This is a genomic window from Parathalassolituus penaei (assembly GCF_026626885.1).
Classification (GTDB): domain Bacteria; phylum Pseudomonadota; class Gammaproteobacteria; order Pseudomonadales; family Oceanobacteraceae; genus Oceanobacter; species Oceanobacter penaei.
Genome location: NZ_JAPNOA010000016.1, coordinates 1 through 56,731 on the forward strand (window position 1 = coordinate 1; position 56,731 = coordinate 56,731).

Here is a 56,731-nt window from a genome sequence, read left to right on the forward strand (position 1 = left end):
TACTCCTCGAGAGTTCTGTAGGGCCCTGGAAGACCACCAGGTTGATAGGTCAGGTGTGTAAGCGTTGTGAGGCGTTGAGCTAACTGATACTAATTGCCCGTGAGGCTTGACCATATAACACCCAAGCCGGTAACGGTTACGTAATATCGACCAGTGACGTCGGTTCGCAAAAAAACGAGAATATTCACACTCATGTATCCAACCCTATTCGCTGACAGCGCGCCGCTCTACGGAGCATAAGACGGACGCATCAGCAAAACGGTTTGCTTGACGACAATAGAACTGTGGAACCACCTGAATCCATTCCGAACTCAGAAGTGAAACGCAGTATCGCCGATGGTAGTGTGGGGTCTCCCCATGTGAGAGTAGGTCATCGTCAAGCATTTAATCAAAGCCCCGATAGCCAAGCTATCGGGGCTTTTTCTTTTGGTCTAAAAATTTCTAAATTGATTGTTTAAACAGAATTGAGGCATTGGCAATGCTTCTGTCAATTCCATTGGGCGTCTATCCTGTCAGGGAGCTCTGCCCGTGTTCACATCCCTTTACTGCGGTAACAGGCAGAGCGGCGTATAATCACGCCAGTTTTTGAATCGTAGCGGAGAGTGTTATGAGCCAGTCCAATCGTTTGGTTATTTTTGATACCACCATGCGTGACGGGGAACAGAGCCCCGGCGCTTCCATGACCAAAGATGAAAAGGTGCGGATCGGCAAGGCTCTGGAGAAGATGCGTGTTGACGTGATCGAAGCCGGTTTTGCGGCGGCCAGTCCTGGCGACTTTGCCTCCATTGAAGCCGTGGCCCAGGCCGTGCGCGAAAGTACCGTCTGCAGTCTGGCACGTGCGGTGGATCTGGATATCGAACGTGCGGCAGCGGCTTTGCAGAAAGCCGAGCGTGCGCGTATCCACACCTTTATCGCCACCTCTCCGATTCACATGAAATACAAGCTGCGTATGGAGCCGGATGCGGTGCTGGCGCAGGCGGTGTATGCGGTCAAGAAAGCGCGCAGCTTTGTGGAAGACGTGGAGTTTTCCTGTGAAGACGCCGGTCGTTCCGAGAACGATTTCCTGTGCCGGATTATTGAAGCGGCGATTGATGCCGGTGCCCGTACCATCAACATTCCGGATACCGTTGGTTATGCGATTCCGGAAGAGTTCGGTTACAAGATCAAAACCCTGCTGACCCGTATTCCGAACTCCGACAAGGCCATTTTCTCGGTGCACTGCCATAACGACCTTGGTCTGGCGGTAGCCAACTCACTGGCGGCGGTTGCCAACGGTGCCCGTCAGGTGGAATGCACCATCAACGGTCTGGGTGAGCGTGCCGGTAACGCCGCACTGGAAGAGATTGTGATGGCGACCCGTACCCGTCACGACCTGTTCAACATCAGCACCAACATTGATACCACCCAGATTGTGCCGACTTCCCGTCTGGTATCGTCGATTACCGGTTTCCCGGTGCAGCCGAACAAGGCCATTGTGGGCGCCAACGCCTTTGCGCACGAGTCCGGTATTCACCAGGATGGCGTGCTCAAGCATCGTGAAACCTACGAAATCATGAAGGCCGAAGACGTGGGCTGGGGCGCCAACAAGATGGTGATGGGCAAACACTCCGGTCGTGCGGCATTCCGTGCCCGTCTGGAAGAGCTGGGTGTGACCTTTGAAACCGACGCAGCCCTGAACGAAGCCTTTACCCGCTTCAAGGAACTGGCAGACAAGAAACACGAAATCTTCGATGAAGACCTGCAAGCTCTGGTCAGCGAAGCCGTGGCCGATGCCGCACCGGATGTGTACAAGCTGGTGGCGCTGGAAAGCCGTTCTGCAACGGGTGAAACCCCGGTGGCCGAACTGGTGCTGAGCAAGGATGGTCAGGAGCACAAGGTATCGTCCGAAGGCAGTGGCCCGGTGGATGCGGCTCTGAAAGCCATCGAACAGGTTGCCAATTCTGGTGCCAACCTGCTGTTGTACTCGGTAAACAGCATAACCCAGGGCACTGACTCCCAGGGCGAAGTAACCGTACGACTGGAGAAAGCCGGTCGTATCGTGAACGGTAACGGTGCTGACACCGACATCATCGTGGCATCAGCCAAGGCGTATATCCACGCTCTGAACCTGCTGCAATCCGGTGTATCCCGTCAGCATCCGCAGAACGATGGCGTATAAGCACTGATGCTGGAAGTTGTTCGCCGCCAGTACCTGCAAGCCATGGGAATTTCCCTGTGGCTGCCGCGGGAAGAACTGGCGAACTCCGCCCCCAGTCGCTTGTTGCCGCTGGTGGGCAGTAGTCATACCGGACCCGATGAAGGGCGTCTGGCGGTTGCGGCTGCGGTTGCTCGTCATCAGGCTTCCGGCTTGTTACAGGATGCGGCTCCGACTGCAGCCGCTCCTGTACAACGTCCTGCCCTGCGGGAGGTGGCGCGAGAACCTCAGGCTGCTGCGACACTGGTGCAGGATGTTAACCAGCGGTTAACCTCTGCGCCCTCGACAGCCCCCGCAACGGTTCCTGTACCGGCTGCCGTTGTCGAGACGGCCAAGGCACCGGAAGTTCCTGAAGATGCCGACACCAGTACCGATCTCACTCCGCCGCGTTTCCTGCTGCTGTTTGTGCGGGTAGGGGGCGCTGGTGTGTGGGTCTGTGATGATCCGATGGCCGTGCGAGATATGCAGCAACTGGCTGCGCGTGTGGCAGCGGTGATGGGAATGGCCCAGGTACAGACCGAGGTCAGTGAATTCCGCTGGCCTTTTATTGAAAATGCCCGTGAAGACCAGAGCGCCAGCGTTGCCTGTCAGGCCTTGAAAGCCCAGTGGCAACATCTGGCGAGTCAGGGTGTGAAATACGCCATTGCCATGGGGCAACAGGCGGCGCACTGGTTACCACGTGGTGGAGCGGAAGGTTTGTGGTTGCCAGCATCGGTCGCGGACATTCTGCGCTCGGCTCGTCACAAACGGGATTTATGGCAATACCTGCTGCAACGTTCACAGCTGTAAGCCAGTTTTTATCAGAACGGATTATCTATGACTGCAATTATTCGGGCAGCACTTGCTGACGATCTGCATACCTTGCTGGCCATCGAAAATGCCAGCCAGAGTCACCCATGGAGCGGGCCGGTTATGGCTCGTTATCTCAAGCACCCGGACAATATCTGGATTCTCGAAAAAGCCGGCAAGGCGGTTGGTTTTGCCGTGGTTACCCAGGTGGTTGGCGAAGCCGAGCTACTGGATATCGTTGTGCATCCTGACTGTCAGGGCCTGGGGCTTGGCCACCAGTTGCTGGAATTTGTGCTGGAACTGGTGCGCAAAGGCGGTTGTGAGCGCATTTTTCTGGAAGTGCGGCGCAGCAATCTGGGCGCAATTCATCTGTATGAAAAAATGGGTTTCTGCCAGGTCGGTATGCGTCGTGACTATTATCCGACGGCTCGCGGACGTGAAGATGCCTTGCTGTATTGCCAGGAGTTGCTTGATTGAATTTCAGTCCGTCGGACCCGGTGCTGTTGTGTCTGAACCTGGTGGCGCTGGCCACTTTGGGAATGGTGGCTCGCCAGTATAACTGGGCGGCCTTGCGAGAGTGCCGCCCGGCTCAGCATCTGTTTTTTGGCAGTGTGTTGGTGATTACCCTGTTCTGGCATATGCAGGCCGGTATTCTGGCCGGGCTTGGTTTTCATATTCTGGCACTGACGGCGGCAACCCTGATGATGGGCTGGCGTCTGGCTATTCTGGCCGGCGCCATGGCGCAGGTGCTGATGGTATTAACCGGTAATCTGCTGGTGACCCAGCTGGGGTTTGCGATTGTTCTGAAAGTGGTGGCCCCTGTACTGTTTTCCTACCTGTTTTTTCTGGTGGTCTACAAACGTATGGTGCGTAATCCGTTTGTGTACATTCTGGTGGCAGGATTTCTGAATGCCGGTTTTACCCATGCTTTCAGTGATGTGTTGTTAAGCCTGGTGTACTGGCTGGCCGGTGTTCATGACGCAGCCCATATCTGGAATGACTACCTGCGTTACTTGCCGTTGATGATGTTTCCGGAAGGGGTGGTAAACGGCATGTTTATCTCGGGTATGGTGGTCTTCCATACCCGCTGGTTAAGTACCTTCGACGAAGATTCCTATTTCCGTTAATCCGGCGGTTCGGTCGCCTGACGCTATTCCCACTCAGCGTGGCGCGTATTTCTGCAGTTTGCGCTGCAAAGTACGGCGATGCATGTTCAGAGCGCGTGCGGTTGCCGATACATTGCCCTGATGTTCGTTTAATACCCGGTTGATGTGTTCCCATTCCAGACGGTCTACCGACATCACCGCGGCTTCTTCCACCACGTCATTGCCAGTCTGGGTGCCGCTTTCATCGTTAAAGGCACTCAGTAAATCGGCGAGGGTGGCCGGTTTGTGCAGATAGTTGAAGGCCCCCAGCTTGATTGCTTCGACCGCCGTCGGGATGCTGGCATAACCCGTCAGCATCACAATCCGCAGGTTCGGCAATAACCCCAGTAATGGGGTAATCAGCTGCAAGCCGGATTCCTGTTCCATGCGTAGATCCAGCGTTGCCCAGTCGGGCTGGAGGCTGCGTGCCTGCTGCAAGGCTTCGGCATGGTCAAACGCCAGCGCACAGGGATGACCACGACGTTCCAGACTGCGTTGCAGCACCTGGGCAAAGTGCTGGTCATCATCAATGATCAGGATTTTTTCAGCCATGGGATGAAGCTCCTTCGGGCGTAAGCGGGCGATGGTTCAGCGGCAGGCGCAGACAGCAGAGGCTGCCGCCGTCGCTGGCATGACGTAGCTGGATGGCTCCACCAAACTGTTCAACACTGGCATTACTCAGATAATGGCCAATGCCCATGCCGTGCTGTTTGCTGCTGTGATAGGGGATGTAGTCGGCCAGAGTGCTGGCGGCTTCCGGGTCTGGCTGGTGGATGTCGAGACACCAGAAACCGTTGTCGCAACGGCTATGCAAACGAATGGTTTGCTGACCTGCTTCAGCGGCGTTGTCGAGCAGGTTCAGCAAGGCCTGATCCAGTAACGGCGACGAGGCAATCCGGGCCTGCTCGTCATCGTTTTCAGATATTTCCCACATGGCTTTGGGGTGGCTGAGCTGCCAGCGTTGCAACTGGTTTTGTAACCACTGACGGGCGTTCACTACCCGCAACTGGCGTGCTTCGCGGCCCTGACGAGCCAGCTTCTGCAAGGACTCCTGACAGCGACTGACCTGTTGTTGCAGCAGCTGGATATCACCTTGCAGTTCAGCCGGTACATCGGCTTCGAGATCTTCCAGCAGCATACTCATGGTCATCAGTGGTGTACCCATTTCGTGGGCAGTGCCTGCCGCCAGAGTACCAATACCAATCAGCTGTTCGTTCTTGAGCTGCTGTTCGCGCAGGTGCTGGATTTCCTGCTGCTGACGTTGGCGGCCACGTACCAGCAGCGGAATCAGAGTGGTGAGAATCAGGGCACTGAGCACAAAGGTCAGCCACATACCGGACAGGTGCCAGTCGACCAGAGGCACACCGCCAAGACCACCATTGAAGTTACGCATCAGCAGTGGCTGATACCAGACGCCGAGCAGACTGTAGTCACCAATGGCGAGCAGGGTTAACCACAGGGTGTATTGCCACGACAGGCCATAGGCGGCGATGACCAGCAGCACCAGATAATAGGAAATCATCGGGTTGGTGACGCCACCCGAGAAAAACAGCAGGCCGGTGAGCACCTGGCATTCGATGAGGATATGCAGAAACAGCTGCCATTCCTTGATGGTGCGGCGATACCCTTGCCAGTTGCTGTACAGCAGAATCGGCAGATAGAGGCCGAGCAGAATCCAGGCCGGGTCCAGGTTGGCCACCTGTTGTGATTGCAGGTATCCGAGCAGCAGCAGCCAGACGGAAGCCACCGACAGTTGCAGCAGGGCCAGACGTTGCAGAACCGGATTCAGATCGATCATGGAGGAGGGGCCAGAAAAGGGCCCTCAGTATAAAACAGCGCTGCCGCAACTGCAGCGCAGAGGGACTGCGACGGCGTGTCGCAGTCAGACGGAGAAAGGCGTATCCGGGCGGGCAGCCTGTGGATCAGGCCTGACCGGCGGCATGGCAAATGGCGACAAAATCTTCGGCTTTTAATGAAGCACCGCCAACCAGTGCGCCATGAATATCGGCCTGGCCAAACAGCTCGGCGGCGTTATCGGCCTTGACGCTGCCACCGTACAGCAGGCGGCTGTGATCATCACTCCAGGCGTCGGCCTGCTGCAGGCTTGTGCGGATAAACGCATGAATATCCTGAGCCTGTTGCGGGCTGGCGGTTTTACCGGTACCAATTGCCCAGACCGGTTCATAGGCAATCACCACCCGTTTCATGGCTGAGCTGCCAATGCGGGCCAGTACAGGCTGCAGCTGGCTGCTGATGACCGCTTCTGCTTTGCCAGCTTCGCGTTCTTCCAGCGTTTCACCCACACACAGGACCGGGGTGAGCACACATTCCAGAGCGGTTTCGACCTTGGCGGCGACCAGTTCCGATGATTCGCCATACAGGCTGCGGCGTTCGGAGTGGCCAACCAGCACAAAACGGGTGCCAAAGTCTGCCAGCATCGGGCCTGCTACTTCACCGGTGTAAGCCCCCGCCGAATGTTCGCAGAGGTTCTGGGCTCCGAGTTTTACCGCTGTGTCACGCAGACGCTTGGCAACCGGAGCCAGGTATGTAAACGGCGGGCATACGGCAACCTCGAGGGTGGGTAATACTGGCAGCTGCGCCAGAATGTCCTCAACCAGCTGTTCGCTGCGGCTGAGATTGCCGTTCATTTTCCAGTTACCAATGACCAGATACTTTGCCATGAGGGCCTCGCAATCCGTTTCAGCAGATGAACCGGATATTCTGTTGTGGGATTTTATGGAAATTATATTCCATGATGTTCCAAAATGGAAAATACATTCTGTTTTGTGAGAAAACGGATGGCGCATTTTGTTCAGCCAGAGGGCGTGCCAGAATGGCGCACTCCGTTGATCTACCAACCTTTATCTGGACTCTTCATGGTTACGAATACCGAGGCCCGTGCCGATCTGGCGCTGGTGGTGGTTACCTTGCTGGCGGCGGCTGGCTGGATTTTTTCCAAGGAAGCCTTGCAGGCGTTTTCCCCACTGACCTTTGTGGCCATGCGGTTTGTATCGGCGGGGGTGTTGCTGGGTTTATTCGCTGGGCCATCATTACGGGCCATGACACTTGAGCAGTGGAAACGTGCGCTGATTCTGGGCCTGTGTTTTGGCTCGGCCATGGTGTTCTGGATTCTCGGCTTGCAACACGCCAGCCATATTGGGGTGGGGGCATTCCTCACCAGTCTGGGGGTGGTGCTGGTACCGGTGGTGGCGATGTTCTTTGGTGATCATTTGCCGCCCAGCAGCCGTTTTTCGATTCCTCTGGCGGCGGCTGGTCTGGCGCTGTTGTCACTGGATGGCGAGTTCAAACTTGGCTGGGGTGAAAGCGCGTTTGTGGCGGCAGCGGTGCTGTTTGCCCTGACCTTTGTGATGAACAGTCGCGCGGCGGCGCGTTTGCCGGTATTACCGCTGACGTCGATCCAGCTGGTGATGGTTGGTCTGGTGTCTTTGCCACTAGCATGGATTTTTGAGGATCACGACCTGCATCCCGATCTCGCCGCCTGGGGCTGGTTATTAGCCAGTATCCTGATTGCCACCAGTTTGCGTTTTCTGCTGCAAACCTGGGCCCAAGGCAAAACACCGGCCAGCAGTGCTGCGGTGATTATGGTGCTGGAACCGGTCTGGACCGCCATTCTGGCGATCCTCTGGTTTGATGAAGCGATGACCCTGGTGCAGATTCTGGGCTGCGGCCTGATCTTTTCGGCCTTGCTGGCCAGCCGCTGGAATGCCTTGCGCAGTATGTTGATGGGCTGACCAGCCCACTGTGTTTCTCTGTTCTGTTTCTCTGTTCTGTAAATGCTGCCCCGTTAATGACTGGGCAGCTGTCCTGATCCTTTCCGCAAGGCGCCGGCAAATTCGAGCTGACGCCATGCTTCAAACACCACAATTGCCACCGTATTGGACAGATTCAGGCTGCGGCTTTGCGGCAGCATGGGCAAACGTAACCAGTGCTCGTGAGGCATGGAATCCAGTACGGCCGTTGGCAGACCACGTGTCTCCGGACCGAAGATAAAATAATCCCCCTCCTGATACTGGCTGTCGGCAAAGGTGTGCTGGCCACGTGTGGTCAGGGCAAACAGCCGCTGCGGCTGTGCCGTTTCCAGAAAATTCGCAAAGTCCGGATAACGGCGGATATTGGCGAACTCGTGGTAATCCAGTCCGGCCCGGCGCAGGCCTTTTTCTTCCATGCTGAATCCCAGCGGTTCAATCAGATGTAACTGGCAGCCGGTGTTGGCACACAGGCGGATGATATTGCCGGTATTGGGCGGAATTTCCGGCTCGAACAGAACGATATGAAACATGGAAAACGTCTTTGAACACTGAGCGATCAGTATAAAAGCGCAAAGCCGACCGAACCAGCAAGACGGAAAATCCTGTCTACACTGACAGTAAATCCCCGAATTGAGGTGCTCCATGGGTTGGCCCTGGCGCAAAAACACATCCCGCAATGAAGTGCAGCTTGGCATCTGGTGCCAGGCTGGCCAGTTTGCGGCCGTTGGTTGTCAGAACGGCGAACCGGTGCTGTTTTTCCCGGCGACGGATGGGGATGACGCTTCGGAAGCTGCTCTGGCGGGCTGGATTCAGCAGAACCAGCTCGAACGCAGTCGCACCGTGCTGTTGATGCCTAATAACGGCTACCAGTTACACCTGATGCAGGCGCCCGATGTGGAAGATCATGAACTGGCGGGAGCCCTGCGCTTTGGTCTGGGTGATCTGGTGAACCAGCCACTGGAACAGCTGGTGGTGGAAGCATTTCGTTTGCCCGACGACGCCTATCGTGGCCGCAATCGCATCGCCCAGGCAGTGGTGTGTGAGCGCAGTTTTATCAAGGATCAGGTCGACTGGTGCAAACGCATGAACCTGAGCCTGCAGCAAATCCTGATTGGCGAGCTGGCCTTGCTGAACCTGCTGGCTTTGCTGGAGCCTGAGGGCAGTGTTGGCATTCTGGTGCTGAATGAACACGACGGTCGTCTCACCCTGTATCGCGAAGGGGCTTTGTATCTGAGCCGTCAGCTGCATCTTGGCCAACAGGAATTGCAGCAAAGCCTGCAAGCGGATGCCAATCCTGACGGCGGTTTGCAACTGGTGCGGGAAGGGGACGGCCCGCTCGATTACCTGCAGCTCGAAGTGCAGCGTTCCATGGACTATTTCGACAGCCAGATGGGCATGGGGCTGATCAATCAGTTATGGCTGATGCCAACCCGTGGCGTTGATGCTGATCTGTTACTGGAACGCCTTGAACAGGCATTTCGTACTCCCTGGCGGCTGTTGTCGGTCCCCGGTGTGCGCCGTTGTGAGCGTCAATTACTGGCATTGGCGGGGGCTCTGCAGTTGCCTCATGTCGATGAAGGCGGGGCAAGCTGGTTATGAGTTGGCAACCCCGTCAGTACGTAAACCTGTTTGTGGAAGAATTTCGACCAGCACGCTGGCCGGCACCTGTGTGTCAGCTGTTTCGTCAGCTGCTGGGGTTGGCGGCGGCTTTGCTGATGCTGTCACTGGTCATGGCGGCGCTCGATGTGTGGATGGTATTGCAGTTCAAGCAAGCCGAAAAACGTCAGCAACAAGCCATGGAAGCACTGTTATCCCAGGAGCAGCGCCTGTTACCGGTGGCGCTGGATACGGATTTGCAAGCCAGTGTTGCCCGGCTGCAGCTGGAATTACAACGCGAGCGCCTGCGTCTCGATTACCTGCGTAATCCGCCCCTGCGGTATGCCGACAGTTTCAGCCCATTGATGAATGATCTTAGCCAGCATGCCAATACCTCCCTGTGGTTGACCGATGTGCTACTGCTGGATGGTGGTGATGCACTGGTGCTGGCCGGACGAGTACCTGAACCCGCTGTGGTTTCCACATATCTGCAAGGGTTGGGCGAGCTGCCGACGTTCAGTGGCCGTACTTTTCGGCAGATTCGTATCGAACGCGACAAGACCCAGCCCTGGCTCAATTTCGAACTGGACACCCGCCCTCCGGAAGAAAGTGCTGCCGACAAACGAGAGTTGACCAGCCCGGCATCGGTACGGAGCAAGCCATGAGACGAGTGATTGAACATCCACGCGTGCGTCAGGTGGTTGGCCAGTATCAGCAGCTGACCCGCCGTGAGCAGCTGATCATCAACATTACCATCGAGTTTCTGCTGGTGATGCTGGTGGTTTTGCTGGTGCTGGAGCCGCTCTGGAAAGACATTGTAGTCAACCGTCAGCGTACGCAGTCACTCAACGATGGTTCGCTGACCATGGAAACCCAGACGCTGGCGCTGCAGCGTAATCCGGTGAACGACCCTAATCCGCCATTACGCAGCCAGCAAGAGCAGCTGCAGCAGCAGCTCGGCATGGTACAGGAGCGTAATCATCAACAGATGGCGGCGCTGGTGAGTCCACAGCAATTGGCGCGTGTGCTGGAACAGGTGTTGGCCGAAACGCCGTCCTTACAGCTGATCAGTCTTGAAAACCTGCCGCCGGAGCCACTTCTGACCGCAGCAGTGGGCTCGGCAGCGGATACCACTGCCGCAGCCAGTGCCGCCAAGGCATCAGCCAGTAAAACCGACCCGGTGGCTGCTACTGCGGTGGCCGTAGCCAGTCAGGCCTCCGCTGCCGGTAGTCATAGTGGTGCAATTGCTGATTCGGGTGTGGCTGGCTCGGCTGACAGCGGCACGATTCTCTGGCGCCATGGTTTACGCCTGCATCTGAAAGCCACCTGGCCTGCGGTGCTGGATTATCTGCAGCGTATGCAGCAACTGCCCGGCACCTTGCACTGGCAAGGGCTTGAGTATCACCAGAAAGACTACCCCTGGGGCGAACTGACCCTGGAGGTATTCACCATCAGCGTCAGCCGGGAGGTGGTGGGTGCCTGATGTCATGACCAACAAACGCCTGTGCCTGCTGGCCCTGCTGTGCTGGGGCTGCCACAGCTGGGCAGCTGATCCGACCGCACCACCGGCCTGGGCGCGTCCTGCCGCTCCGGTGGTTTCGGCTCCCGCAGCTGGCGCCCGGGTGGAAGTCAGCTTGCCAAAGTTGCAGCAGATTGTGATGGGTGAACAGTCGCGGGCGGTGATTAACGGCCGACTGCTGGCGGTGGGTGATGAGGTGGATGGCTATCGGCTGATCAGCATCGGACCGGACTCGGTTCGTCTGCAATCCCGGCAAGGTGTGCGCGAATTGTCTTTAATCAAGGAAACCCTGCGGGAATCTGCGGCGCCAGTAACGGCGGCCGAGACAGCTCCGAAGGCCCCGGATAACAAGAGGACGAACCGGTGAAACCGTTGAGTGTTGTGGTCATGCTGGCCATTCTGACGCTGCTGCAAGCAGGGTGCGCCTCCATGATGAAGGAGGAAGCGAAACCATCGGTGGCGAGCCCGATTGTGCCGCCAGCCAAGCGCGCTCCGGCAATGGAAGCGGCGGTGCCACAAAAACCGGCGGAAATTACCTCCAACGCGGTGAATCGCCGTTTTGATGTGGTGGCCGAACAGACTCCGGCCGTACCGTTTTTTAATGGTCTGGCCGCCGGCAGTGGTGTGAACCTGGTGGTGCACCCTCAGGTGGAAGGCAATATTTCCTTGCTGCTGCGCCAGGTAACACTGGATGAAGCGCTGGCGGCGGTGCGTGACCTGTATGGTTTTGATTATGTCTGGACCCGTTACGGCGTGCAGATTCTGCCGCTGCAATCCCAGACCCGTATTTATCCGGTCAACTACCTGAATGTAAACCGCAGTGGTCGTTCGGGTATGCAGGTCAGCAGTGGACAGGTGTCCAATGCGGTTGGCTCAAGTAGTAGCGGAACTGCGTCTGCGGAAAGTCATCAAACCGTTAATTCGAGCGAAGTTGAAACCCAGTCCGACGCGGATTTCTGGCAGCAATTGAAAGTGACCCTGGAAATGCTGCTGGCCAGTGAAGAGGGGGCCAGAGTCGTGGTGGATGCACAGGCAGGTATGGTGATCGTCAAGGCGACCCCGCCCATGCAGGCTGCGGTGTCGGAATACCTGCGTCGCGCTGAAATCAGCATCCAGCAACAGGTACTGATTGAAACCAAGATCCTCGAAGTGACCCTCAACGAAGGTTTCCAGTCCGGTATTGACTGGAGCACGATCGCCGCCGCCAGCAACAAGAATTCCGTGTACGCCAGTCAGGGGTCCGTAGCACTGGAAAACACCGATCGTATTGGCGGTGTGCTCAGCCTCAATTTTGATATTGGCGATTTCACTGGCGCCATGTCGCTGCTGCAGACCCAAGGCGACGTCAAGGTATTGTCCAGCCCGCGAATCGCCACGGTGAATAACCAGAAAGCCGTGATCAAGGTGGGATCGGACGAGTTTTTTGTTACCGATGTCAGCACCACCACATCCACATCCACTACCAGTAGCACCCAGACGCCGGATATCGAGCTGACGCCATTTTTCTCTGGCATTGCCCTGGATGTGACGCCGCAGATTGGCAGCAATCAGGAAGTGATCCTGCACGTGCATCCAACCGTTACCGAGGTTGAGGAGCGGGTAAAAACCCTGTCCCTCAGTGATGCCGATTACAGCCTGCCATTGGCGTACAGCACCGTACGGGAAACCGACTCCATTATTCGTGCCCGCTCCGGGCAGGTGGTGGTGATTGGTGGCCTGATGCAAAACCGCAAGGTCGAAACCGAAGCCAGTGTTCCGATCCTCGGTGATATTCCCCTGCTGGGCTGGTTTTTCCGGCAACAGCGGGTCAGCAGTGTTCAAAGCGAGCTGGTCATCCTGATCCAGCCTCGCATCATCGACAGTGCCGCAAGTGACGAAACCCTGGCCAATATCAATCAGCGGTTCGCCCCTCTGCGCTCTGTTATCAGTAACCCCGGAGGGCAGTAGCCATGAAACATCACCATGCTCACGAAATGCATGACGCTCCGGAAAGGGAACTTCCGCTCAAAGATGCCGCCATCGTACTGATTGGCACCGTGTTATCGATTCTGGTTCTGGCCCTGATCACCAACTGGTTGTTGGAACAGGCTCACGAAAATGCCCACAGGGCGGTTTCGGATAACCGTGGCCCGGAAGTGGTCTGGCAAACATCAGTAATCGCTCAGCGGGCTTTATCTGAGGTGCTGGTCCGCAGTTAATCGGAACGGCAGAAGTAAACAGGCTCTCATCCGGTATAGCCGGAGGTGGAGCCTTGTGTGAAAAATAGAGGAGTCTGCTGTCATGGACATGCCGAAGCGGGTACGCATCGGGGATTTGCTGCTGGAGCGTCGCCTGATCAGCCAGGAACAGTTGAGTCAGGCGCTGGCCGAGCAGAAAAAAACCGGCAAAAAACTCGGGCGTGCTATTACCGATCTGGGCTTTCTGACCGAGGAAACCCTGTTACGGACATTGGCAGACTTCGTTGGTTATCCCTTTATCGAATTGGCACGTTTCCGGGTTGAAACCCGGCTGGTGCAACTGTTGCCGGAAAGCCAGGCGCGTCGTTATCGCGCCGTGGTGTTGGCTGATGAGCCAGCCGGTTTGCGAGTAGGCATGGCTGATCCGACCGATCTGATGCTGCTGGACGAGATCCAGCGGGCGCTGAAGCGGCCGATTTTGCCCGCGTTTGTGCGTGAGCAGGAATTGCTGGCGGTGCTGGATACTCAGTATCGCCGTCAGGAACAGATCGCCAGTATTGCTGGTGAGCTGGAAGGGGAGTTACAAGCCAGCGATTTTGACATCGACCAGATGGCCATGACTTCCGACTCCAGCGAAGCCCCTGCTGTGCGTTTGCTGCAAAACCTGTTTGAAGATGCCGTGCAGGTCAAAGCCTCGGATATTCACATTGAGCCAGAGGAAAACCTGTTGCGTATTCGCCTGCGTATCGACGGTGATCTGCAGGAGCAGATCATGAAAGAGCGCCGGGTGGCATCGGCGCTAGTGTCACGCCTGAAAATCATGTCGGGTCTCGATATTTCCGAAAAACGCCTGCCGCAGGATGGCCGTTTTAATATCCGGGTGATGAACCGCAGCATCGACGTGCGTTTGTCGACCATGCCGGTGCAGTTTGGTGAATCGGTGGTGATGCGTCTGCTTGACCAGAGCACTACTCGTCTGGAGCTGGATTCCCTCGGCATGCCGGAGGCCATCAGTCGGCGTTTTACCCATCTGATCCGCCGCCCACACGGCCTGATTCTGGTTACTGGCCCCACCGGTTCCGGTAAAACCACCACCCTCTACTCGGCGCTTAACCTGCTGAACGAGCCGGGTAAAAAAATCATTACCGCTGAAGATCCGATTGAATATCGCCTGCCGCGTATTAACCAGGTGCAGGTGAATCCCAAGGTCGGGCTGGAGTTTGCAACCGTACTGCGGGCTGCCTTGCGTCAGGACCCGGACATTCTGCTGGTGGGCGAAATGCGCGATCAGACCACGGCGGAAATCGGCCTGCGGGCCGCCATGACCGGCCACCTGGTGTTATCCACATTACACACCAACGATGCCGCTTCCAGCGCCATGCGTCTCTTGGATATGGGTGTTGATACCTATCTGGTGGCATCGGCCTTGCGGGGAGTGGTGGCCCAGCGTCTGATCAAACGTTTATGTCCCAACTGCCAGCATTCCCATCATTTGCTGGAACAGGAGCGTTCGTGGCTAAACGCCATGGAAGCGGGGGCGGGTGATCAGGCCTATGTCTCTGCCAAAGGCTGCCACCAGTGCCACAACACCGGATATCAGGGCCGTATTGGTATCTACGAACTGCTGGAAATGACCAGCCCGTTAATTGCCGCGTTACGCCAGCACAACAGCCATGCGTTTGCCGAAGCGGCGATAGCCCAGAAAAACTTCCGGCCGCTGGCATTGGCGGCCCTCGATTTTGCCCGTCAGGGCTTAACCTCGATTGAAGAAGTGTTCCGTATCGCCGCAACTCTGGATGAATCGGAGGGCTGATGGCCAGTTATTTGTACAGCGGGCGCGATAATCAGGGCAAAGCCGTGAGCGGATCGATTCAGGCTGGCAGTGAGCAGGGCGCGGCGCGCCAGCTGCAGCGTCAGGGCATTCTGGTGGTGAGCCTGAAAATCCAGCAGGAGCAGGGGCGTCAACGTGGCCAGACCAGTGGCAGTGGTTTGCATATGGAGTTTCACTTCGGCCCGCCGATCAGTGCCGATGAACGTTTATTGTTAACCCGTCAGCTGTATGCCCTCACCCGTGCCGGAGTGCCGATTATACGTGCCGTGAATGGTCTGGCGGAAACCGCGACCAATCCGGCTCTGAGCGACATTCTGCAGGATATTGGCGAGTCGCTGATCAGCGGCAGTGACCTCAGTTCGGCGTTTCGCCAGCATCCCAAGGTGTTCTCACCGATTTTTATCAACATGGTGAGTATTGGTGAAACCACGGGGCGCTTGTCGGAAGCACTGGAGCGCCTGATTGCACACCTGGATATGGAGCGGGAAACCCAGAAACGCCTGAAAACTGCGCTGCGTTATCCGGCCATGGTGGTTACGTCGATTGTGGCGGCGTTATCCATTGTGACCCTGTACGTGATTCCCAACTTTGCGCCGGTGTTTGCCAGCATGGGCAGCGAGTTGCCGTTGCCGACTCGGATCCTGATCGCCAGCTCGGAAATCGTCCAGACCTGGGGCGTGTTTATTGCCGTGGGGGTGGTAATGGTGCTGGTGGCCTTGTGGCAGTATCACAAAACTCCGGAAGGCGGTTTGTTGTGGGACCGCTGGAAGTTACGGATTCCCCTGCTGGGAAGTCTCTATGAGCGGATTGCACTCGCCCGTTTCGCTCGTTCACTGGCCATGATGATTGCGTCGGGGGTGCCGATTTTGCGTTGTCTGGCGATTGTGTCGGGCAGTCTGGGCAACCGCTATATCGGGGCAGCGATCCAGAAAATGCAGGCGGGGGTGGAGCGCGGCGAACGTCTGACCTCTACCGCCGCCAATACCGGGCTGTTTACGCCACTGGTGTTGCAGATGATGGCGGTGGGTGAGGAAACCGGTTCTATCGACCGTCTGATGAACGACGTGGCGGATTTTTACGAAGAAGAAATCGACTACGACCTCAAACAGCTGGCCGATGCCATTGAGCCAATCCTGCTGGTGTTTATGGGGGCGCTGGTGCTGGTGTTGGCACTGGGTGTGTTCTTGCCAGTGTGGGAACTGGGACGTGCCGCCAAAGGGGGGTAACCAACTTGGGCGTTGAGCAAACAAAACAGGCAACGACGCAGTTATCCATGCGTCGTTGCCTGTTTTTTCAGAGGTCGTTTTTTAGAGCCTGTTTTATGACGATCAGAGCGCCGGTTTGCCGGAATCGGCGGCGGGTTTCTGTTGATCCTGTGCTGCTCCGTTCGCGGCCGACGGTTCGCCATCCTGCAGCATTTCCAGTACGGTCGGAGTGGTTCTGACCATGGCTGCAAACGGTTGGGTATCGGTCGGTTCTTCTTCCTTCATGGCCTTCGAAAGTGCCACTTTTTTCAGCGTGAACAACGCCAGAATCGCCAATGCCACGCAGTAGAACAACGCCAGTGCATTGGCCGACATCAGCTCCATCATCTGACCGGCAATGGCCGGACCAATCGCCGCGCCAACGCCGTGCAGCAACAGCACCGTGCTGCCACCGGACAAGGCTTCTCCTGGTTCCAGATGGTCAACCAGATGGGCAATGGAAACCGGGTAAATCGCGAAGGTGGCACAGCCCCAGAGACCAATCAGGGTCAGTACCAGCCAGTACACATCCGGCAGCACCCACATGGCAAACGACACCAATGCACCGGCGACGGCAATCCAGAGCAGCACTACACGACGATCGTAACGATCCGAGAAGCGGCCCAGCGGGAACTGGCCTAACGCACCACCGAGAATACCGCAGCTCATAAACATGGCGATGGCGTTGCTATCAAAACCGATCTTCTGCGCATACAGCGGGCCAAGACCCCAGAATGCACCCATTACCACACCGGACAGAAACGCTCCGGCCAGCGCAACCGGCGCCAGTTTGAACAGGCGACGCAGGCTTTGACGTTTGACATCCGCCACCACTGGCTGGGTCAGACGCGTCCAGGTAATCGGCACCAGACTGATACACACCAGCATGGCCGACAGCGCAAACAGGGTGAATGCCATGGGAGAATCAAGACGCAGGAATTGCTGGGTAATGGCCAGTGATGCCAGGTTCACCACCATGTAAACCGCAAAGATACGGCCACGGCTGGTGGGGGTAGCCTGATTATTCAGCCAGCTTTCGATAATGCTGTAGAGAATCACCATCACCGTACCGGTGACTACTCGCAGGGCAATCCAGATCCACGGATCGTTGATCAGCACATGCAGCAGCACCACACAGGAAGCAACCGCGGCACAGAGCGCAAACGCACGGATATGACCAATCCGGCGCAAGAGCGGAATGGCGAGGAAGAAGCCGACAAAATAACCGAAGAAGTAGCCCGAGCTGATCAGACCGATCAGGCTATCGCTGTAACCTTCCATGCTGCCGCGCAGGGCCAGCAGGGTTGTGAGCAAACCATTGCCGAGCAAGAGTAGTGATACACCCATCAGCAGTGAGGCAATGGGTATAATCATGGGAAGCATGCGGTCCTCCGCCAGTATCAATTCAGGGGGTATGATTAGAGGGCGTTCTCAATTATTTGACGCGGCCTGTTATGAGTAAAAAATCCGTCAGGCAAGGCGTTGAACGCAGGGAATGGCGAGTCCTTTACAAGTTCAACAACACAGACTGGTGGATTTTTAACCATAACCCATCGGGCTGAGGCCAGTGGGTCCCAGTCCGGCGTTATTCGTCACTCATTTAACCCGTTAAACCACGCTCCTCATGCCTGGTTCTGAAACCCACTGGCACTCAGCAGGCCCGGTTTAATAATTGAGAACGCCCTCTAACAGGTAAACATAAATGTTCCGGGTTTACCAAGTTTGCCCCGAATGGCTGATCGCTTCCGTAACACTGTTGTCGTTTTCAGATATTGTCTGGGCTACCTGTCTGACGGGCGATAGCCCAGTCGATATGCTCCCGCACCAGTTCTGAGGCACTGTTGCGGCGTTGTTGCAGGGCTTCCAGAATGGCGGCACTGGCCGGTGCATTGCCCAATCCGACCGCTACGTTACGTTGCCAGTTTTCATAACCGGCCCGGCGGATCGGCATACCCTCGGTTTTTTTCATAAACGTGGCTTCGTCCCACAGAAACAGTTCCAGCAGGCTGATGTTGTCGAGGCCGTTACGCGGATAAAAACCGTCTTCCCGGGTCGGGCTGGCGAAGCGATTCCACGGACATACCAGCTGACAGTCGTCACAACCAAAAATACGGTTGCCCATCGGGGCGCGTAGCTCCACCGGAATCGGCCCGACCAGCTCGATGGTCAGGTAGGAAATACAGCGGCGAGCATCGAGAATCCGCGCTCCGACAAAGGCCTGGGTCGGGCAGATATCAATGCAGCGGTTACAACTGCCACAGTGGTCGGCGGCGTCCGGTGTGTCGATGGGTAACGGCAGGTCGGTGAGCAACTCGCCCAGAAAAAACCAGGAACCGGCACTGCGGTTGATCAGCATGCAATTTTTGCCAATCCAGCCCAGACCGGCCGCCTCGGCCGCTGCGCGCTCCAGAATCGGGGCGCTGTCGATCAGGGCTCGAATACCGATCTGACCGGCTTCGGCACGCAAAGCGTCCCCCAGACGGGCAATGCGGTGACGCACCATCTTGTGGTAATCACGTCCCAGGGCGTAGCGGGAAATATAGGCAGCATCGGGATCGTTGAGAGTATCCAGCAGGCTGATTTCCGGTGGCAGATAATCCATCCGCAGACTGATTACGCGGATGGTGCCGGGATGCAGACGTTCCGGATGCCAGCGCAGATCATCGTGCTCGGCCATAAAACTCATTTCACCGTGATACCCCTCGGCCAGCCAGGCCTTGAGATATTCCCCATGGCGCGACAGGTCGGTGCCGGTGACCCCTACTTGCTGAAAGCCGAACTCACGGGCCAGTTCATCCAGACGACGGCGCAGATGCTGCAGCTGTTCAGGGCTGGCATTGACGGTGGCTGGTGGGGTTGGGGGCTGCTGGGCTGGGTGATCGTCGGGTAATGCTGGCATGGCTTCGCGCTTGTGGTCGGTGCTCTGTATAATCGGCCACTTTATCACAGAGCGTGGTGCAGGCGTTGGCCTCACTGCCGACACTCGCCCGTAACCAAAGGACTATCGGAATGACTCAGCCGTTATCAGCGTTCCAGCATTTGCCAGCCAGCCTGTTTACGGCCGCCGCCGTGCGTGAGCTGGATCAGCGCGCCCTGACGGATGAGCAGATTCCGGCTTTTGAACTCATGTCCCGTGCGGGGCAAGCGGCATTTGGATGCTTGCTGCAACGCTGGCCAACGGCGCAGTTTCTGACCGTACTGGCGGGGCCGGGCAATAACGGTGGTGATGCCTATGTGGTGGCAGCATTGGCTGCCATTCATGGTCTTGACGTCAACTTTTACACCCTTGGGGATCATGGCCAGCTGTCCGAGGCCAGTACTCGAGCCCGCGAAATGGCGCTGGCAGCGGGGGTTGAGGTGAAACCCTGGGCCGGTGTACTGGAGCGGGATTCCGATCTGCTGGTGGACGGTTTGCTGGGCACCGGCCTGAACAAGGCTCCGGCGGGAGAGCTGGCCGAGCTGATTGAGCAGATCAACTCTCATCCGGCACCGGTGCTGGCGCTGGATATTCCGACGGGCCTGCATGCCGATACCGGCTGTGCGCTGGAGCCCGCAGTGCGTGCTGATCTGACGGTCACCTTTGTGGCGATGAAACAGGGGCTGCTGACGGCCGATGGCCCCGATTATTGTGGTGATATTGCATACGCTTGTCTGGATATCCGCCCGGCGGTGCTGAAAAGCATGGCTGCTGACGTTGAACGCATCGGTTATCAAGTGCTGGCAGAGCGCCATGAGGGGCTGGCTGCTCGGCGGGGTAACGTCCACAAGGGGCGTTATGGCCATGTGCTGGTGGTTGGTGGTGACGAAGGCATGGGGGGTGCCGCCGCCATGGCTTGTGAAGCCGCTGCTCGCAGTGGTTCTGGTCTGGTCAGCTGTGCTACTCGTGGTAGTCATGCCCAGGCCATTCTGATGCGGCGTCCTGAGGTGATGGTCAAACCTGTGGTGTCGGGACTGGAGCTGTTGCCTTTGCTGGAGCGGGCATCCGTTCTGGCGGTTGGACCGGGACTGGGGCAGGGCAGCTGGGGCGAATTGCTGTTACAACAGGTGCTGCAATCCGATCTGCCGGTCGTTCTGGATGCCGATGCGCTGAATCTGCTGGCGTCCCCTGGCTGGCGTCAGGCTTTTGGTGAACGTCAGGTCATTATGACTCCGCATCCTGGCGAAGCGGCGCGATTGCTGGACGTGGATATCAGGACTGTTCAGAATGACCGGTTTGCAGCCGCGCGTGACCTCGCCAGCCGATATTCTGCGGTGGTGGTGTTAAAAGGTTGTGGTTCACTGATTGCCCATCCGGATGGTCGGGTAGCCCTGTGTTCCGACGGCAACGCCGGAATGGCCAGCGGTGGTATGGGCGATGTCCTCACCGGTGTGCTGGCGGCCCTGCTGGCGCAGGGGATGGATGCCTGGCAGGCCGCTCGTTGGGGCGTATGTCTGCACAGTGCCGCCGCTGACCGTGCGGCTCATGAAAACGGTCTGTGTGGCCTGCTGGCTACGGATCTGATGCCCTGGTTGCGTCGCTTGAATAATTACATCACACACTGATCGTTCAGTGTGTAAACCCCATGCACCCCTGTGGTGCCGACAGGTTGGAACAACGTCGTGTTATCGGTAACCGAAAAACTCTGCAAGGCGGTGGGAGAAGCCGCCATGCTGGCATTGGCCGCGCAAATGGCCGCGGCCCTCAGTCGTAGTGGTCAGTCTGGTGGACTGATTTTCCTCGAAGGCACTCTGGGTGCCGGCAAAACCACGTTCAGCCGCGGTCTGATCCATGCTCTGGGGTATCAGGGCGCTGTCAAGAGTCCAACCTACACTCTGGTTGAAGACTATACTTGTCAGTTGGGCCGTATCTGTCATTTCGACCTGTATCGCCTTGGCGATCCGGAAGAACTTGAGTTTATGGGTATCCGCGATTACCTCGACGACGGCGTGTTGTGCCTGATCGAATGGCCTGACAAGGGGCGGGGCGTTTTGCCTGAGGCGGATCTTGAAATCCGCATCGAGGATCTGGGTGATTCCCGTGAACTGGCATTGATTGCCCGAACCGCTACTGGACAAGCATGGCTGGCCGCCTGGCCAGAAGAGCCGGCGTCATGAATTCGAATTCTGTTTCTTTCCGTTTGCACTGGCGTTGGTTGCTGGTGTGTCTGAGTTTTCTGGCGCCATCGGTGCTGGCGGACATCCTCGATATGCGTATCTGGCAATATCCGGACAAGACTCGTCTGGTATTTGACCTGTCCGCTCCGGTCGAACACAAGGTATTTACGTTGCCAGGGCCTGACCGGGTGGTAATCGATTTCACCAATGTCAAAATGAAGGTCAACACGGCGGCCGTGGGGATCGCTGGCACAGCGGTATCGTCGGTACGTACCGGTGCTCCGACCAATAACGTTACCCGTGTGGTACTGGACGTTAACGAAACCTTGAACCCGGTCAGTGAACTGATTCCACCCAACGACAAGTACAAGAACTACCGTCTGGCGATCGACCTCAAGCGGGTTGCCAGTTCGCAGTCGATGTCACCGGTGAAAAAAGCCCCGGCGGTTACCCAGAGTCGTGGTCGTAATCTGATCATCGCGATTGATGCCGGTCACGGTGGTGAAGACCCGGGGGCTATGGGTCCACGCAAGTCACGCGAGAAAAACGTGGTACTGGCAATAGCCAAGGAGCTGCAGGCTCTGGTGCAGAAAGAGCCGGGTTATACCCCGTTTATGGTACGTACCGGTGACTACTACGTCGGTCTGCGCGATCGCAGCGACAAGGCGCGTGCCGCCAACGCTGACCTGTTTGTGTCGATCCATGCGGATGCGTTCAAGAACCCGGCCGCTCACGGTGCTTCCGTGTACGTGTTATCTGATCGTGGTGCCACCAGTGAAACGGCGCGCTGGCTGGCCGACAAGGAAAACGAATCGGACCTGATTGGTGGTGTTTCCCTGGACGACAAGGAAGACCACCTGCGTAAAACCCTGCTTGACCTGTCCATGACTTATCAGCGCAACGCCAGTATGGGCGCGGCCAGCTCGATCCTGAGTCGTATGGGAGCTTTTGCCAAACTGCACAAGCGCAGTGTGGAACAAGCGGCGTTTGTGGTGTTGAAGTCACCGGACATGCCTGCCTTGCTGGTGGAGACCGGTTTTATTTCCAATCCGCAGGAAGAAGCGCAGCTGACCTCACAGGCTTACCAGCGCAAGATGGCCACGGCCATTCTGGCTGGTATCAAGGATTACTTTGCCAAGCATCCGCCGGGTGCGGCACCGCAGTCGCAGCCACAATTGCAGACCGTTGATATCGAAGAAGTTGAACCGGCGGCGCCATCGAAACCGGCTGTAGCTCCAGCTCCAGCTCCAGCTCCGGCCGTTGCTACCAAGCCGGCCGTAACCGTTGCCGCCGCAGCACCGGCAGCGGCGTCCAGTGATGGTTTTATTCCGGTGAATGCTCCGGCCACCACAAACAAGGTGCCGGAGGATATGATTCCGCGACCACCGTTGAATCCGGTAACGCCGCGTCCGGCAGCGGCCAGCAAACCGGCTGCCACAGTTGCGGCTGCCAGCAGCAAGGCCAGTGCTCCGGCACCCGCTAAACCGGCGATTACCCAGTACGTCATCAAACGGGGTGATACCCTGTCGGAAATTGCGGCCAGTAACGGGGTTGCTATTACCGAATTACGGCGGGTGAATGGTCTTAGCAATGACCAGATCCGTGTCGGTCAAACCATCAAGATTCCCAAGTCCTGAGCATGTCGAAAATCCATTTGCTTTCACCCCGGCTGGCGAACCAGATTGCCGCCGGGGAAGTGGTTGAGCGCCCGGCCAACATTGTCAAGGAGCTGGTGGAAAACGCTCTGGATGCAGGTGCCCGCCGTATTGAGGTGGATGCCGAGCAGGGTGGGGTCAAGCTGTTGCGGGTCCGTGACGATGGTTGTGGCATCGAACAGGATGATCTGGCGCTGGCACTCAGTCGTCACGCAACCAGCAAGATCACCACGCTTGATGATCTGGAAGCGGTGATGACCATGGGCTTCCGTGGTGAGGCGTTGGCCAGTATCAGCTCGGTATCGCGTCTGACCCTGACCTCCCGTTTTGAGCAGGCGGAACAGGCCTGGCAGGTCACTGCCGAAGGACGCGACATGCAAACCAGTGTGGCCCCGGCGGCGCATCCGCAAGGCACCACAGTGGAAGTCCGTGACCTGTTTTTTAACACTCCGGCGCGGCGCAAATTCCTGCGTACCGAAAAAACCGAATTTGGCCATCTCGAAGAACACCTGAAAAAACTGGCGCTCAGTCGTTATGACGTGGCGTTTACCCTGCGCCATAACAATCGGGTGATTCACCAGTTACGGGTTGCCGATCGAGGCATCGAGCAGGAACGCCGGGTCGCCACCCTGTTAAGCCCGGACTTTATTGATCACGCGATCCATGTGGATACCGAGGCTGCCGGTTTGCAGTTGAAGGGCTGGGTCGCCTTGCCGACCTATTCCCGCTCGCAGACCGACATGCAGTATTTCTATGTGAATGGGCGGGCTGTACGCGACAAACTGGTGGTGCATGCCATTCGTCAGGCCTATCGCGATGTGTTGTACAACGGTCGCCATCCGGCGTTTGTGTTGTATCTCGAACTGGACCCGAAGCTGGTGGACGTCAACGTTCACCCGACCAAACACGAAGTGCGTTTCCGCGATGGTCGTCTGGTTCACGATTTCCTGTTTCGTACCCTGCATCAGGTCCTTGGCAATATTCGCCCGCAAGACCAACTGGCCCCGGCCAGCAGCAGTAGTCTGACGGCGGGTGTGGATTCTGCTTCAGCGGTTGGTGAAACCCGCGGTTTTGCGTCTGGCGCCGTCGGCAACAGCGAGGCGGCCAATGGTCTGCGTTTGCAGACTCAGGCCGAACCGGTGCGGGGAATTCAGGCCGGCGAGTTCCGTGGTCAGGGTGGTTTGCCGTGGCAGTCCTCGGAGCCGAAACCGACTCCGGCGGCAGTTGCCGAGCAGATGAACTCCTATGCCAACCTGATTCGTCCGCTGGATTCCGACACCGTTCCGGCGGCCATGGCGGAACGCCCTGTATTGGCTGGCACGGCAGGATTTGCCTCACCGAATGACTCGGTGACCAGCGGCAATATGGCCACCGCGGTGCAGACCAATACGCCGGTGGCATTTGCGGGTGTCGCGCCGGCCATGCCAGCAGGCAGTGCCGATATGCCACCGCTGGGGTTTGCGATTGCCCAGTTACACGGCATTTATATTCTGGCGGAAAATCGTCAGGGGCTGGTGCTGGTGGATATGCACGCCGCTCATGAACGTATTACCTATGAACGTCTGAAAGCCGCGGTAGATCGTGAGTCGGTGGCATCGCAGCCATTGCTGGTGCCACAAAGCATGAGTGTCAGCGAGGCCGAAGCCGATGCCGCCGAACAGTACGCGGCGGAATTCCGGGCGTTAGGGGTCGAGCTGGCACGTGTAGGCCCGGAAAGCCTGCTGGTGCGGCAGATTCCGGTGCTGTTGCAACAGGCGCCGGTGACCAACCTGATCACCGACATGCTGGGGGATCTGATTGAGCACGGCTCGTCCGACCGGATTCTCGCTCATCGCAATGAATTGCTGGCCACCATGGCGTGCCACGGTTCTGTGCGCGCCAATCGTCGCCTCAGCGTGGCGGAAATGAATGCGCTGCTGCGCGACATGGAAGCCACCGAACGCAGCGGTCAATGCAACCACGGCCGTCCGACCTGGACCCAGTTGAGCATGGCCGAACTCGACAAACTGTTTTTACGAGGACGCTGATGACGATCAGTCCCACAACACCGGAGCAGGACCTGCCTCCGGCGATATTCCTGATGGGCCCGACGGCATCCGGCAAAACGGCGTTGGCGCTGGAGCTGGTGAAGCGTTATCCCTGTGAGATCATCAGCGTTGATTCGGCGCTTGTGTATCGCGGCATGGATATCGGCACTGCCAAGCCTGATGCCGACATGCTGGCTCGTGCACCGCATCGTCTGATTGATATGCTCGATCCGTCCGAGCCGTATTCGGCCGCCACCTTCCGGGCCGATGCCCTGCGCGAAATGGCGGACATCACGGCGGCGGGCAAGGTGCCTCTGCTGGTGGGTGGCACCATGATGTACTTCAAGTTCCTGCGTGATGGTGCTGCGGATCTGCCTCAGGCCGATGAAGTGGTGCGCGAGCGCCTGCTACAACAGGCGCAGGAACATGGCTGGCCGTGGATGCATGCGCGTCTGGCTGAGGTTGATCCGGTGGCTGCCGCTCGTCTGAAGCCGATGGATTCCCAGCGTATCCAGCGCGCTCTGGAAGTATACGAAGTGTCCGGCAAGAACCTGACCGAACACTGGGCTGAACAGCAGCAGGAACTCTTGCCGTACCGGGTAGTCAATCTGGCTGTCTGTCCGCAGGATCGGGCACGTTTGCATGAACGGATTGCGATCCGTTTCCGGCAAATGCTGGCACAAGGGTTCATTGAGGAAGTGCGCGAGCTGTACCAGCGGGGGGATCTGGATACCACACTGCCGTCGATTCGTGCCGTTGGGTACCGTCAGGCGTGGGACTATCTTGACGGTCTGTGCGATTATGACACCTTCGTGGAGCGCGGAATTGCCGCTACCCGGCAACTGGCCAAGCGCCAGATCACCTGGTTGCGGAGTTGGGAAGATTTGCACTGGCTTGAGACGGATGATCCTGATCTGTTACGGATTGCCTTGAAAATACTTGATACCAACGCCATATTTAGCCAGTCGCTGTAAAAAGGCGACTGGATTGGGGCTTCTACTATTTTTATTAAAACTGCCCGCACACTGGGCGGTACACTCTTTGAGGAGATAACAACATGTCAAAAGGGCACTCTTTACAAGACCCTTACCTGAACCAGCTCAGGAAAGAGCGCATCCCTGTTTCCATCTTTCTGGTAAACGGCATCAAACTGCAGGGGCAAATCGAATCATTCGACCAATTCGTAATTCTGCTGAAGAACACTGTGAGCCAGATGGTCTACAAACACGCCATCTCCACTGTTGTGCCTTCCCGTAACGTACGCATGGTACCGATGGAAGGTGCCGCTGAAGATGGTTCCGGCGAAGAAGGCTGAGGAGCATTATCTAATTGTTCTTTGAGCGCCCTCAGAACGGCGGGGAAGTCGCCGTTCTGGTGCATATCGACTTCCCGGAAGGTCCAAATCGCGAGGATCTCGAGGAGTTCCGCGAGCTGGTGATTTCAGCAGGTGCAGATCCGGTTGGGCTTATTACCGCCCGTCGTGATGTGCCCGATGCCCGCTTCTTTATTGGTACCGGCAAGGTAGAAGAAATCGGCGAGCTGGCCCGTATGCACGGTGCCGAGCTGGTGATCTTCAACCATTCCCTGTCTCCCAGTCAGGAACGTAACCTCGAAAAAGTCCTGCAATGCCGGGTTCTCGACCGTACCGGTCTGATTCTCGATATTTTTGCCCAGCGTGCCCGAACCCATGAAGGCAAGCTGCAGGTGGAACTGGCCCAGCTGGAATACCAGGCAACTCGTCTGGTACGTGGCTGGACGCACCTTGAACGGCAAAAGGGTGGTATTGGTCTGCGCGGGCCGGGTGAGACCCAGCTGGAGACCGACCGTCGACTGTTGCGGGAAAGGGTCAAGAACATTCATGGCCGACTTGAAAAAGTCCGTGCCCAGCGTGATCAGGGACGGCGTGCGCGTCAGCGTTCTGCGGTTCCGACCCTCGCCATTGTTGGTTATACCAATGCTGGCAAATCGACTCTGTTTAATGCCCTGACCAATGCCGACGTGTACGCGGCTGACCAGCTGTTTGCCACCCTCGACCCGACCCTGCGACGTTTGCTGGTGGGCGAGATTGGCGAAGTGGTGCTGGCCGACACCGTCGGTTTTATCCGTCACCTGCCTCACAAACTCGTGGAGGCATTCCGTGCCACCCTGCAGGAAGCTGCCGAGTGTGAGCTGTTGTTGCATGTGGTGGATGCGGCCGCGCCTGAGCGCGACCACAATATTGAACAGGTTGATCTCGTTCTGAACGAAATCGATGCTACCGACGTTCCGCAGCTGCGTATCTACAACAAGATCGACATGCTGGAACATGCTCGTCCAAGAATTGATCGTAATGATCAGGGACAGCCGGTGGCAGTATGGCTCTCGGCCCGGGAGCAAAGTGGTTTTGACCTGCTGCGGCAGGCCATTGCTGAACGCCTGGGTAACCAGGTGCGGGTTCTGGATATTCGCCTGAGTGCAGCAGAATCCCGTTTACGTGCCATTCTGTACGAACAGGGGGCCATTCAGACTGAATCCTACGAAGACAACGGTGATATTTGCCTGCGTATCCGCATGCAGATGGCCGATTTCCGCCGTGCCCTGGCACGAGTGGGAATTCCGGAAGACCGTTTTATCGAACCGGTTCGGGAAGACTGGCAATAACTCCTGCTCGCCAACACCGCGCAAACGGTGTTGGCGTGCATTATCGTTAACCTGGGAAACGTGTCGCGGCAGGCGGATGGGACGCCACCGGATTGACTGTTGAACCAACACATCAAATCTGACTGGAGCGAACTATGGTCTGGAATGAACCCGGCGGAAATGGGAATCCCAATGATCCCTGGGGCAATAACAGTAACCGTGGCAATAACAACCGCGGTAACAAGGGTGGTGGTGGTCAACCGCCAGATCTTGATGAAGCCCTGAAGCAACTGCTCGACAAGTTGAACGGCCTGTTCGGCAACGGCGGTGGCCGCGGTAACAACAACTCCAACGGCGGCAATGACGGTGAAACCGGCATGGGCGGCCTGCTGACCATGGCACTGGCTGTACTGGCCGTGCTGGGTGTCTACAACTCGGTGTATACCCTCGACGAATCCGAGCGTGGCGTGGTGCTGCGTCTGGGTGAGTATTACGCGACGGAAACACCGGGTCTGCACTGGAAGATTCCGCTGGTGGATACCGTGATTCCGGTTAACACCACCAAGGTTCGTGAATCCGAAGTCAAACAGAGCATGCTGACCGAAGACGAGAACATCGTCGAAATCGAAATGAGCATGCAGTACAAGGTCGTTGATCCGGTTGCCTTCGCCCTGCGCGTGGAAAACCCTGAGCGTACTCTGGTGGATGCCGCCGAAAGTGCCCTGCGTCACGAAGCCGGTAGCGCCAAGATGGATCAGGTCCTGACCGATGGTCGTACCCTGCTGGCGGAACAGGTCAAACTGCGTCTGCAGAACTACCTCGACCGTTACCAGACCGGTATTGAAATCAACAGCGTGATCCCGAAAGACATTCGTCCTCCGGCCGAAGTGAAGGATGCGTTTGATGACGTTCAGAAAGCCAAACAGGACAAGGAACGCTTCATTAACGAAGCGGAAGCCTATTCCAACGCCGTGATTCCGGAAGCTCGTGGTCGTGCCCAGCGTCAGCTGGAAGAAGCCTCCGCTTACAAGGAACAGGTCGTGGCGCGTGCAGAAGGTGAGGCCGCCCGTTTTGACGAGCTGTATGCCGAATACCGCAAAGCTCCGGAAGTAACTCGCGAGCGTCTGTACATTGATGCCGTTTCCTCTGTTTACACCAACAGCTCCAAAGTGCTGGTGGATGTCGACGGTGGTAACAACATGATGTACCTGCCACTCGATAAGATCATGCAGTCCATGCCAACCCCGAAAACTTCAGGATCTGCGCTCAGCAGCAGCGATATTTCGCGTCTGACTGACCAGGTGCTCGACGAGGTTCGTTCTCGTCAGAGCTCAGCATCCAGTACTGTTCGCAGGGAGGGCCGTTAATGTCTCCGAAGTCTTTTGCCAGTGCCATGCTGGCCGCTGTCCTGCTGTTGCTGGCCAGCCAGAGTCTGTATGTGGTGAATGAAACCGAGCGGGCTATCAAACTGATGTTCCGTGAAGTGGTTGATCCGGATATCAAACCGGGTCTGCACGTTAAAATCCCGTTTGTGGAAACTGTGAAGAAGTTCGATGGCCGGGTGCTTACCCTGGATATCGCTTCTGCCCGTTATCTCACCAAAGGTAACAAGTTCGTGATTGTGGACGCCTTCGCCAAATGGCGTATCAAGGACGTTCAGGTTTACTACAAGGCGACTTCCGGTAACCGTGCAGAAGGCAGCAAGCTGCTGACCAGTTTGATGAACAAGGGCCTGCGTGACGAAATCGCTTCCCGCACCATGCACGACGTGGTATCCGGTGAGCGTGACGCATTGATGACCCGTCTGACCGAACTGCTGAACAAGGAAACCCAGAAAGATCTGGGCATCGAGGTTCTGGACGTGCGCGTCAAGGCCATCGACCTGCCGGAAGATCTGAGCAAGTCTGTTTACGACCGTATGTCGGCTGAACGTGCTCGTGAAGCACGTGAACACCGTTCACAAGGCCGTGAGTTGGCGGAAGGTATCCAGGCGGACGCTGATCGTCAGAAAACTGTTATTGAAGCCCAGGCTTACCGCGATGCTGAACGCACCCGCGGTGAAGGTGATGCCGAAGCAGCCCGTATCTACAGCGCCGCCTACAGCAAGGACCCTGAGTTCTACTCATTCACCCGCAGTCTGAAGGCCTATACCGAAACCTTCGGTGCCAATGACATGATTCTGCTCAAGCCTGATAGCGACTTCTTCCGTTACCTGAAGAGTCCTGATGGCAAATAAGGGATAAAAAATCCCCGGCACGGGAGTCTTGTCGTCAGGCAATGGCTCCCTGTGCATGTTCAATAGCCAGCAGCTTTGCTAGAATCCTCCCCCCGGGCCACAGGCCCGGTTTTTGTGTGAGGCCTGGATGGAAAATCTGTCTGCAGCACCGGACATCTGGCAGGAACTGGTAATAGCCGCCTGTCTGCTGGTGATTCTGGAAGGCATGTTTCCGTTTCTGTTACCGGTGTAATGGCGTCAGTGGATATTGTCGATATCCTCTGCTCCCGAAGGAGTAGTGCGCCTGTCCGGTCTTTTCAGTATGTTGCTGGGCCTTGCTCTCCTGTATCTCGTCAATTGAATAGGTCTGATAATGACTCTTGCGGATCGCTGGCTGTTGCCCGATGGCATTGAAGAGGTGTTGCCTCCCCATGCGCAGCAGATAGAACACCTGCGTCGTCGTCTGATTGATCTGATGGATGGCTGGGGCTATGACCTGGTTATGCCACCGGTTCTGGAATACCTGGATTCCTTGCTCACCGGTACAGGCAAGGATCTCGATCTGCGTACCTTCAAGGTGACTGACCAGTTGTCTGGCCGCCTGATGGGTCTGAGTGCAGATACCACTCCACAGGTTGCCCGTATCGACGCGCACAGCCTGGCACCGGAAGGTATCGGCCGTTTCTGTTATTGCCGCACGGTGTTCCACACCCGTGCACGTTCGTTGCTGGCCAGTCGCACACCAACCCAGATTGGTGCCGAGCTGTTTGGTATGGCGGGCGTAGAAGCTGATGTGGAAGTGATTTCCCTGATGCTCACCCTGTTGCGCGCCAGCAAGGTTGCCAATGTGCACCTCGACCTCGGCAACGTGGGTGTGTATCGCGCTATCGCGGATCAGGCTGCCATTGCGCCAGAACGCGAAGCCGAGCTGTTCGGTCTTCTGAAACTCAAATGTGCCAGTGACATCGACGCCTGGGCGGAAGCCAACGTCGCGGATAAGGCTGCAGCTGACGCACTGAAAGTGCTGGCACGTCTGCAGGGCACCGTTGAGCAACTGACCGAACGCTTTGAACAACTGATTGCACTGGTTCCGGCCACTGCAACCGAACTGAACCACCTGCTCGACGTTACCCGTCGGGTTGCCAGCCGTCATCCGGACGTTCCTACCTGTCTGGATCTGACTGAGCTGCGTGGTTACCAGTATCACACTGGTCTGGTCTTTGCGGCCTACGTACCGGGTTATGGTGATGCCATTGCCCAGGGCGGTCGTTACGACGAAACCGGTAAAGAGTTTGGCCGTGCCCGTCCGGCACGGGGATTCAGTGCCGACCTGCGGGTTCTGGCACGACTGGGAGAATTTGCACCGGCTGCCAAGCCAGTGGTGGTGGCTCCCGAAGTGGAAGATCCGGCGCTCTGGACTCTGGTCCAGCAGTTGCGTGATCAGGGCATGCGTGTAATCACCACCCGCCCACAGGACAGCCAGCAGGCGCAACAAGCCCTGCAATTCATCGATGGCCAGTGGCAACTGGTCGAAGTGCCAACCGTTTGAGAACGAGACAGTAATGGGTAAAAGCGTTGTAGTTCTGGGCACCCAGTGGGGTGACGAAGGCAAGGGCAAGATTGTTGACCTGCTGACCGAAAAAGCCGCAGCCGTGGTGCGTTTCCAGGGGGGCCACAACGCTGGTCATACTCTGGTGATCGACGGTATCAAAACCGCACTGCACCTGATTCCGTCCGGTATCCTGCGGAACGGCGTAACCTGTGTAATCGGTAACGGCGTGGTGCTGGCACCGGATGCACTGCTGAAAGAAGTACGTGCTCTGGAAGCCCGTGGTGTGCCAGTGATGGAGCGTCTGCGTGTGTCTCACGCTTGTCCGCTGATCCTGCCTTACCACTGCGCACTGGACCAGGCTCGTGAAATCAAGCGTGGCAATGCCAAGATCGGTACTACCGGTCGTGGTATCGGCCCTGCTTACGAAGACAAGGTTTCCCGTCGCGGTCTGCGCGTGGGTGACCTGTACCAGCCAGAATTCGCTGACAAGCTGAAAGAAGTGATGGAATACCACAACTTCTCTCTGAAGCATTACTACGGCGTTGACGAAGTTAACTACGAAGAAACCCTGGCGTCTTGCATGGACTGGGCTGCCCAGATCAAGGACATCGTGGTTGACGCGGTTGACCTGGTACACAGCGTTCGTGAAAACGGTGGCGACATCATGTTCGAAGGTGCCCAGGGCACTCTGCTGGACATCGACCACGGTACTTACCCGTTTGTAACCTCTTCCAACACCACTGCTGGTGGTGTGGCGACCGGTTCCGGCGTAGGTCCTCTGTATCTCGACCAGATTCTGGGTATCACCAAGGCTTACACCACTCGTGTCGGTTCTGGTCCATTCCCGACTGAACTGTTCGATGACATCGGTAACCACCTGCAGACCGTTGGTAACGAAAAAGGCACCACCACTGGTCGTTCCCGTCGTTGTGGCTGGTTCGATGCCATGCTGGTGAAACACGCTATCCGTGTTAACTCCATCAACACCATCTGCCTGACCAAACTGGACGTTCTGGACGGTCTGGAAACCATCAAGGTGTGTGTGGGTTATCAGGATGCTGACGGCAACGCTCTGAAGATGCCAGCGTCTGCTGACCAGTTCGCCAAGGTGACTCCTGTTTACAAGGAACTGCCAGGCTGGACTGAATCCACCTTCGGTGCCAAGGTCATTGATGACCTGCCAGAAAACGCCCGTGCTTACATTCGTTTCATCGAAGAAGCCATTGGTGCGCCAATCGACATTATTTCTACCGGTCCTGACCGTGTGGAAACCATCGTTCTGCGTCACAGCTTCGATCTGTAAGCTGTTGCACTGTCCTGTGTGATCAAAAAGCCGCTGCCTTGCAGCGGCTTTTTTGTTTCTGTTATCCGGGATTTTTCTGCTGTTTTGGTTCTGTCTGTTGTTTTGGTTCTGTCTGTTGTTTTGGTTCTGTCTGCTGTTCTGCTTCTTCTGTTGTATTGGCTATTTCTGCTCCGTTGAGAGTTTCTTGCAATCTGATCTGCAAGAATTTGTAGCTCTCGTTTGGCGATACTGCCGATAAATCCCCATAAAGCCTGATTTTTCGCCGCTGGCCATGTCTACATCGATGGCTTTTGTTGCGCACGATTTCTGAGTCTGCTGATTCAGCCTCCTGATTAAATAATCGCATTCCTCACTCGCAGAACCCCGTATGGCTGGTCCCTGATACGCGGCTGGGTGAGGTCTTTTTATCCTTGTCCGGAGGTCTGTTATGACAATAAAAATTGCCAGTGCCCCCTGTTGCTGGGGCGTGGACGACCCGAAAAACCCGTACCTGCCACCCTGGAGCAAGGTACTCAACGAAGCGGCGGCGGCCGGTTATTCGGCGCTGGAGCTTGGTCCTTATGGCTATTTGCCACTCGATATTAACATCACCGGCCCGGCCCTGCAGGCGCGTGGTTTGCGCATTGCCGCCGGTACCATCTTTGATGATCTGGTAGACCCCGCCAACCTCGACAATCTGTTACGCCAGACCCGTGATATCTGCACCCTGCTGAAGCAGTTACCGGCGTTGGAAAACAGCGACGGCCAACATTTCCAGGCCCCTTATCTGGTGCTGATTGACCATATCCATACCGAACGCAGCCTCACGGCAGGTCATTCAACGCTGGCACCCCGACTGTCGGATCAGCAATGGGCCACCACCATGAGCCATATTCGCCAGATCGCCGAGCTGGCTCGTGACGAATTTGGCGTGCGTGCCGTGTTTCATCCCCATGCGGGTGGTTACATCGAATTTGAAGACGAAATCCGCCGTTTTCTGGATGACCTCCCGTACGAGACGATTGGCCTGTGTCTGGATACTGGACACCTGTTCTATTCGGGGATGGACCCGCTTGAATGGTTGCGCGAACAGGCAGGACGTCTGGATTACATCCACTTCAAGGATATTGATCCGCAGATCTACGACGCCGTTATGAACGAACGGGTCGATTTCTTTGCCGCCTGTGCTCGTGGCGTGATGTGCCCGATTGGCAAAGGCTGTCTGGATTATCCGGCCATTCGTCAGTTGCTGACCGACATTGGTTACGAGGGTTACATCACCATCGAACAGGAGCGTGATCCCCGTAATGCCGACGGCAGCCTTGAGGACGTCAGTGCCAGTCGCGCTTTCCTGCAAACCTGCGGTTTCTGAGCCGCCCAGCCTTAAGAGAGAACAACATGATTTTTGGTGACATCAAGGTAAAAGCTCCGATTCGTTGGGCTATGGTGGGCGGCGGCAAAGGCAGCCAGATCGGTTATATCCACCGGGCGGCGGCACTGCGTGACAACAGCTTCCAGCTGGTCGCCGGTGCGTTTGATATTGATCCGGCCCGTGGCAAGGCATTCGGTGAAACCCTGCTGGTCAGTCCCGAGCGCTGTTACCCGGATTATCAGACCCTGTTTGCGGAAGAAGCGAAACGCGCGGATGGTATCCAGGCGGTTTCCATCGCCACCCCCAACGGTACCCACTTTGCCATCTGCAAGGCGGCACTGGAGGCTGGTCTGCATGTGGTGTGTGAAAAGCCTTTGTGTTTTACCACGCTCGAAGCGGACGAATTACGAGCGCTGGCCAATCGTCAGGGCCGTCTGATCGGGGTGACCTATGGTTACGCCGGTCATCAGCTGATTCGCCAGGCGCGGGAAATGATCGCTCGTGGTGATCTTGGTGAGATCCGTATTGTGAACATGCAGTTCGCCCACGGCTTCCATTCGGCTGAAGTCGAAGCCGCCAATCCGGCGACCCGCTGGCGGGTTGATCCGAAATTCGCTGGCCCGAGTTATGTGCTGGGGGATGTCGGTACTCATCCGTATTACCTGTCGGAAGTGATGTTGCCAGAGCTGAAAATCCGCCGCCTGATGTGTACCCGCCAGAGTTTTGTAAAAAGCCGTCAGCTGGAAGATAACGCCTATGTGATCATGGAATACAGCAACGGTGCCATCGGTACCTTGTGGGCATCGGCGGTGAATGCCGGTTCCATGCATGGCCAGAAGATCCGGGTGGTAGGTTCCAAAGCCAGTCTGGAGTGGTGGGATGAACGCCCCAACCAGCTGATTTATGAAATTCAGGGACAGCCGCAGCAGATTCTGGAGCGTGGCATGGATTACCTGTATCCACAGGCGCTGGAAGACGACCGTATTGGCGGCGGTCATCCGGAAGGCCTGTTTGAAGCCTGGGCCAACCTCTACTTTCGCTTTGCCATGGCTATGGAAGCACTCGGCCGTGGTGATCAGGCCGCGGTAGACGCTCTCGGGATCCCGGGTGTTGATGCCGGTTACGAAGGTGTTCGTTGGGTCGAAAACTGCGTACGTTCGGCGGACGCCGGTGCGGTATGGGTGGAATATCGTTAAGCCTGAAACCGGGCTGACTATTTGGCTCTGATACACTGCCGGTAGCAGGATCAGGAACTATCGCCACCATGATGCAACGTTTTGCCCGGGCTTCCACACGCTGGAAGCCCGAAATCGAACAACGCGCCGAGCTGATGTACATGTGCAAGGCCGAGGTAAACTACACCCGTTTGCTGCGCGCCATGCATATGCACGAAGACCGGGTTGAGGTGGTGCTGATCCGCGAAGGCAGTGGTACTCATCTGATTGACGGACGTCCGTATAACACCCGTCAGGGAGATCTGCTGGTCTACAACGCCGGAGTCTTACACGACGAGTCGGCCACCCCCGATGGGGGTATGGCGGTTTATTGTTGTGGCTTTCGTGGATTGCGGCTCAAGGGGTTGCCTGCCAACTTTCTGGTAGCAGGCGGAGAAGCCGCTGTGTTTGCCACTGGTGCGCTGTTTGACGAGTGTGCCAGTCTGATGGAAATCCTCTACGAACATGCCGATACCAGCAGCGCCCGCCGCTTATCGTTCTGCAACCAGCTGCTGCAGGCGCTCATTCTGTTGCTGCTGGAAGTGGTGGGGGATGACCAAAATGCCCGCCTCAGCGCCACACCGGATACCGGCATCCGGATCAAACAGTTTATTGATGATCATTACCGCGAGCCGCTGGATCTGAAGTCGATGGCAGCCAGTCTGGGCATGAGCCACTTTCATCTGGCACGCCAGTTTCGCGCCACCACCGGTTACAGCCCAATCCAGTACCTGATCCGGCGTCGGATCGGTGAAGCCCAGTCGTTGTTGATCAGTACCCGCCTGAGTGTGACGGACATTGCCCTGCGGGTTGGTTACGACAACAGCAATTATTTCCACAGTGCCTTTCGCAAGGTGGTGGGCGTGACACCTGGGGATTATCGACGTTTGTGTATCAGTGAAACCGACACTGATCCTGATCCTGCCTGACACCTGTTCGATGCCGACTGGCGTTGCGAATAGCTGTCAGAATACTGATCAGAGTGCTTATCAGAATGCCGGAATTGGTTGCTCCCGCCCCATAAAGTTGACTGCTGATAAAAAATAACCGGCTGGCAATCAGACTCATTCACAGGTCATTACAGGCCAGCGCGGCACAGGTAGGCTAGTGTCTCTTTCGAATACTGGACGGAGCTTGAGCCCTATGGATCTGCTGTTACAAATCTGGGGAGGCGGTTGTTACCTCTCCAACAAGGCCCTGTTTGCGATTGCGGAAGGTCGCGAAGCCTATTGGCGCAAGCAGCTGCGGATTCTGGGCTGGCTGGTGTACATCATTGGTGTACCGGCCTGGGTGATTATTCTGGTTGGCCACGACAACTGGATTGCCGCCTCCATTGAAGCGGGTGGTATCCCGGCCATGCTGCTGGGCTTGTATAACACCATACACGACCACCAGCGCCAGCATCGCTGGTTCAACCACTTTGTATCCTTCTGCACCTGGGGCTCACTGGTATTTGGTGTGGCGTTCAGTGTTTGGGATAACGGTGGTCTTGGCTCGGTCAGCCAGATACTGGAAATGGGGGTCATGGTGGGGTTCCTGATGGGCAGTTACCTGCTGGCGCGCGGTAATCCGGTGGGCTGGCTGATGTTTATGCTGATGAACCTCAGCATGTCGACCCTGATGGGCCTGCAGGACAAATACATCCTGATGATCCAGCAGTTGGTATCCCTCTGTTTTGTGATTTACGGCTTCCGTACTGCCATGCGTCAGCGTGCCAGCCTGGCCTGATCCCGATTTTTCATATGCCTGCCCGGTTATCCAGACCGGGCAAAATCCTCACGTAATTCAAGCAGATGGCGCTGTTTGGGCGAAATGTATGATGCAATTGTGTCATTAGCGCCTTACCAGACATCCTGACTTTTTGTGCATCTCCTGCCTATCTCCCGGCAGCGCTTCATGCCTGTTCTATGGTTATGAAAGTGTTCAACTGATTCTGGCCAGGTCTCTGCAGTGGCTGGAATCCTGCTACCGGGAGTGGCGTTATGTATTTGCGACGAGTATCGGGTTTTACACTGATCGAACTGATCATGGTAATTGTGATTCTGGGCGTGCTGTCTGCATTTGCTCTGCCGCGTTTTGCGGATCTGGGTGGTGATGCACGCGTAGCCAGCCTGAATGCGCTGGCGGGCAACCTGCGTTCAGCCGCCAATATTGCCCATGCCCAGCAGCTGGCGGATGGTGCTAGTGGTTCCACCGGTGTCACCCTTGATGGGGTGGCGATTACCATGGTCGGCGGTTATCCAACCGCGGATGCCGATGGTATTTCGGCGGCTGCTCAGGTGAGTTCCGACTATGTAGCAACTGAGGCAACCGGAACCCTGACCTACGACCTGAATCCGGCTCGTACCAACTGCAATGTGGTGTACACCGCTGCTGACGGCACTACCCAGATCACCGCTGGGGTGACTGTGACCACTTCTGGTTGCAACTGATGCATGAAACCGGCATCCGGATACACCCTGATCGAACTGGTGATGGTGATGATCATCGTGGGTGTGCTGGGTGCCATTGGTGCGGGCCGGTTTGCGGATTCAGAATCCTATGACCGTCGTGCCATTGCCGAATTCTGGCTGGGCAGTTTGCGTCAGGCCCAGCAGGTGGCGATGGCGCGGGCTGCTGATTCGCAGCTGACCTTGCAGATTCGGGTCGACAGCAGCCAGTGGCGACTGTTAATCACGGGTGGCACTGGCCAGACCCAGGTGCAGAGCTGGCCATCCGATGGGCTAAGTCTGTATCAGGGCAGTAGCGGTGCTTCCGGTTGCCGCGGTATGAGTGTGGTGACCTCATCACTGGATATCGGTCTGGATGGCGATGGTAATCTGGCCTCCGGCACTAATCTTGCGCTCTGCATCAACACCGATCCTTCCACCAATATCTGTCTTGCCTCCTCCGGGTACGCCTATGCGGGAATATGCCAGTCACTCTAGTGGCCGTGGCGGTCGCCAGCACAGTCGCGGTTTCAGCCTGATCGAAAGTGTGATCACCATTGTGGTGCTCGGTGTTGCGTTGACCGCGGTTGGCCGTGGTTTGTATAACCGTATTGGCCATTCTTCCGACACACTCTGGGAGGTGCGTGCCCTGCAGCTGGGCCAGAGTTATCTCGACGATGCCTTGTCGCTGGCGTATCAGGAAAACTCACCCACCGGCGGCGGAGCGGTGGGCAACTGTGTGATTGGCGGGCGCGAGAACGGTGAAAATAACCGCAGCCGCTACGACGATGTGGATGACTACAACGGCCTCAGCGAACAAGGCTCGTTTCTCGATAATTCGGTACAAACCGATTATTCCCAGTATCAGGTCAGTATCACGGTCAGCTGTGCCAACGCCACGGGTGGCGCTTCGGTATCGAGCAAACTGGTGCAGGTGCAGGTAACCGGCCCGGCGGGTTTGCAGGTAAGGCTGGCAGCGGTGCGGGGGGATTTCTGATGCTGCATCTCTCCTTTTACCCGTCAGGCCGCGCGCGCGGTTTTACTCTGATCGAACTCGTCATGGTGATTATGCTCACTGGTATTCTGGCAGTGATCAGCTCCGATTTTATGCGACGTTCGGTGGATGGCTGGCTGGCCCAGTCCGGGCGTTCGGAAATGGCCAACGCGGCGGCGGCGGCCAGTGAAAAACTCGGACGCGAAATCCGCCGAGCCTTGCCTAACAGCGTGCGCACCTTTCGTGATGGTGGCCAGAATTGCATCGAACTGGTGCCGGTTCTCTACAGTTCTGAATACATCACCATGCCGGTTGCCAGTGCGGCCAGCCAGTTCCGGGCGGTGATGTTTCCATCCGGTGTCGGTGGTGAACGCGGTTACGTGGCGGTGTATCCCTACAGCAGCCGGGTTGTTTACGGTAATGGGCCGTTTCGGGGCGCTGCTATTTCAACCTCTCTGGCCACGGCCGCCGCACCGGCTTCTAATGAACAACTGGTGCAGCTTGCTGCCACGGAGCAGTTCCCTTCGGATTCTCCCCGTAAACGCTTTTTTCTGGTGGATACCCCGGTGGCCTGGTGTGAAGACGGTGCCGGTGGCTTATGGCGCTACCGCAATTACGGCTTTGCGGCGGACAGCCGTGGGCTGATTCCAACCTCGGGCGCTAATGCCGAACTGGTTATCAACAACCTGCTGCCCGGCAGTTTTGCGGTGGAGGTGGATGCTGCTCAGCTGCAGCGTAATGCGGTCGTGCGATTCAGCTTCAGTCTGCTGCGCTCACAACGTACCGGTAACTGGCTGGGTACAGGTGGTGAACAGACACCGCTGGTCATGGAGGTCCAGTTACAGAATGTTCCCTGAATCCCGATACCGGTTTGCCCAAGGCATGGGCTTGCCAATGGCGCTGTTTGTGATTGTGGTGCTCAGTCTGGTCGGGCTGGCGGTGGAGCGTTCTGCTGAAACTGATGCCAGCACCCACGGCCACCGGATTGCCTCGGTGCAAGCCTGGTATGCGGCTAACTCGGGGGTACAACTCTGGTTGCCACAGGTGCTGGCCAGCAGCCCGTGTTCATGCCCGGCTGGTGATACGTTGGTCATGACGGTAGCTGGGTTAAACGGCTGTTCGGTGGTGCGGCAATGTCAGGCAATGACCGTAGCCGGAGAGTCTTATTGCACCGTGTCGGCGGTGGCGCGTTGTGATGGCGGCAATGCCAGTCGGGCAGTGGAGGTACGGGTCAAATGAAACACTGCTGGGGCTGGTTATGCATTCTGTTTGGCTGCTGGTTATGGTTCGCTCCTGCCGCGCAGGCCGGGAGCGGCATTACCTATTCCTCGACCTCCACCTATCGCTTGTGGGAGCAGGCGGCGACGCCGCTGGACGTGCCGAGTAATGAAAAAACCATCACCTGGGATCGGTTGTTCACCCTGTATCCGAACGATGATGATCAGGTGACTCTGCCGATCGGCTTTAACTTCCAGTTTGGTTCCAGCACCTATTCGTCGGTGAAAGTGTTAACCAACGGCCTGGTGCAATTCTATTCACTCGATCTGCTGTATCTGGACTACAGCAACGATCCTATCCCCACCAGCTCCGGTAGTCGTTATATCGCAGCTTATTGGGATGACCTGGTGGATGACGATCAGGCCAAAGTCACCTGGGGAACCATGGGCACGGCGCCGGAACGGCGTTTTGTGGTCACCTGGTACAACGTCCGTGCCTATGCCAATAACCTGCGCTATGACTTCCAGCTGGTGCTGTACGAAAACGGCGATATTCGTCTGCGTTACAACAACAACGAAGCCAACGGACAGAGTGCCACCATCGGTCTTGAAGTATCTGGCACTGATTACGCCCAGTATTCCTATAACCAGAGCAGCGTCTCCACCAGTTTTGACCTGGTATTCCGTAACCGTAACCTGATGTTGCCGGACCCGGTGGCCTGGTACAGCCTGGATGCCGACAGTTACAGTGGGGTGGCGTCGGAAGTGAAGGACATCAGCGGTAACCAGTTGCATGGTATGGCCTATCACGGTGCTACCACCGGCGGGAATCGATCGGCGATTAGCGGCACCATCGGCACCTGTCGTTATGGTTATTTTGATGGTGTGGATGACTACATCGAAATTGCGGATAACAACCTGCTGGACCAGCCAACGGCGGTATCGGTTGGAGCCTGGATAAGGTTTGACGCCATGCCCGCTGGCGATATCCGCACGATAGTTTCGAAGGATGAGAACTACGAATTTCACATTGACCAGTCCGGACGGGTGTACTGGTGGTGGGTTAATCCTTACGGTCGAACGTATGCTTTATGGAGCAATGTGTATCTGGTGCCGGGCACCTGGTATCACATCGCCATCAGTTACCGCAGCGGTTATCAGGCTATGTACGTCAACGGTGCGCTGGTGGCCAGTGCGACGGTGGTGGATACCTTGCAGGTCAACTCCGATCCGCTCCAGATTGGTGGTGATCAGGGCATGGCTGGCCGTTATTTCCAGGGCAGCATTGACGAGGTGATGGTGTTTAACCAGGCGCTGAGTCAGAACCAGGTGCTGGAAATGATGCGCAAAACCCGCCCGTGCCCGGCGTTTAATCTCTGTATTGGCAGCTTCCCTGACGGTCTCGCCAGTTATTCCGGTGGCACCATTACGTTTGCGGATAACGCCCAGCTGTTTTTCAGCCCCACCGACAAACTCTATGCCGGTACGGTTTCCAACTCGGCGACCAGTAGCCTGTTGTCCTGTGTGTCGGTGAGCTGTACGGCCTCGGCGCAAAAAGCACCGTATCCACCGGAGCAAACCTTCCAGACCACGGTGCAGGGCAATAACGTTACTATTCCGGCCAGTACGTCATCGAATCTGGGGGGCACGTCAACCTATCAGCGCATTACTGTCAGGGACAATGCCACTGCGGTATTTGGTGGTGGGCGTAGCCAGTACGTGATCGATTCCATTGTCACCGGCACTGGCGCGGTATTGCAGCTGGAGCCCGCGACCTATTGGGTGCGTAACCTCAGCCTGGGTGCCAATAACCGTATCAACGTCAGTGGTTCGGGCGCCGCGCGCCTGTTTGTGCAGGATTCCATGACCACTGGCACTGGTTTATTGGCTAATTCGCCGGGAGCGGAACAAACCGGTAATGTGTCATTGCTGTTGTTGTACGCCTACAACAACCTGACCATTGGCAGTGGCTCTACCTTCAGTGGAGTTGTGTTTGCCCGTGGAAACTACACTCAGAACAGTAGCAGTTACCTGTTCGGTGCAGCGACCGCTGCTAACCTGACGCTCAATAGTGCTGCCAAGGTCTATTACGCCCCCGATACTGTAGCCGATACCGAGTTTGGTGCTATCTGTTCCTCCGCCTCCTGTGTTTTGGGAGGATTCCAGGTCACCCAGCCGGCTTATGGGCTGGCTTGTCCGGACAGTCGGATGGCCGTGACACTGCAGGCCATGTGTGCTGACGGTATCAATCTCAAGACGGATTACGCCGGGACCATTCGCACCACGACCAATAACGGCAGTTCCAGTTCGTTTTATAGCAGTAGTTCTGCGACCACCGCGACGACCGATTTTGTGCTGAGTGGCCTAGAGGGCGGACAAACCACTGTGTATCTGGAGCACCGCAATGAACAGCCACAATTGCTGGTAACCGCCACCGACCTGAACACCGGGTTGAGTGGCAGCGGCAGTGCGGTAACGGATGTACGGACGTCTGGCTTCAAGGTGGTGACCCAGCCAGCTGCCATGACCTGTGGGGGCAACACCAGTCTGGCTATTGTGGCGGTGGGACAGAACCAGACGGCGACGGCTTGTCAGCAGCTGACCGGTTTTACCGGCACTAAAAATCTCAAGGCCTGGTTCAGCGCCAGTGTTACGGTGCCGCCCGAGGCCACCACCGTCAGCACGGTAACCACACCTTTACTCATCAACGGCACCTCGATCAGTGCCCAACAGCAACCGGCCAGCACCAATCTGGCGCTGGCGTTTAGCAGCGGTCGAGCCGACGTGCAGCTGGCATACGGCAACAGCGCCCAGATCACCGGGCTTAATCTGCGTTACGACAGCAGCCCGCATGATGGCACCAGTGGTTCCAGTGCCAGCAATGCCGGTATCGGGCCGTTATTGGCGTCGACCGACGGCTGGGTGGTACGGCCACAACAGGTGAAACTGGCACTGGTTAACAACAGCACTTGCAGCAGTGTCAGCAGCAGTTGTAGTCCGATGGTGCGTGCCGGTGACAGCTTTGCCATTGAGGCGCGCGCTGAGTGTTCGGATGGTTCTCTGGCTACGGATTATCGGGGCACGGTGAATCTGGCTTCACTGATCCAGTTGCCAGCAGGGGGCAATAATCCGGCACCGCTGCCATCCTCGTTCAGTATTGCGGCCGGTAACGGTGGGCATCTGCAGCAGAATATCAGCCTGTCGGAAACCGGGATTTTTACTCTGGTCAGCAGCGCCAGTTATCAGGGCACGGCGCTCAGTAATTACAACCTGGCATCCGTCGGCCGTGTGGTGCCGCATCATTTCCGGATTGTGGCGCCGGTCTTGAGTCAAAGCTGCAGCACCTTCACCTATATGGGCCAGCCGGGAATCAACGCCAGTTTTCATATTCAGGCGGAAAACGCGACGAACAGCATCAGCCTGAACTATCAGGGCAGCCTGGCCAAGGCTACTCTGGGCTGGGTTGCCGAGCAGAATAACAACGGTACGGATCTGTCGGGGCGGCTGGCCGGTGGGGTGAATCCGGTCTGGAGTGCCGGTGAGGCCGATGTGGTAACCGACCTGCAGCTGAACCGTGGCAGTGCGCCGGAGAATCCGCTCGATAATCTCGCCATAGGGGTCTCGGTTGTGGATAACGACGGAGGCTGGAGCCCGCTGGTGGTGCGTGATCTGTATCCGGCTGCAAGCGGTGACTGTGCCAGCGCCGGAAACTGCAGCGCGTTGACGCTGGGTACGGCCAATCTGCTGTATGGTCGCCTGCAGCTCAACAATGCCAGTGGCCCGGAGCTGGAAGACCTGCGGCAGGATATCGAGCTGCAGTACTACCTGAATAATCGCTGGCTGGTGAACAGCGCCGATAGCTGTTCCAGCCTGGCGTTGGGCTCCATGGTGGTGGATTCCAGTTCTGCCGAGGGCAATCTGGTGGCGGGTGAAACCGTTCCAACCCTGATGAGCAGCGTCAGCAGTGGTGGCGGTTATGTGATGCATTCGGCGCCAGGGCTGGATAACAACGGTTCCCTGTTATATCGCTATCAGGCTCCGGCCTGGTTGTTAACTGAAACCAGTGGTGATGATAACTATCAGGACTCCCCGGAAGGGCGGGTGATTTTTGGTGGCTATCGTGGCAACGACCGGGTTATCTACTGGCGCGAGCAGACCCGTTAATCAACGTGTCCTGAAAGACAGAAGCCCCCAGCGGGGGTGACCGCCGAGGGCTTCTGAAACGGTTGCCAGTGATGGAAACGCAGCGCCTTATTCGTCGCCGTCGTCACCTTCACCGTGGCTGTCTTCCATACCCAGTTCCTTGATCTTGCGAGTCAGGGTGTTACGCCCCCAGCCCAGCAGATTGGCGGCGTCGCGACGACGGCCGGCGGTATGTTTGAGTGCCGTTTCAATCATGATGCGTTCGAAGATTGGCACCGCTGTATCCAGCAGATTCACAACGCCATGGCTGAGTTGCTGGTCGGCCCAGTAACGCAGACCCTGTTCCCAGTTGCCGGACGTCTGAACGTCGCTCTTCTGATCCAGCAGCTCGGGTGGCAGGTCGTTGACCAGCACTTCGCGGCCAGAGGCCATTACGGTAATCCAGCGGCAGGTGTTTTCCAGCTGACGCACGTTACCCGGCCAGTCGAGGCTGGACAGGAACTCTTCGGTCTCCGGACGCAGCACCTTCACTTCCACATCCAGCTCTTCGGCTGCACGTTTCAGGTAATGGCTCAGCAGTTTCGGAATATCTTCCCGACGGTCAGACAGACGCGGCAGGTGGATACGAATAACGTTGAGGCGGTGGAACAAGTCTTCCCGGAAGCGCCCGGCTTTTACCAGGGTTTCCAGATTCTGGTGAGTCGCCGCGATGATACGGACGTTCACGTGAATCGGCGTGGTGCCACCTACCCGGTAGAACTCGCCATCGGCCAGTACCCGCAGCAGACGGGTCTGGGTTTCGGCTGGCATATCACCGATTTCATCGAGGAACAGGGTGCCACCGTTGGCCTGTTCAAAACGACCACGACGTTGGCCACCGGCACCGGTAAATGAGCCTTTTTCGTGACCAAAAAGTTCGGATTCGATCAGGTCTTTCGGAATTGCCGCCATGTTGAGGGCAATAAACGGCTCGGCTGCACGTGGGCTGTGGCGGTGCAGGGCATGTGCCACCAGCTCTTTACCAGTACCGGATTCGCCGTTGATCAGTACGGTGATATGGGACTGGGACAAACGGCCAATGGCGCGGAAAACTTCCTGCATGGCCGGTGCTTCACCGATGATTTCGTGCTCGCCACCGGTTTTTTCAGGCACCGGCTCACGGGCAGCCGTAACTTCGGCGTAGTGAGCAATCGCGCGCTGGATCAAGCTGACGGCTTCATCCACATCGAACGGCTTTGGCAGGTATTCAAACGCACCTTTCTGGTATGAGGACACCGCACTTTCAAGGTCGGAGTGAGCCGTCATGATGATGACTGGCAGATCCGGACTGGTCTGGCGTACCTGTTCGAGGAAGGTCAGGCCGTCCATACCCGGCATACGAATGTCGGTGATGATGGCGTTTGGCCGTTCCCGTTTCAGATGGTTAAGGGCCGGTTCCGCCTGCTCATACACTCGAGTCTGGATGTTGGCCTGATCCAGGGCTTTTTCGAGAACCCAACGAATGGATTTGTCGTCATCGATGATCCAGACAGTACTCATAATGCTTCCAGTGGTAAGAAAATGGAAAAGACGGTGTGCTGCGGCACACTCGTAAATTCAATAATGCCGTTGATCTGGTTGATGATGGACTGCGAAATCGACAGGCCCAGCCCTGAGCCGTCGGCACGACCACTGACCATCGGGTAGAACAGGTTTTCGCGGATTCCTTCCGGAATACCAGGGCCGTTATCAATGACATCCACCTGGGCTACCAGGCGATGACGATTCTGGCCAATGGTGAACTGACGCACGGTTCTGGTGCGAATGGTCAGCATTGGACGTTCCAGAGGATTCGGATTTTCCAGCATTGCCTGCATGGCGTTGCGGCATATGTTCAGCAATGCCTGAATCAACTGGCCTTTGTCGCCCGCCATTTCAGGAATGGACGGGTCGTAGTCGCGGCGAATGTCGATCTGACCGGTGGCTTCCACCTCGATCAGCTGGCAAACGCGTTCCAGCACCTCATGAATGTTGACCGGTTCCTGTTTCGGGATATTACGCGGTCCGAGCAGACGGTCGACCAGATCGCGCAGGCGATCGGCTTCTTCAATGATGATGTTGGTGTATTCCTTGAGATCCAGTGATGGCAGTTCACGCGCCAGCAATTGTGCTGCGCCACGGATACCACCCAGTGGATTCTTGATTTCATGCGCCAGACCGCGCACCAGCGAGCGGGTAGTTTCCTGCTTGGCGATCAGCTGTTCTTCACGGCTGATACGCAGCAGGCGGTCACGCCCTTGCAGCTCGACCAGCAAGGTTGGCAAACGGGTTTCCGGATGCGCAATCGGGCTGACGCTGTAATCGAGGGTAATGTGCTGCTGGTTGTGCAGCTGGATACGGGCTTCCCGTTTGGTATAGGAATGGCCAGTAATCACGGCTTCCCGCATGGATTTTTCGTCGGCATCCGATTCGGCGGCCAGTTCAAAAAAAGGCGCACCCACGCCGCGTTTGCCGCTGACTTCCAGCAGCACTTCGGCGGCCGGATTCATGTAGATAATGGTCAGTTCAGCATCAAGCAGCAAAACGCCTGTGTTCAGGAATTCGAGCAGTCGCTGGTTCAGAATGGGGCTGGCACGCATAGTTGTGTTCTCCGTCTGCGCAGCAGGTTTGCAAGAAGCAAGCCAGAGTGTGCGGTTGGAGAATTTATGCACAAGAATGGCGCTGCATGCGCTGCAACAAGTGGCGAGGGGACAATTGGCTGCCCCATGAGATTACCAAGCTTGGTCTATTTCGGTGCATTGGTCAAAAAAATGCACTTACATTGTGCGTATTGATTGCGGTAAGTGGGCATGCCGAGGCATTGCCCAATGCTGGTGCTGTGATCAGTCGCGAGCGTTTTTGAGGATTGAGTTGCGATGGATGTACACGATCACACCCTCACTGCGGATCTTTTCCTTGCCTTCCTTGCTCACAATCGCCACTTCCAGCTTGTGTTCGCCGCGCTCGAGATCGTTGACCGCAAAGTAGTTGGTGCGGGTATGGCGAATCAGGGTGCCGTTATCAAACAGCTGCAAGGCATCGTCTTCTTTCATGGATGGCTGTATTTCGGCAATCACCATCAGATTATTGGCGTCGCCGTTCTGGTAGGTTTCACCACTGCGTGGGCTGACAATACTCAGCGACTGGTAATCTGGCGGTACCTTGGTGGATTTGGTTTTGGCTGGAGCGGTCTCCATCGGGGGGGCGATCACTGGTGCTGTTGTACTCAACGGTGTCGATATCGTGGCAGGAGCCGGGGCTGTGGTTGCTGTTGTGGTGCCCGCCTGCTTCAGCCGGTCCGGCACCATATAGGCCGGAACAGTGGGCAACTCTTGCACATTAATCCGTTCGGCTTTGCCTTCGGCGCGGTCGCTGAACACGATATTGCCGTCGGCATCACGACTCATGTACACCTGTGCGGCCTGGGCACTGACACCCAGCAGCAGACAAGTGACACAGAACATTCGTTTCAAATACACGGGCATGTTCGCTTCCCTGGCAACAATCAAAGAGGATTTTCTGGCTAATCAACAGCATAGCGGCTCTGCTGCCTATGTACAGCCTGTGATTTGTCTGTTTTAGTCCGGGTCGTTCAAGTCTGTGAAGTGGATTCGACCATGATTGCCCTGATTCAACGTGTAAGCTCTGCCCAGGTAGTGGTGGATGGTGAAACCACCGGTGCGATTGGCACTGGCATCCTGTTATTGCTGGGCGTCCAGAAAGAGGACGATGAGGCCAAAGCGCGGCGTTTGCTGGAGCGCGTTCTGACTTACCGGATTTTCCCGGACGAGCAGGGACGTATGAACCGTAGCCTGCTGGATTGTGGTGGCGAATTGCTGGTGGTGTCGCAGTTCACCCTCGCGGCCGACACCGGCAAGGGCACTCGTCCCGGCTTTTCGACCGCTGCCGCTCCGGCGTTGGCCAACGAACTGTATGAGTATTTCCTGCAGCAGGCAGCCTTGCAGGTGACTACCGCCTGTGGCCGTTTTGGGGCTGATATGAAGGTGTCGCTGACCAATGATGGTCCTGTCACTTTCTGGCTGGAAGTCTGATAGGCTGGCGCTTCCCTGATTTCTGGAGGTCCAGATGGACTATCTTGCTCTGAAACATGCCCATGCCGGTTTTGCCTATCTGTCGGCGCTGCTGTTTGTGGTGCGCTTTGCGCTGGTGTGGCTGCGCTCGTCGTTTGCCGGCAACAAGCTGGTGAAAATTCTGCCTCATGTGGTGGATACCCTGCTGTTGGTGATGGCCATTATGCTGTGTGTGAGCATCGGCCAATATCCGCTGCTGAACGGCTGGCTGACTGCCAAGCTGCTGGCACTGGTGCTGCTGATTGGTGCCGGTGTGGTGGCCATCAAAAAACGTCAGCCAGTGCTGGCGCTGGTAACCCTGGCGTTGTACGTCTACATGATTGGCGTGGCCAAAACCCACTCGGTTCTGTCCTGGCTGTCCTGATTGTTTTGTCAGCCCCTGCTACTTTGGATGTGGGGGCTTTGGCGAATATTTGTTCACAAGTATTGCTGCCGCCAATCGTTCTGACGTCTAACATGGGGTCAGACAACAATAACAAGGGGCGTGGCCATGGATCACCCCGTACCATTCCGGATTTTCCTGCAGTGGCTGTTACTCAGCACTGTGTCATTTGCTGTGCTGGTGCTGTTATGGGACCTGCACGTTCTGCAGTATCTGCTGATTTCTGACTCTACCCGTATCACTGGCCTGACGGTGCTGGTGTATCTGTTTGCCGCTGTTCATGGTGGTTATCGCAGCTGGTTTCTGGCGCGCGAACATGAAGCCCTGCAAGCAGCACTGGACGGTCGTCCAGCGAGTCGGCTGGTGGGCCGTTATCTACTGAATCTCGATGAAGGGGTTGCCGAAAATTCGGTTGCCGCTGAAATCTTTGCTGAACGTGCCCGCGGTCAGCATCAGGTCGGCTGGTTTGTAACCGGGGTGGTGATCAAACTCGGTCTGCTGGGAACGGTGATCGGCTTTGTGCTGATGCTTGGTTCGGTTTCGCAGCTCGATAATCTCGACATTTCTGACATCAAGATGCTGATGCAGCAGATGACTTCCGGCATGGGGGTCGCCATGAACACCACGCTGGTGGCGCTGGTGTGCAGCATTCTGATGGGCTTGCAGTATCTGTTACTGGATCGCAGTGCTGACCTGCTGGTGGCCGGTGGTGTGGAGCTGGGGCAGCAACGTCTGCGAGTACTGGGCTGATGGCGCTGTTCCGGCCGCGTGGCCATGACGACGTTGATCCTTTCACCGACCTGCTGTTCAACGCTCTGCTGACGTTTACCTTCCTGTTTCTGGTGGCGCTGCTGTTGCTGAATCCACCGGCCAAAACCGGGATTGTTGACCCCAAGGCGGAGTTTCTGATTACCGTCAGTTGGCCGGATGGCAATCCTAACGACATTGATGTCTGGGTGGCGGGACCGGAAGGTGAGGAGGTCTCTTACAAGCGTCCACAAGCCGGGTTGATGAACCTGGATCGTGATGACCGTGGCATGGTCAACGATACCCAGGTCGTGAATGGCGTTGAGATCAGTAACCCCATCAATCAGGAAGTGCTGACCATTCGTGGTCGACCGGCCGGTGAATACGTGGTGAACCTGCACTATTTCAAAACCCAGGCCGAAGGTGGTGATGAAAACGTCGATCTGGCACGGGTGCCAGTGACTGTGTATCTGGCCGAAGTAAATCCGCAATTAAAAGTACTGTTCTACAACACCACCGTGCTGGAAAAAGAGGGCGATGAGGTCACGGCATTCCGCTTCACGATCACCGCCGAAGGAAACGTCACCGGCATCAATCAACTGCAGAAAAGTCTGGTCAAGGGGCCCGGAAAATCATGAACGAAACCTTGCTGGCATTAACGCTGGCCTATCTGTTCTCGACCGCCTTGCTGCTGCTGGTGCTGATTTCGGCACGGGTTCCAGTGATGGCCAAAATGGCGCTGATGGTTATGGCGCTGGGCTTTGATTTCGCCAGTTATCAGGGCTGGAAACAAAGCCAGGGGTGGGCGGCGGCAGTGGCCATGCCGGACAAATTTCTGCTGCACTATGCAGTGATCGAGGAGCCGGACAAACGCAAGAACCGCAAGGGCGCCATTTATATCTGGTTGAGCGATCTGGCCGGAGACAAGCTGGCGGATCAGCCGCGTGCCTATCGTTTGCCGTATGACCAGGAAACCCATGCCAAGGTCGAAAGCGCCATGCGTCGGGCTCAGGCGGGTAATCCGCAGCTGGGGATTCATCGTCGTGGTGATGACCTGCCAGAGGTCAAACGCTTCCTTAACGAACTGGGTGACAAGCCATTCGATATTGAATTCGTGGCTGTGCCAGACCCGGCCTTGCCGGAGAAATAATCATGCGCACAGAATCTGCTTTGCTGCGTCTGCTGGCGACCCCGATTCTGGGATCGGTGTTGCTGCTGGCGGGTTGTGGTCAGCACGACGTTGAGTTTGATACCTGGTTACCGCTGGAGGCTGGCTGGCACTGGGAATACCAGCGTACTGATGCGTTGGATGGCAAACGCAAGGTCAGCCGTTTTGTGATTGATAACCTCGAACGGCGCCAAATCGAGGAACTGGGCGAAGAATACGCCAACCAGGAAGTGACGGTGCGGCGTACCTCGGATGGTACCGATTATTATCTGTATGCCGACCAGACTGGCCTTTACCGGGCTGGCACCCGTAACCTGATCGAATACAACCCGCGTGCGGATGTGGAGCCGCGGCTGGTGATTCCGGCAGCGGACGAACTCGACGGTGGCATTACCTGGAACCAGCCAAGCCGCCCTTACATGATTCACAGTACCAAATCCCATTTGGGCTGGAACTCGGCCGGTATGAATCTGAATCTGGCGTGGGAAGTGGCTGGACGCGGTGAAACCATCACGGTTGCGGCTGGTACTTTTGAAAACTGCTTGCGTCTGGAAGGGCGTGGCACGGTAGGGTTATATGCTGATCCTCGCACCGGTTATCAGGAAGTACCGGTGTTGCAAACCGAATGGTATGCCCCCGGTGTTGGCCTGATCCGGCTGGTGCGTTCCGAACCGCTGGAAATGGAGTTGTTCCGCGGTGGTGAGGTGTCATTTGAGCTGGTGTCCTATCACCGCTGATCCTGTCTGCGGCGGTGATATACACCGCCGCTATCCCTCAGTTTTCTCTTTATTTCCCCCTTTAATGGTGGGGTGCAACGTCTGATCTGAGCGACCAGCGGTAACGACCATGGTCGAAATTCCCGGCCTGGATTTGGTCAGTGCTGTTTTAATTTTTAGACGATCGGTCTAATATCTGTGGAAAGCGGATCAGCCACCGCTATGAAGGCGCTGATCTAGACTCTTGATAACCGCTCATTTGCAGGAGACATCATGTTTCGCGGAATTCTGATTTCAAAAGACGAGGCGGGTTACCGCTCAGAGCTGACCATGTTGTCCGAGGAAAACCTGCCTGCCGGTGACGTGTTGGTGCGAGTGTTGTGTTCCACCATCAACTACAAAGATGCGCTGGCGATTACCGGCCGTTCGCCGGTAGTGCGCCGTTTTCCGATGGTGCCGGGTATCGATCTGGTAGGGGAAGTGGAGCAGAGTGATTGCCCGGCGTTCCAGCCCGGTGATCAGGTGTTGTTAAACGGTTTTGGTGTGGGCGAGGTGCACTGGGGTGGGCTGGCGGAAAAAGCCCGTTTGCGCAGTGACTGGCTGATTCCGCTGCCTGCGGGTCTGACTGCCCGTGAAGCCATGATGGTGGGAACCGCTGGTTATACCGCCATGTTGTGTGTGATGGCGCTGGAACAGCACGGCGTGACGCCGGATCAGGGGGATGTGCTGGTAACTGGCGCCAACGGTGGGGTTGGCAGTTTTGCGGTGGCGCTGTTGTCGCGCCTGGGTTATCGGGTGGTGGCGGTTACTGGTCGTCCACAGGAGGCTGATTATCTGACTCGTCTGGGCGCTATCGAGATTCTGCCGCGTAGTCAGTTCAGCGAGCCGGGTAAACCGTTCCAGGCGGAACGCTGGGCTGGTGCTGTGGATTCGGTCGGCAGTCATACGCTGGCTAACGTGCTGGCCAGTACCCGTTATGGTGGCACTGTTGCAGCCTGTGGTCTGGCTCAGGGCGCCGATCTGCCCGTGTCGGTGATGCCGTTTATCCTGCGTGGTGTCACTCTGGCAGGGGTCGACAGTGTGATGCGCCCGGCAGTGGATCGTATCCGTGCCTGGAACCGTCTGGCCGAGCTGCTGGATGATCGTATGCTCACCGACATTGCGCATGAGATTGAACTGGAGCAGGTTCAGCAAACTGCTCAGGATCTGCTGGATGGCAAGGTGCGGGGACGGGTACTGGTCAATATTGGCTGAGCCTCTGATGATTAAGCGTCAGTAAATCGAAAACACAACAGGGCGCCAAGGCGCCCTGTTGTGTTTGCAGATAACCAATTTGTGCTGAGTATCAGACCCGGAAACCACCAATCGCACTGCTGAGGCGATTGGCCTGAGCCTGCAGTTCATTCACCGAATGACGGGTGTGGCTAGCGCTGTCCTTGCCCTGTTCACTCAGATTACGAGCGGTGCCCAGATTCTGGTTGATATGGGAAATCACCGAGGTCTGCTCTTCAATGGCGGCCGCTACCTGCAGGATGCGGTCACTGATGGTCACCAGCGAGTCGGAGATCTGCTGGATACTGGCCTGTGAGCGTTGTGCATAACCCACGGTCTGTTCGGCCTTGTTACGGCTTTCTTCCATCGAGCCGACGGCCCTGTCTACACCAGAGCGCAGACGCGCAATCATCTCGTTGATGTTGCCGGTACTTTGTTGGGTCTTGCTGGCCAGCGAGCGCACCTCATCGGCTACCACCGCAAAACCCCGGCCCTGTTCACCGGCTCGTGCTGCTTCAATGGCGGCGTTCAGCGCCAGCAGGTTGGTCTGTTCGGCGATGCCCTTGATCACATCCAGCACCGACGCGATGTTGGTGGTTTCGGCTTCCAGGGCACGGATCACACTGCTGGATTCATTCACACGGGATGCCAGCGCCTGCAGTTCCTGCATGGCCTGGGCAAACTCGCGGGCAACCTGGCGTGCGGTCTGGTCGGAGTGCTGGGCTTCGGTTGCGACCTGCTGGCTGTTACTGGATACTTCCTGAATGGCACTGCCCATCTGTTCGTTGGCCGTTGATACCATCTCCATGGTGTGGCTGTAATCGGAGCTGATCTGCTGGCTCTGTTCGGCGCTACGCTGCAGCTGTTGGCTGTGGCTGGTAACGCCATCGGCAACCTGCCGAATCGAGCGGATCATTTGCTGCAGGTTATCGAGAAACTGGTTAAAGCTGTTGGCGAGCTGGCCAACCTCGTCATGACCGCGCACTTCCAGACGGGTGCTGAGATCGCCATTACCGTTGGACAGCTGACGCAGTTCTTTGGCCAGTTTGGTTACCGGGGCAACAATCGCGACCGGGAACAGGAACGCGAAAAGACCAATCACCACCAGCGCCAGCACCACCATAATGACGATATTACGGGTGGTTGCCTGACGGTCGACTTCGTTTTGCTGATGTTGTTGAGTGGCTTCGGCGCTGATGTTTTCACCCAATACGTTGAGCAGTTCACGCATGGCCTTGAACTGTTTATCAAGCGAGCCAAAGGTGAGCGTGCGGGCTTCATCGGCGCTGATGCTGCCACTCATGACGCCGTTGACCAGCTGCATGGATTCTTTCTGCCAGACTTCAAAACTGGCCAGGTAGTCGGTTGCCTGCTTGCGCGCCGCCGGAGATATAGCGAGCTGGCTGACTTTGGTGATGCGGTCGCGAACCTGCTGGATATTTTCTTCGTGGTCTTTTACCTGCCCGGCACTGCGGTCTCCCATCGACAGGCTGCGTTCAGCCAGTTTGGCCTGATACAGATCGCGGTCAGCGTTCAGCACCAGATCAATGGCCGGGATATAGACTTCGTTGATGTGACCATAGGAGGAAGCCATTGTGTTCATGGTACCAACCTGCTGCCATGACAACAGCACAATCAGCAGGCCAGAGCCAATAATTGGCAGCAGGATTTTCTGGGTTAGCCCCAGGTTGGACCAGTTCATAAATTACTCCAAATGTCGCGTTATGAACCAAGTCTAGTTGCAGATGTGGATTACGCCTGTTGTCTGCCCGCTGCTGTCAGATTTGTCGGGCAGTTCAGCTTTGTCGGGTAGTTCAGGAGTAGCGGGGATCAGCGTGGTGGGTCAACCCGACCGTGGCGGCTGCTGTTCAGGCGGAACCAGCCAGCGATGCTGTAGCGGTCACTGGTTGCCGGTAGTACCTCGTGCGGGAAATCCTCACTCAGGAAAAACACCAGCGTTCCCAGCGTCGGAACCAGACGCAGCAGTTCGGTATCGGGATCATCATCGCGGTACATCACCAGTTCACCGCCCTGATCCGCCTGCCAGTTGTCATTCAGGTAAAACACCGAGGTCAGGATACGGTTGGCCTGACCTTTGAACGCATCGACGTGTTTGCGATAAAAGTCGCCCGGGCGGTAATGGGCAAAGTGACATTCGTGGCTGAACAGGCCGAGTAGCAGCTGACGATTCAGCTGACGCTGCAGATCATCCATAAAGTCGAGCCAGCGAACTTCGGCGTCGGTATCGCGGCTTAACCAGCGAATACGGTCGCGGCGAATATTGCTGTTAAGTTGGTGTTCCTGCTGACGGCCGGTTCCGGCTTGATGAAATTCATCGGCCTCAAAGGCATGCAGCTGCGCCAGCAGATCGCGGGCAAATCCCTCGGTCTGTTCGGTGCGGACAATCGAATAACCCTGTGCTCTCAGGTCGTTGGCGATGTCCGTAAAAACCGGTTGAATGAGGAGATCTGTAGTCACGCGCGACACTCTTCCGTGGGATGTAAAAACGGGTGCGGGATTTTCGTGACTGTATGGTTTGTGTGCTATCAAAATTATTTGATCGTCTGGATTTTATTTTTTTGCTTTCCAATCCTGAACGCTCGTAGCAAAAAGCAAAAATCAATGCGGTAGTCCGAATCGGATTGCCAAAACTACAAGCAGTGGCTTGCCGCGCCAATCTAGGGAGGTCGTAATGAGCCAGACATTTGATGAGCACGATATAGATGATTTTGACGAGCGACCGATGATGCGCAAAGCTCGTCAACGCAGTGAGGACTACGATAAAAAGCGTCGTCGTGCTGAATCCATTCTTGAGCAGGCGCGTTTGCGTGAACTGCTGGGATTCGACGTGGATTATCCCGACTGATCTCTGGCTGCCCTGGTGCAGCTGTTAGCAGTCAATACCCCGGAGTATTCATGAAACTGCACAGTCCTTTGATGGACATTCTCAAAAGCCTGATCCGCAGCCCGGCTGTGGTGGGCGCCGAACACTCCTTTTTCCGGGTCCTGCAGCGTGAGCTGGAGGACCGTGGAGCCAAGGTTACCTGGTACGAAGGTTTGCTGGTTGCTCAGGGCAGTCAGCCGGAATCGCTGATGTTATCTGCCCACATCGACCGCCACGGTCTGGTGTGTACCGGCCCAAACGAGTTCCAGTACGCGGCTTTTGTCTGTGGTGGCCGTTCCGACCTGCTGGGTAACTCGGTTTCCGAAGAACTGATGCTGCAGATTGTGGATCGTTTCGCGGGTGTGGGCGTTTATGCCTATGAACCCTGGTCCGGCGCCTATCGTGGCCAGGGCCGTATTACCAATGCCTATATCTGTCCATTCCGTAACAACCTGATTTTTGAGCTGTCGGGTATGGGGCATCTGGTGGCGGGTACACCGGTGGCGTTCCATGATCGTCTGCGTAACGAGGATGGCCGTTTTTATGGCCAGCTCGATAACGTTCTGACGGCGGCCATGCTGGTGTATTTGTTTGAACTGGGCTTCCGTGGCACGGCGTTTTTCACCGCCCAGGAAGAAGCCGGTCGTAGCTGGCGTTATCTACTGGAATGGTTCCGCCGTTTTGGTGGTTCAACCAACCAGCTGGTAGTGGTGGATACCAGTCCTTATCCTGAAATTGGCCTGTGTGACCAACAGCAACTGGTGTTGCGTCATTGTGATGCCAACGCCCGTTTTAACGACGAGCTGACGCTGGCTCTTGCACGCTCCTGCGAACGGCTGGGACTGAGTTACAGCTACAAAGATGATTACATCCGTCGTGAAAACGAAAAGCTGCAGGCACAGGGGCTGAAGGCACGTTCATTGGGCAGTACCGAGATGGGCCGTATTGTGGCGGCTTCCAATGGTTTGGTCGATGGCACAACCCTGCAGATTCCAACCACGGGTTATCACACCATGGAAGAGAGTGCTTCGATCAAGGCCTGTGGAGCATTCCTGCAGGTATTATGTGATCTGGCCTGTTTGCCGATTCCTGAGTTTCAGGACTGACAGTCCGGTGTTGCGTGTACAACATATCGGCATAAGAGTAAAACGCGGCCTGTTCAACAGGCCGTTTTTACGGAGCAGGATCAGCGTGTGGAGCTGGCGATTCAGGGCTTCTGGTCGGGCAGGGTCACGTTGAGTTCGAGAATTGAAGTCTGGCCCTGATTTTCGAGGTTTACCACGACATCATCGTCACCAATTTCTACATACTTGCGAATCACTTCGAGAATATCGCGTTGCAGTTGCGGCAGATAATCCGGGCCGTTATTACGGAG

The 56,731-nt window shown here is 56.7% G+C and carries 57 protein-coding genes and 2 rRNA genes (1 of these 59 cut by a window edge); 46 read left to right on the forward strand and 13 right to left on the reverse strand.

All coding sequences use genetic code 11. The features are described from left to right. From OUO13_RS03125 to OUO13_RS03150, 6 genes are all read left to right on the forward strand, one after another. Positions 1–114: ribosomal RNA gene (locus tag OUO13_RS03125) — 23S ribosomal RNA — on the forward strand; the annotation flags it as partial. A 152-nt stretch (positions 115–266) separates the two neighbouring features. After that, positions 267–382: ribosomal RNA gene (gene rrf, locus OUO13_RS03130) — 5S ribosomal RNA — on the forward strand. A gap of 225 nt (positions 383–607) precedes the next feature. Beyond that, positions 608–2,158, forward strand: coding sequence for a 2-isopropylmalate synthase (locus tag OUO13_RS03135; RefSeq protein WP_283172387.1), 1,551 nt, complete (start codon positions 608–610; stop codon positions 2,156–2,158). A 6-nt stretch (positions 2,159–2,164) separates the two neighbouring features. Next, positions 2,165–2,983 (forward strand): hypothetical protein, encoded by an 819-nt coding sequence (locus OUO13_RS03140; RefSeq protein ID WP_283172388.1) that lies wholly within the window; start codon positions 2,165–2,167, stop codon positions 2,981–2,983. Positions 2,984–3,010: 27 nt separating this feature from the next. Next, positions 3,011–3,460 (forward strand): ribosomal protein S18-alanine N-acetyltransferase, encoded by a 450-nt coding sequence (rimI, locus tag OUO13_RS03145; RefSeq protein ID WP_283172389.1) that lies wholly within the window; start codon positions 3,011–3,013, stop codon positions 3,458–3,460. After that, on the forward strand, positions 3,457–4,110 hold the full coding sequence (locus OUO13_RS03150; protein WP_283172390.1) for a hypothetical protein: 654 nt from the start codon (positions 3,457–3,459) through the stop codon (positions 4,108–4,110). The genes rimI and OUO13_RS03150 overlap by 4 nt, the downstream gene beginning before the upstream one ends. 33 nt (positions 4,111–4,143) lie before the next feature. On the opposite strand, the gene OUO13_RS03155 is transcribed toward OUO13_RS03150, so the two are convergent. The 3 genes from OUO13_RS03155 to tpiA form a co-directional block, all read right to left on the reverse strand. Beyond that, the gene (locus OUO13_RS03155; RefSeq protein WP_283172391.1) at positions 4,144–4,680 is read right to left on the reverse strand and encodes a response regulator transcription factor; all 537 of its coding nucleotides are present in this window, start codon (positions 4,678–4,680) and stop codon (positions 4,144–4,146) included. Continuing rightward, a complete protein-coding gene (locus OUO13_RS03160) occupies positions 4,673–5,926 on the reverse strand; it encodes an ATP-binding protein (RefSeq protein WP_283172392.1) in 1,254 nt (417 codons plus the stop codon). Before OUO13_RS03160 ends, OUO13_RS03155 begins: the two co-directional genes overlap by 8 nt. Positions 5,927–6,050: 124 nt before the next feature. Next, entirely contained in the window at positions 6,051–6,809 is a 759-nt protein-coding gene (tpiA, locus tag OUO13_RS03165) for a triose-phosphate isomerase (RefSeq protein WP_283172393.1), read from the reverse strand. 195 nt (positions 6,810–7,004) lie between these two features. Between tpiA and OUO13_RS03170 the strand changes: the two genes are divergently transcribed. Further along, positions 7,005–7,880, forward strand: a complete 876-nt coding sequence (locus OUO13_RS03170) for a DMT family transporter (RefSeq protein ID WP_283172394.1) — start codon at positions 7,005–7,007, stop codon at positions 7,878–7,880. Between the two features lie 53 nt (positions 7,881–7,933). Here the strand turns inward: OUO13_RS03170 and trmL are convergent, their stop codons facing one another. Then, entirely contained in the window at positions 7,934–8,428 is a 495-nt protein-coding gene (gene trmL, locus OUO13_RS03175; protein WP_283172395.1) for a tRNA (uridine(34)/cytosine(34)/5-carboxymethylaminomethyluridine(34)-2'-O)-methyltransferase TrmL, read from the reverse strand. Between the two features lie 112 nt (positions 8,429–8,540). Between trmL and OUO13_RS03180 the strand changes: the two genes are divergently transcribed. From OUO13_RS03180 to OUO13_RS03215, 8 genes are all read left to right on the forward strand, one after another. After that, positions 8,541–9,497: a hypothetical protein gene (locus OUO13_RS03180; RefSeq protein WP_283172396.1), complete on the forward strand. Its 957-nt coding sequence runs from the start codon at positions 8,541–8,543 to the stop codon at positions 9,495–9,497. After that, on the forward strand, positions 9,494–10,159 hold the full coding sequence (locus OUO13_RS03185; protein WP_283172397.1) for a hypothetical protein: 666 nt from the start codon (positions 9,494–9,496) through the stop codon (positions 10,157–10,159). Before OUO13_RS03180 ends, OUO13_RS03185 begins: the two co-directional genes overlap by 4 nt. Continuing rightward, entirely contained in the window at positions 10,156–10,977 is an 822-nt protein-coding gene (locus OUO13_RS03190; protein ID WP_283172398.1) for a hypothetical protein, read from the forward strand. The genes OUO13_RS03185 and OUO13_RS03190 overlap by 4 nt, the downstream gene beginning before the upstream one ends. Further along, the gene (locus OUO13_RS03195; protein ID WP_283172399.1) at positions 10,970–11,380 is read left to right on the forward strand and encodes a hypothetical protein; all 411 of its coding nucleotides are present in this window, start codon (positions 10,970–10,972) and stop codon (positions 11,378–11,380) included. Before OUO13_RS03190 ends, OUO13_RS03195 begins: the two co-directional genes overlap by 8 nt. Further along, positions 11,377–12,960, forward strand: a complete 1,584-nt coding sequence (mshL, locus tag OUO13_RS03200; protein ID WP_283172400.1) for a pilus (MSHA type) biogenesis protein MshL — start codon at positions 11,377–11,379, stop codon at positions 12,958–12,960. The genes OUO13_RS03195 and mshL overlap by 4 nt, the downstream gene beginning before the upstream one ends. Positions 12,961–12,962: 2 nt before the next feature. Beyond that, entirely contained in the window at positions 12,963–13,211 is a 249-nt protein-coding gene (locus OUO13_RS03205; RefSeq protein WP_283172401.1) for a hypothetical protein, read from the forward strand. 82 nt (positions 13,212–13,293) lie between these two features. Further along, on the forward strand, positions 13,294–15,003 hold the full coding sequence (locus tag OUO13_RS03210; protein ID WP_283172402.1) for a GspE/PulE family protein: 1,710 nt from the start codon (positions 13,294–13,296) through the stop codon (positions 15,001–15,003). After that, complete coding sequence (locus tag OUO13_RS03215; protein WP_283172403.1) at positions 15,003–16,247, forward strand: type II secretion system F family protein; 1,245 nt, start codon at positions 15,003–15,005, stop codon at positions 16,245–16,247. The genes OUO13_RS03210 and OUO13_RS03215 overlap by 1 nt, the downstream gene beginning before the upstream one ends. Positions 16,248–16,349: 102 nt before the next feature. Here the strand turns inward: OUO13_RS03215 and OUO13_RS03220 are convergent, their stop codons facing one another. Both OUO13_RS03220 and queG read right to left on the reverse strand, forming a co-directional pair. Beyond that, positions 16,350–17,648 carry an MFS transporter gene (locus OUO13_RS03220; protein WP_283172404.1) on the reverse strand — a complete coding sequence of 433 codons (1,299 nt, stop codon included), beginning with the start codon at positions 17,646–17,648 and terminating at the stop codon, positions 16,350–16,352. 382 nt (positions 17,649–18,030) lie between these two features. Continuing rightward, a complete protein-coding gene (gene queG / locus OUO13_RS03225) occupies positions 18,031–19,164 on the reverse strand; it encodes a tRNA epoxyqueuosine(34) reductase QueG (RefSeq protein ID WP_283172405.1) in 1,134 nt (377 codons plus the stop codon). A 110-nt stretch (positions 19,165–19,274) separates the two neighbouring features. Here queG and OUO13_RS03230 point away from each other — a divergent pair, with 110 nt between their 5' ends. The 12 genes from OUO13_RS03230 (at position 19,275) to OUO13_RS03280 (ending at position 32,730) form a co-directional block, all read left to right on the forward strand. Continuing rightward, positions 19,275–20,807: an NAD(P)H-hydrate dehydratase gene (locus tag OUO13_RS03230; protein ID WP_283172406.1), complete on the forward strand. Its 1,533-nt coding sequence runs from the start codon at positions 19,275–19,277 to the stop codon at positions 20,805–20,807. Between the two features lie 57 nt (positions 20,808–20,864). After that, positions 20,865–21,359 (forward strand): tRNA (adenosine(37)-N6)-threonylcarbamoyltransferase complex ATPase subunit type 1 TsaE, encoded by a 495-nt coding sequence (gene tsaE / locus OUO13_RS03235; protein ID WP_283172407.1) that lies wholly within the window; start codon positions 20,865–20,867, stop codon positions 21,357–21,359. Then, positions 21,356–22,996, forward strand: coding sequence for an N-acetylmuramoyl-L-alanine amidase (locus OUO13_RS03240; RefSeq protein WP_283172408.1), 1,641 nt, complete (start codon positions 21,356–21,358; stop codon positions 22,994–22,996). Before tsaE ends, OUO13_RS03240 begins: the two co-directional genes overlap by 4 nt. A 2-nt stretch (positions 22,997–22,998) precedes the next feature. Then, positions 22,999–25,041, forward strand: a complete 2,043-nt coding sequence (mutL, locus tag OUO13_RS03245) for a DNA mismatch repair endonuclease MutL (RefSeq protein ID WP_283172409.1) — start codon at positions 22,999–23,001, stop codon at positions 25,039–25,041. Further along, the gene (gene miaA, locus OUO13_RS03250; RefSeq protein WP_283172410.1) at positions 25,041–26,015 is read left to right on the forward strand and encodes a tRNA (adenosine(37)-N6)-dimethylallyltransferase MiaA; all 975 of its coding nucleotides are present in this window, start codon (positions 25,041–25,043) and stop codon (positions 26,013–26,015) included. The genes mutL and miaA overlap by 1 nt, the downstream gene beginning before the upstream one ends. An 83-nt stretch (positions 26,016–26,098) precedes the next feature. Beyond that, positions 26,099–26,356, forward strand: coding sequence for an RNA chaperone Hfq (gene hfq, locus OUO13_RS03255; RefSeq protein ID WP_283172411.1), 258 nt, complete (start codon positions 26,099–26,101; stop codon positions 26,354–26,356). Positions 26,357–26,370: 14 nt separating this feature from the next. Then, entirely contained in the window at positions 26,371–27,681 is a 1,311-nt protein-coding gene (gene hflX, locus OUO13_RS03260; protein WP_283172412.1) for a ribosome rescue GTPase HflX, read from the forward strand. Positions 27,682–27,815: 134 nt separating this feature from the next. Beyond that, positions 27,816–29,027: an FtsH protease activity modulator HflK gene (gene hflK, locus OUO13_RS03265; RefSeq protein ID WP_283172413.1), complete on the forward strand. Its 1,212-nt coding sequence runs from the start codon at positions 27,816–27,818 to the stop codon at positions 29,025–29,027. Further along, positions 29,027–29,896: a protease modulator HflC gene (gene hflC, locus OUO13_RS03270; protein ID WP_283172414.1), complete on the forward strand. Its 870-nt coding sequence runs from the start codon at positions 29,027–29,029 to the stop codon at positions 29,894–29,896. The genes hflK and hflC overlap by 1 nt, the downstream gene beginning before the upstream one ends. Positions 29,897–30,140: 244 nt before the next feature. Further along, on the forward strand, positions 30,141–30,236 hold the full coding sequence (locus tag OUO13_RS20030) for a DUF2065 family protein (RefSeq protein ID WP_428982317.1): 96 nt from the start codon (positions 30,141–30,143) through the stop codon (positions 30,234–30,236). A 12-nt stretch (positions 30,237–30,248) separates the two neighbouring features. Then, entirely contained in the window at positions 30,249–31,424 is a 1,176-nt protein-coding gene (locus tag OUO13_RS03275) for an ATP phosphoribosyltransferase regulatory subunit (protein WP_283172415.1), read from the forward strand. Between the two features lie 13 nt (positions 31,425–31,437). Beyond that, positions 31,438–32,730 carry an adenylosuccinate synthase gene (locus tag OUO13_RS03280; protein ID WP_283172416.1) on the forward strand — a complete coding sequence of 431 codons (1,293 nt, stop codon included), beginning with the start codon at positions 31,438–31,440 and terminating at the stop codon, positions 32,728–32,730. A 61-nt stretch (positions 32,731–32,791) separates the two neighbouring features. On the opposite strand, the gene OUO13_RS03285 is transcribed toward OUO13_RS03280, so the two are convergent. Continuing rightward, the gene (locus OUO13_RS03285; protein WP_283172417.1) at positions 32,792–33,076 is read right to left on the reverse strand and encodes a hypothetical protein; all 285 of its coding nucleotides are present in this window, start codon (positions 33,074–33,076) and stop codon (positions 32,792–32,794) included. Positions 33,077–33,157: 81 nt separating this feature from the next. Here OUO13_RS03285 and OUO13_RS03290 point away from each other — a divergent pair, with 81 nt between their 5' ends. The 10 genes from OUO13_RS03290 to OUO13_RS03335 all read left to right on the forward strand — a co-directional run bounded on the left by OUO13_RS03290 (position 33,158) and on the right by OUO13_RS03335 (position 44,099). Continuing rightward, on the forward strand, positions 33,158–34,081 hold the full coding sequence (locus tag OUO13_RS03290; RefSeq protein ID WP_283172418.1) for a TIM barrel protein: 924 nt from the start codon (positions 33,158–33,160) through the stop codon (positions 34,079–34,081). A 26-nt stretch (positions 34,082–34,107) separates the two neighbouring features. Further along, complete coding sequence (locus OUO13_RS03295) at positions 34,108–35,277, forward strand: Gfo/Idh/MocA family protein (RefSeq protein WP_283172419.1); 1,170 nt, start codon at positions 34,108–34,110, stop codon at positions 35,275–35,277. A 68-nt stretch (positions 35,278–35,345) separates the two neighbouring features. Continuing rightward, a complete protein-coding gene (locus OUO13_RS03300) occupies positions 35,346–36,224 on the forward strand; it encodes a helix-turn-helix domain-containing protein (RefSeq protein ID WP_283172420.1) in 879 nt (292 codons plus the stop codon). A gap of 214 nt (positions 36,225–36,438) precedes the next feature. After that, positions 36,439–37,023, forward strand: coding sequence for a nicotinamide mononucleotide transporter (locus tag OUO13_RS03305; protein WP_283172421.1), 585 nt, complete (start codon positions 36,439–36,441; stop codon positions 37,021–37,023). A gap of 254 nt (positions 37,024–37,277) precedes the next feature. Then, the gene (locus tag OUO13_RS03310) at positions 37,278–37,727 is read left to right on the forward strand and encodes a pilin (protein ID WP_283172422.1); all 450 of its coding nucleotides are present in this window, start codon (positions 37,278–37,280) and stop codon (positions 37,725–37,727) included. 3 nt (positions 37,728–37,730) lie between these two features. Further along, a complete protein-coding gene (locus OUO13_RS03315; RefSeq protein WP_283172423.1) occupies positions 37,731–38,222 on the forward strand; it encodes a pilus assembly FimT family protein in 492 nt (163 codons plus the stop codon). Further along, on the forward strand, positions 38,197–38,721 hold the full coding sequence (locus tag OUO13_RS03320) for a type IV pilus modification PilV family protein (protein ID WP_283172424.1): 525 nt from the start codon (positions 38,197–38,199) through the stop codon (positions 38,719–38,721). Before OUO13_RS03315 ends, OUO13_RS03320 begins: the two co-directional genes overlap by 26 nt. Then, positions 38,721–39,575 (forward strand): PulJ/GspJ family protein, encoded by an 855-nt coding sequence (locus OUO13_RS03325; protein ID WP_283172425.1) that lies wholly within the window; start codon positions 38,721–38,723, stop codon positions 39,573–39,575. The genes OUO13_RS03320 and OUO13_RS03325 overlap by 1 nt, the downstream gene beginning before the upstream one ends. Next, on the forward strand, positions 39,565–39,957 hold the full coding sequence (locus tag OUO13_RS03330) for a pilus assembly PilX N-terminal domain-containing protein (RefSeq protein ID WP_283172426.1): 393 nt from the start codon (positions 39,565–39,567) through the stop codon (positions 39,955–39,957). The genes OUO13_RS03325 and OUO13_RS03330 overlap by 11 nt, the downstream gene beginning before the upstream one ends. Continuing rightward, the gene (locus OUO13_RS03335) at positions 39,954–44,099 is read left to right on the forward strand and encodes a LamG domain-containing protein (protein ID WP_283172427.1); all 4,146 of its coding nucleotides are present in this window, start codon (positions 39,954–39,956) and stop codon (positions 44,097–44,099) included. The genes OUO13_RS03330 and OUO13_RS03335 overlap by 4 nt, the downstream gene beginning before the upstream one ends. An 87-nt stretch (positions 44,100–44,186) precedes the next feature. Here OUO13_RS03335 and ntrC read toward each other — a convergent pair whose 3' ends face one another. The 3 genes from ntrC to OUO13_RS03350 form a co-directional block, all read right to left on the reverse strand. Further along, a complete protein-coding gene (ntrC, locus tag OUO13_RS03340) occupies positions 44,187–45,617 on the reverse strand; it encodes a nitrogen regulation protein NR(I) (protein WP_283172428.1) in 1,431 nt (476 codons plus the stop codon). After that, on the reverse strand, positions 45,614–46,696 hold the full coding sequence (gene glnL, locus OUO13_RS03345) for a nitrogen regulation protein NR(II) (RefSeq protein ID WP_283172429.1): 1,083 nt from the start codon (positions 46,694–46,696) through the stop codon (positions 45,614–45,616). Before glnL ends, ntrC begins: the two co-directional genes overlap by 4 nt. A gap of 243 nt (positions 46,697–46,939) precedes the next feature. Continuing rightward, positions 46,940–47,581: a DUF4124 domain-containing protein gene (locus OUO13_RS03350; RefSeq protein WP_283172430.1), complete on the reverse strand. Its 642-nt coding sequence runs from the start codon at positions 47,579–47,581 to the stop codon at positions 46,940–46,942. Between the two features lie 132 nt (positions 47,582–47,713). Between OUO13_RS03350 and dtd the strand changes: the two genes are divergently transcribed. The 7 genes from dtd (at position 47,714) to acuI (ending at position 52,454) form a co-directional block, all read left to right on the forward strand. Next, the gene (gene dtd, locus OUO13_RS03355) at positions 47,714–48,148 is read left to right on the forward strand and encodes a D-aminoacyl-tRNA deacylase (RefSeq protein WP_283172431.1); all 435 of its coding nucleotides are present in this window, start codon (positions 47,714–47,716) and stop codon (positions 48,146–48,148) included. 34 nt (positions 48,149–48,182) lie between these two features. Further along, entirely contained in the window at positions 48,183–48,551 is a 369-nt protein-coding gene (locus tag OUO13_RS03360; RefSeq protein WP_283172432.1) for a SirB2 family protein, read from the forward strand. 126 nt (positions 48,552–48,677) lie between these two features. Further along, the gene (locus OUO13_RS03365; RefSeq protein WP_283172433.1) at positions 48,678–49,319 is read left to right on the forward strand and encodes a MotA/TolQ/ExbB proton channel family protein; all 642 of its coding nucleotides are present in this window, start codon (positions 48,678–48,680) and stop codon (positions 49,317–49,319) included. Then, the gene (locus tag OUO13_RS03370) at positions 49,319–49,954 is read left to right on the forward strand and encodes a DUF2135 domain-containing protein (RefSeq protein WP_283172434.1); all 636 of its coding nucleotides are present in this window, start codon (positions 49,319–49,321) and stop codon (positions 49,952–49,954) included. The genes OUO13_RS03365 and OUO13_RS03370 overlap by 1 nt, the downstream gene beginning before the upstream one ends. Further along, positions 49,951–50,466, forward strand: a complete 516-nt coding sequence (locus OUO13_RS03375) for a hypothetical protein (RefSeq protein ID WP_283172435.1) — start codon at positions 49,951–49,953, stop codon at positions 50,464–50,466. Before OUO13_RS03370 ends, OUO13_RS03375 begins: the two co-directional genes overlap by 4 nt. 2 nt (positions 50,467–50,468) lie before the next feature. Further along, on the forward strand, positions 50,469–51,221 hold the full coding sequence (locus OUO13_RS03380; protein WP_283172436.1) for a hypothetical protein: 753 nt from the start codon (positions 50,469–50,471) through the stop codon (positions 51,219–51,221). Positions 51,222–51,473: 252 nt separating this feature from the next. After that, positions 51,474–52,454: an acrylyl-CoA reductase (NADPH) gene (acuI, locus tag OUO13_RS03385; RefSeq protein WP_283172437.1), complete on the forward strand. Its 981-nt coding sequence runs from the start codon at positions 51,474–51,476 to the stop codon at positions 52,452–52,454. Between the two features lie 91 nt (positions 52,455–52,545). Here the strand turns inward: acuI and OUO13_RS03390 are convergent, their stop codons facing one another. Then, complete coding sequence (locus tag OUO13_RS03390; protein ID WP_283172438.1) at positions 52,546–54,174, reverse strand: methyl-accepting chemotaxis protein; 1,629 nt, start codon at positions 54,172–54,174, stop codon at positions 52,546–52,548. A gap of 128 nt (positions 54,175–54,302) precedes the next feature. Further along, positions 54,303–54,950, reverse strand: a complete 648-nt coding sequence (locus OUO13_RS03395) for a 2OG-Fe(II) oxygenase (RefSeq protein WP_283172439.1) — start codon at positions 54,948–54,950, stop codon at positions 54,303–54,305. Between the two features lie 214 nt (positions 54,951–55,164). Here OUO13_RS03395 and OUO13_RS03400 point away from each other — a divergent pair, with 214 nt between their 5' ends. Next, a complete protein-coding gene (locus OUO13_RS03400; protein WP_283172440.1) occupies positions 55,165–55,338 on the forward strand; it encodes a hypothetical protein in 174 nt (57 codons plus the stop codon). 50 nt (positions 55,339–55,388) lie between these two features. After that, on the forward strand, positions 55,389–56,462 hold the full coding sequence (locus tag OUO13_RS03405) for a zinc-binding metallopeptidase family protein (RefSeq protein WP_283172441.1): 1,074 nt from the start codon (positions 55,389–55,391) through the stop codon (positions 56,460–56,462). Between the two features lie 101 nt (positions 56,463–56,563). Here OUO13_RS03405 and minE read toward each other — a convergent pair whose 3' ends face one another. Then, positions 56,564–56,731, reverse strand: the 3' portion of a protein-coding gene (minE, locus tag OUO13_RS03410) for a cell division topological specificity factor MinE (RefSeq protein ID WP_283172442.1). Its footprint extends 90 nt past the window's final position; 168 of the gene's 258 nt are visible here — the last part of the coding sequence; its start codon lies beyond the right edge, outside the window; its stop codon occupies positions 56,564–56,566.

Coding starts and splice junctions, on each gene's coding strand:
- OUO13_RS03135 (WP_283172387.1), top strand. CDS start 608: ATGAGCCAGTCCAATCGTTTGGTTATTTTTGATACCACCATGCGTGAC.
- OUO13_RS03140 (WP_283172388.1), top strand. CDS start 2,165: ATGCTGGAAGTTGTTCGCCGCCAGTACCTGCAAGCCATGGGAATTTCC.
- rimI (WP_283172389.1), top strand. CDS start 3,011: ATGACTGCAATTATTCGGGCAGCACTTGCTGACGATCTGCATACCTTG.
- OUO13_RS03155 (WP_283172391.1), bottom strand. CDS start 4,680: ATGGCTGAAAAAATCCTGATCATTGATGATGACCAGCACTTTGCCCAG.
- OUO13_RS03160 (WP_283172392.1), bottom strand. CDS start 5,926: ATGATCGATCTGAATCCGGTTCTGCAACGTCTGGCCCTGCTGCAACTG.
- tpiA (WP_283172393.1), bottom strand. CDS start 6,809: ATGGCAAAGTATCTGGTCATTGGTAACTGGAAAATGAACGGCAATCTC.
- OUO13_RS03170 (WP_283172394.1), top strand. CDS start 7,005: ATGGTTACGAATACCGAGGCCCGTGCCGATCTGGCGCTGGTGGTGGTT.
- trmL (WP_283172395.1), bottom strand. CDS start 8,428: ATGTTTCATATCGTTCTGTTCGAGCCGGAAATTCCGCCCAATACCGGC.
- OUO13_RS03180 (WP_283172396.1), top strand. CDS start 8,541: ATGGGTTGGCCCTGGCGCAAAAACACATCCCGCAATGAAGTGCAGCTT.
- OUO13_RS03185 (WP_283172397.1), top strand. CDS start 9,494: ATGAGTTGGCAACCCCGTCAGTACGTAAACCTGTTTGTGGAAGAATTT.
- OUO13_RS03190 (WP_283172398.1), top strand. CDS start 10,156: ATGAGACGAGTGATTGAACATCCACGCGTGCGTCAGGTGGTTGGCCAG.
- OUO13_RS03205 (WP_283172401.1), top strand. CDS start 12,963: ATGAAACATCACCATGCTCACGAAATGCATGACGCTCCGGAAAGGGAA.
- OUO13_RS03210 (WP_283172402.1), top strand. CDS start 13,294: ATGGACATGCCGAAGCGGGTACGCATCGGGGATTTGCTGCTGGAGCGT.
- OUO13_RS03215 (WP_283172403.1), top strand. CDS start 15,003: ATGGCCAGTTATTTGTACAGCGGGCGCGATAATCAGGGCAAAGCCGTG.
- OUO13_RS03220 (WP_283172404.1), bottom strand. CDS start 17,648: ATGCTTCCCATGATTATACCCATTGCCTCACTGCTGATGGGTGTATCA.
- queG (WP_283172405.1), bottom strand. CDS start 19,164: ATGCCAGCATTACCCGACGATCACCCAGCCCAGCAGCCCCCAACCCCA.
- OUO13_RS03230 (WP_283172406.1), top strand. CDS start 19,275: ATGACTCAGCCGTTATCAGCGTTCCAGCATTTGCCAGCCAGCCTGTTT.
- OUO13_RS03240 (WP_283172408.1), top strand. CDS start 21,356: ATGAATTCGAATTCTGTTTCTTTCCGTTTGCACTGGCGTTGGTTGCTG.
- mutL (WP_283172409.1), top strand. CDS start 22,999: ATGTCGAAAATCCATTTGCTTTCACCCCGGCTGGCGAACCAGATTGCC.
- miaA (WP_283172410.1), top strand. CDS start 25,041: ATGACGATCAGTCCCACAACACCGGAGCAGGACCTGCCTCCGGCGATA.
- hfq (WP_283172411.1), top strand. CDS start 26,099: ATGTCAAAAGGGCACTCTTTACAAGACCCTTACCTGAACCAGCTCAGG.
- hflK (WP_283172413.1), top strand. CDS start 27,816: ATGGTCTGGAATGAACCCGGCGGAAATGGGAATCCCAATGATCCCTGG.
- hflC (WP_283172414.1), top strand. CDS start 29,027: ATGTCTCCGAAGTCTTTTGCCAGTGCCATGCTGGCCGCTGTCCTGCTG.
- OUO13_RS03275 (WP_283172415.1), top strand. CDS start 30,249: ATGACTCTTGCGGATCGCTGGCTGTTGCCCGATGGCATTGAAGAGGTG.
- OUO13_RS03280 (WP_283172416.1), top strand. CDS start 31,438: ATGGGTAAAAGCGTTGTAGTTCTGGGCACCCAGTGGGGTGACGAAGGC.
- OUO13_RS03285 (WP_283172417.1), bottom strand. CDS start 33,076: ATGCGATTATTTAATCAGGAGGCTGAATCAGCAGACTCAGAAATCGTG.
- OUO13_RS03290 (WP_283172418.1), top strand. CDS start 33,158: ATGACAATAAAAATTGCCAGTGCCCCCTGTTGCTGGGGCGTGGACGAC.
- OUO13_RS03295 (WP_283172419.1), top strand. CDS start 34,108: ATGATTTTTGGTGACATCAAGGTAAAAGCTCCGATTCGTTGGGCTATG.
- OUO13_RS03300 (WP_283172420.1), top strand. CDS start 35,346: ATGATGCAACGTTTTGCCCGGGCTTCCACACGCTGGAAGCCCGAAATC.
- OUO13_RS03305 (WP_283172421.1), top strand. CDS start 36,439: ATGGATCTGCTGTTACAAATCTGGGGAGGCGGTTGTTACCTCTCCAAC.
- OUO13_RS03310 (WP_283172422.1), top strand. CDS start 37,278: ATGTATTTGCGACGAGTATCGGGTTTTACACTGATCGAACTGATCATG.
- OUO13_RS03315 (WP_283172423.1), top strand. CDS start 37,731: ATGAAACCGGCATCCGGATACACCCTGATCGAACTGGTGATGGTGATG.
- OUO13_RS03320 (WP_283172424.1), top strand. CDS start 38,197: ATGCGGGAATATGCCAGTCACTCTAGTGGCCGTGGCGGTCGCCAGCAC.
- OUO13_RS03325 (WP_283172425.1), top strand. CDS start 38,721: ATGCTGCATCTCTCCTTTTACCCGTCAGGCCGCGCGCGCGGTTTTACT.
- OUO13_RS03330 (WP_283172426.1), top strand. CDS start 39,565: ATGTTCCCTGAATCCCGATACCGGTTTGCCCAAGGCATGGGCTTGCCA.
- OUO13_RS03335 (WP_283172427.1), top strand. CDS start 39,954: ATGAAACACTGCTGGGGCTGGTTATGCATTCTGTTTGGCTGCTGGTTA.
- ntrC (WP_283172428.1), bottom strand. CDS start 45,617: ATGAGTACTGTCTGGATCATCGATGACGACAAATCCATTCGTTGGGTT.
- glnL (WP_283172429.1), bottom strand. CDS start 46,696: ATGCGTGCCAGCCCCATTCTGAACCAGCGACTGCTCGAATTCCTGAAC.
- OUO13_RS03350 (WP_283172430.1), bottom strand. CDS start 47,581: ATGCCCGTGTATTTGAAACGAATGTTCTGTGTCACTTGTCTGCTGCTG.
- dtd (WP_283172431.1), top strand. CDS start 47,714: ATGATTGCCCTGATTCAACGTGTAAGCTCTGCCCAGGTAGTGGTGGAT.
- OUO13_RS03360 (WP_283172432.1), top strand. CDS start 48,183: ATGGACTATCTTGCTCTGAAACATGCCCATGCCGGTTTTGCCTATCTG.
- OUO13_RS03365 (WP_283172433.1), top strand. CDS start 48,678: ATGGATCACCCCGTACCATTCCGGATTTTCCTGCAGTGGCTGTTACTC.
- OUO13_RS03370 (WP_283172434.1), top strand. CDS start 49,319: ATGGCGCTGTTCCGGCCGCGTGGCCATGACGACGTTGATCCTTTCACC.
- OUO13_RS03375 (WP_283172435.1), top strand. CDS start 49,951: ATGAACGAAACCTTGCTGGCATTAACGCTGGCCTATCTGTTCTCGACC.
- OUO13_RS03380 (WP_283172436.1), top strand. CDS start 50,469: ATGCGCACAGAATCTGCTTTGCTGCGTCTGCTGGCGACCCCGATTCTG.
- acuI (WP_283172437.1), top strand. CDS start 51,474: ATGTTTCGCGGAATTCTGATTTCAAAAGACGAGGCGGGTTACCGCTCA.
- OUO13_RS03390 (WP_283172438.1), bottom strand. CDS start 54,174: ATGAACTGGTCCAACCTGGGGCTAACCCAGAAAATCCTGCTGCCAATT.
- OUO13_RS03400 (WP_283172440.1), top strand. CDS start 55,165: ATGAGCCAGACATTTGATGAGCACGATATAGATGATTTTGACGAGCGA.
- OUO13_RS03405 (WP_283172441.1), top strand. CDS start 55,389: ATGAAACTGCACAGTCCTTTGATGGACATTCTCAAAAGCCTGATCCGC.